General features: G+C 71.6%; 57 protein-coding genes, 1 tRNA gene and 1 riboswitch (2 of these 59 cut by a window edge). Of the genes, 29 read left to right on the plus strand and 29 right to left on the minus strand.

What is annotated here, in order from left to right; translation table 11 throughout:
* The 5 genes in view from ASG88_RS19795 to ASG88_RS19815 are tightly spaced (at most 9 nt apart) and all read left to right on the plus strand, a layout consistent with a single transcriptional unit that may run on beyond the window.
* A protein-coding gene (locus tag ASG88_RS19795) for a 2-oxoacid:acceptor oxidoreductase family protein (RefSeq protein WP_056889156.1) crosses the window boundary here: on the plus strand, positions 1–441 show its 3' portion. Its footprint begins 141 nt before the window's first position; 441 of the gene's 582 nt are visible here — the last part of the coding sequence; its start codon lies beyond the left edge, outside the window; its stop codon occupies positions 439–441.
* On the plus strand, positions 434–1,696 hold the full coding sequence (gene porA, locus ASG88_RS19800) for a pyruvate ferredoxin oxidoreductase (protein WP_056889157.1): 1,263 nt from the start codon (positions 434–436) through the stop codon (positions 1,694–1,696). Before ASG88_RS19795 ends, porA begins: the two co-directional genes overlap by 8 nt.
* Before the next feature lie 9 nt (positions 1,697–1,705).
* Complete coding sequence (locus ASG88_RS19805) at positions 1,706–2,707, plus strand: thiamine pyrophosphate-dependent enzyme (RefSeq protein WP_056889158.1); 1,002 nt, start codon at positions 1,706–1,708, stop codon at positions 2,705–2,707.
* Positions 2,707–4,335, plus strand: a complete 1,629-nt coding sequence (locus ASG88_RS19810; protein ID WP_200956510.1) for an NAD(P)-binding protein — start codon at positions 2,707–2,709, stop codon at positions 4,333–4,335. Before ASG88_RS19805 ends, ASG88_RS19810 begins: the two co-directional genes overlap by 1 nt.
* Positions 4,336–4,338: 3 nt before the next feature.
* Positions 4,339–5,763, plus strand: a complete 1,425-nt coding sequence (locus ASG88_RS19815; RefSeq protein WP_056889160.1) for a glycosyltransferase — start codon at positions 4,339–4,341, stop codon at positions 5,761–5,763.
* Positions 5,764–5,775: 12 nt separating this feature from the next.
* Here ASG88_RS19815 and ASG88_RS19820 read toward each other — a convergent pair whose 3' ends face one another.
* The 4 genes from ASG88_RS19820 to ASG88_RS19835 form a co-directional block, all read right to left on the minus strand.
* Entirely contained in the window at positions 5,776–6,438 is a 663-nt protein-coding gene (locus tag ASG88_RS19820) for a glycerophosphodiester phosphodiesterase (RefSeq protein WP_056889161.1), read from the minus strand.
* Complete coding sequence (locus ASG88_RS19825) at positions 6,439–7,185, minus strand: phosphatase PAP2 family protein (RefSeq protein WP_056889162.1); 747 nt, start codon at positions 7,183–7,185, stop codon at positions 6,439–6,441.
* 114 nt (positions 7,186–7,299) lie between these two features.
* Complete coding sequence (locus ASG88_RS19830) at positions 7,300–8,109, minus strand: lysylphosphatidylglycerol synthase domain-containing protein (protein WP_157559843.1); 810 nt, start codon at positions 8,107–8,109, stop codon at positions 7,300–7,302.
* 162 nt (positions 8,110–8,271) lie between these two features.
* Positions 8,272–8,631 carry a hypothetical protein gene (locus ASG88_RS19835; RefSeq protein ID WP_056889164.1) on the minus strand — a complete coding sequence of 120 codons (360 nt, stop codon included), beginning with the start codon at positions 8,629–8,631 and terminating at the stop codon, positions 8,272–8,274.
* A 56-nt stretch (positions 8,632–8,687) separates the two neighbouring features.
* Here ASG88_RS19835 and ASG88_RS19840 point away from each other — a divergent pair, with 56 nt between their 5' ends.
* The 4 genes from ASG88_RS19840 (at position 8,688) to ASG88_RS19850 (ending at position 12,397) form a co-directional block, all read left to right on the plus strand.
* Complete coding sequence (locus ASG88_RS19840) at positions 8,688–9,398, plus strand: peptidylprolyl isomerase (protein WP_056889165.1); 711 nt, start codon at positions 8,688–8,690, stop codon at positions 9,396–9,398.
* Between the two features lie 133 nt (positions 9,399–9,531).
* Positions 9,532–9,666, plus strand: a complete 135-nt coding sequence (locus ASG88_RS24120) for a hypothetical protein (protein ID WP_268791669.1) — start codon at positions 9,532–9,534, stop codon at positions 9,664–9,666.
* An 86-nt stretch (positions 9,667–9,752) separates the two neighbouring features.
* Positions 9,753–11,546 (plus strand): ABC transporter ATP-binding protein, encoded by a 1,794-nt coding sequence (locus ASG88_RS19845; RefSeq protein WP_056889166.1) that lies wholly within the window; start codon positions 9,753–9,755, stop codon positions 11,544–11,546.
* Positions 11,543–12,397, plus strand: a complete 855-nt coding sequence (locus ASG88_RS19850) for a serine/threonine-protein kinase (RefSeq protein ID WP_056889167.1) — start codon at positions 11,543–11,545, stop codon at positions 12,395–12,397. The genes ASG88_RS19845 and ASG88_RS19850 overlap by 4 nt, the downstream gene beginning before the upstream one ends.
* Before the next feature lie 13 nt (positions 12,398–12,410).
* Here the strand turns inward: ASG88_RS19850 and ASG88_RS19855 are convergent, their stop codons facing one another.
* The 3 genes from ASG88_RS19855 to ASG88_RS23210 are packed head-to-tail and all read right to left on the minus strand — an operon-like array spanning position 12,411 to position 13,521.
* Positions 12,411–12,851, minus strand: coding sequence for an SRPBCC family protein (locus tag ASG88_RS19855; RefSeq protein WP_056889168.1), 441 nt, complete (start codon positions 12,849–12,851; stop codon positions 12,411–12,413).
* A gap of 29 nt (positions 12,852–12,880) precedes the next feature.
* A complete protein-coding gene (locus ASG88_RS19860; RefSeq protein ID WP_056889169.1) occupies positions 12,881–13,357 on the minus strand; it encodes an OsmC family protein in 477 nt (158 codons plus the stop codon).
* A 20-nt stretch (positions 13,358–13,377) separates the two neighbouring features.
* Positions 13,378–13,521: a hypothetical protein gene (locus ASG88_RS23210; protein ID WP_157559844.1), complete on the minus strand. Its 144-nt coding sequence runs from the start codon at positions 13,519–13,521 to the stop codon at positions 13,378–13,380.
* Positions 13,522–13,691: 170 nt separating this feature from the next.
* On the opposite strand from ASG88_RS23210, the gene pepN reads away from it, so the two are divergent.
* From pepN to ASG88_RS19890, 6 genes are all read left to right on the plus strand, one after another.
* On the plus strand, positions 13,692–16,181 hold the full coding sequence (pepN, locus tag ASG88_RS19865) for an aminopeptidase N (RefSeq protein ID WP_056889170.1): 2,490 nt from the start codon (positions 13,692–13,694) through the stop codon (positions 16,179–16,181).
* Positions 16,182–16,228: 47 nt separating this feature from the next.
* Positions 16,229–17,014 (plus strand): formate dehydrogenase accessory sulfurtransferase FdhD, encoded by a 786-nt coding sequence (locus tag ASG88_RS19870; protein WP_235534929.1) that lies wholly within the window; start codon positions 16,229–16,231, stop codon positions 17,012–17,014.
* Positions 17,015–17,074: 60 nt separating this feature from the next.
* A complete protein-coding gene (locus ASG88_RS19875) occupies positions 17,075–18,238 on the plus strand; it encodes an exonuclease SbcCD subunit D (RefSeq protein ID WP_056889172.1) in 1,164 nt (387 codons plus the stop codon).
* Positions 18,238–21,219 carry an AAA family ATPase gene (locus ASG88_RS19880; RefSeq protein ID WP_056889173.1) on the plus strand — a complete coding sequence of 994 codons (2,982 nt, stop codon included), beginning with the start codon at positions 18,238–18,240 and terminating at the stop codon, positions 21,217–21,219. The genes ASG88_RS19875 and ASG88_RS19880 overlap by 1 nt, the downstream gene beginning before the upstream one ends.
* Positions 21,220–21,335: 116 nt before the next feature.
* Positions 21,336–22,094: a class I SAM-dependent DNA methyltransferase gene (locus ASG88_RS19885; RefSeq protein ID WP_162259880.1), complete on the plus strand. Its 759-nt coding sequence runs from the start codon at positions 21,336–21,338 to the stop codon at positions 22,092–22,094.
* A gap of 779 nt (positions 22,095–22,873) precedes the next feature.
* Positions 22,874–23,380, plus strand: a complete 507-nt coding sequence (locus ASG88_RS19890; RefSeq protein WP_056889175.1) for a peptide-methionine (S)-S-oxide reductase MsrA — start codon at positions 22,874–22,876, stop codon at positions 23,378–23,380.
* A 33-nt stretch (positions 23,381–23,413) separates the two neighbouring features.
* On the opposite strand, the gene ASG88_RS19895 is transcribed toward ASG88_RS19890, so the two are convergent.
* Positions 23,414–24,295 (minus strand): phosphotransferase family protein, encoded by an 882-nt coding sequence (locus ASG88_RS19895; protein ID WP_056889176.1) that lies wholly within the window; start codon positions 24,293–24,295, stop codon positions 23,414–23,416.
* 152 nt (positions 24,296–24,447) lie between these two features.
* On the opposite strand from ASG88_RS19895, the gene ASG88_RS19900 reads away from it, so the two are divergent.
* Positions 24,448–25,074: a hypothetical protein gene (locus ASG88_RS19900; RefSeq protein ID WP_056889177.1), complete on the plus strand. Its 627-nt coding sequence runs from the start codon at positions 24,448–24,450 to the stop codon at positions 25,072–25,074.
* 68 nt (positions 25,075–25,142) lie between these two features.
* Here the strand turns inward: ASG88_RS19900 and ASG88_RS19905 are convergent, their stop codons facing one another.
* Positions 25,143–26,480, minus strand: coding sequence for an LssY C-terminal domain-containing protein (locus tag ASG88_RS19905; RefSeq protein WP_056889178.1), 1,338 nt, complete (start codon positions 26,478–26,480; stop codon positions 25,143–25,145).
* A gap of 162 nt (positions 26,481–26,642) precedes the next feature.
* On the opposite strand from ASG88_RS19905, the gene ASG88_RS19910 reads away from it, so the two are divergent.
* Positions 26,643–27,434 (plus strand): alpha/beta fold hydrolase, encoded by a 792-nt coding sequence (locus ASG88_RS19910; RefSeq protein ID WP_200956511.1) that lies wholly within the window; start codon positions 26,643–26,645, stop codon positions 27,432–27,434.
* A 32-nt stretch (positions 27,435–27,466) separates the two neighbouring features.
* Here ASG88_RS19910 and ASG88_RS19915 read toward each other — a convergent pair whose 3' ends face one another.
* Positions 27,467–27,982, minus strand: coding sequence for an SGNH/GDSL hydrolase family protein (locus tag ASG88_RS19915; RefSeq protein ID WP_056889180.1), 516 nt, complete (start codon positions 27,980–27,982; stop codon positions 27,467–27,469).
* A 196-nt stretch (positions 27,983–28,178) separates the two neighbouring features.
* Here ASG88_RS19915 and ASG88_RS19920 point away from each other — a divergent pair, with 196 nt between their 5' ends.
* Complete coding sequence (locus ASG88_RS19920) at positions 28,179–28,847, plus strand: Type 1 glutamine amidotransferase-like domain-containing protein (RefSeq protein ID WP_056889181.1); 669 nt, start codon at positions 28,179–28,181, stop codon at positions 28,845–28,847.
* Positions 28,848–28,919: 72 nt separating this feature from the next.
* Here the strand turns inward: ASG88_RS19920 and ASG88_RS19925 are convergent, their stop codons facing one another.
* Both ASG88_RS19925 and ASG88_RS19930 read right to left on the minus strand, forming a co-directional pair.
* Entirely contained in the window at positions 28,920–29,312 is a 393-nt protein-coding gene (locus ASG88_RS19925; RefSeq protein ID WP_235534930.1) for a hypothetical protein, read from the minus strand.
* A 25-nt stretch (positions 29,313–29,337) separates the two neighbouring features.
* Complete coding sequence (locus tag ASG88_RS19930; protein WP_056889183.1) at positions 29,338–29,709, minus strand: hypothetical protein; 372 nt, start codon at positions 29,707–29,709, stop codon at positions 29,338–29,340.
* Between the two features lie 194 nt (positions 29,710–29,903).
* On the opposite strand from ASG88_RS19930, the gene ASG88_RS19935 reads away from it, so the two are divergent.
* Complete coding sequence (locus tag ASG88_RS19935) at positions 29,904–30,290, plus strand: DUF402 domain-containing protein (RefSeq protein WP_056889184.1); 387 nt, start codon at positions 29,904–29,906, stop codon at positions 30,288–30,290.
* Between the two features lie 25 nt (positions 30,291–30,315).
* Here ASG88_RS19935 and ASG88_RS19940 read toward each other — a convergent pair whose 3' ends face one another.
* Entirely contained in the window at positions 30,316–31,086 is a 771-nt protein-coding gene (locus ASG88_RS19940) for a methyltransferase domain-containing protein (protein WP_056889185.1), read from the minus strand.
* Between the two features lie 26 nt (positions 31,087–31,112).
* On the minus strand, positions 31,113–31,538 hold the full coding sequence (locus ASG88_RS19945; protein WP_200956512.1) for a DUF1707 domain-containing protein: 426 nt from the start codon (positions 31,536–31,538) through the stop codon (positions 31,113–31,115).
* Between the two features lie 206 nt (positions 31,539–31,744).
* Here ASG88_RS19945 and ASG88_RS19950 point away from each other — a divergent pair, with 206 nt between their 5' ends.
* Positions 31,745–32,338, plus strand: a complete 594-nt coding sequence (locus ASG88_RS19950) for a hypothetical protein (RefSeq protein ID WP_056889187.1) — start codon at positions 31,745–31,747, stop codon at positions 32,336–32,338.
* Positions 32,339–32,378: 40 nt separating this feature from the next.
* Here the strand turns inward: ASG88_RS19950 and ASG88_RS19955 are convergent, their stop codons facing one another.
* Complete coding sequence (locus tag ASG88_RS19955) at positions 32,379–33,074, minus strand: sulfotransferase family protein (RefSeq protein ID WP_056889188.1); 696 nt, start codon at positions 33,072–33,074, stop codon at positions 32,379–32,381.
* 35 nt (positions 33,075–33,109) lie between these two features.
* Here ASG88_RS19955 and ASG88_RS19960 point away from each other — a divergent pair, with 35 nt between their 5' ends.
* Together ASG88_RS19960 and ASG88_RS19965 are read left to right on the plus strand one after the other, a co-directional pair.
* On the plus strand, positions 33,110–34,630 hold the full coding sequence (locus ASG88_RS19960) for a TldD/PmbA family protein (protein ID WP_056889189.1): 1,521 nt from the start codon (positions 33,110–33,112) through the stop codon (positions 34,628–34,630).
* A complete protein-coding gene (locus ASG88_RS19965; protein WP_056889190.1) occupies positions 34,630–36,012 on the plus strand; it encodes a metallopeptidase TldD-related protein in 1,383 nt (460 codons plus the stop codon). The genes ASG88_RS19960 and ASG88_RS19965 overlap by 1 nt, the downstream gene beginning before the upstream one ends.
* 6 nt (positions 36,013–36,018) lie before the next feature.
* On the opposite strand, the gene ASG88_RS19970 is transcribed toward ASG88_RS19965, so the two are convergent.
* The 3 genes from ASG88_RS19970 to gcvP form a co-directional block, all read right to left on the minus strand.
* Entirely contained in the window at positions 36,019–36,384 is a 366-nt protein-coding gene (locus tag ASG88_RS19970; protein ID WP_056889191.1) for a hypothetical protein, read from the minus strand.
* Between the two features lie 116 nt (positions 36,385–36,500).
* Positions 36,501–37,856, minus strand: coding sequence for a serine hydrolase domain-containing protein (locus ASG88_RS19975; protein ID WP_056889192.1), 1,356 nt, complete (start codon positions 37,854–37,856; stop codon positions 36,501–36,503).
* A complete protein-coding gene (gcvP, locus tag ASG88_RS19980; RefSeq protein WP_056889193.1) occupies positions 37,853–40,702 on the minus strand; it encodes an aminomethyl-transferring glycine dehydrogenase in 2,850 nt (949 codons plus the stop codon). The genes ASG88_RS19975 and gcvP overlap by 4 nt, the downstream gene beginning before the upstream one ends.
* 69 nt (positions 40,703–40,771) lie before the next feature.
* Positions 40,772–40,872: riboswitch (glycine riboswitch) on the minus strand.
* A 286-nt stretch (positions 40,873–41,158) separates the two neighbouring features.
* On the opposite strand from gcvP, the gene ASG88_RS19985 reads away from it, so the two are divergent.
* Entirely contained in the window at positions 41,159–42,028 is an 870-nt protein-coding gene (locus ASG88_RS19985) for a carbohydrate kinase family protein (RefSeq protein WP_056889194.1), read from the plus strand.
* Between the two features lie 61 nt (positions 42,029–42,089).
* Here ASG88_RS19985 and ASG88_RS19990 read toward each other — a convergent pair whose 3' ends face one another.
* The 11 genes from ASG88_RS19990 to ASG88_RS20040 all read right to left on the minus strand — a co-directional run bounded on the left by ASG88_RS19990 (position 42,090) and on the right by ASG88_RS20040 (position 50,336).
* The gene (locus tag ASG88_RS19990; protein WP_056889195.1) at positions 42,090–42,680 is read right to left on the minus strand and encodes a MerR family transcriptional regulator; all 591 of its coding nucleotides are present in this window, start codon (positions 42,678–42,680) and stop codon (positions 42,090–42,092) included.
* 164 nt (positions 42,681–42,844) lie between these two features.
* Positions 42,845–43,330 (minus strand): bifunctional nuclease family protein, encoded by a 486-nt coding sequence (locus ASG88_RS19995; RefSeq protein ID WP_056889196.1) that lies wholly within the window; start codon positions 43,328–43,330, stop codon positions 42,845–42,847.
* A 43-nt stretch (positions 43,331–43,373) separates the two neighbouring features.
* A complete protein-coding gene (locus ASG88_RS20000; RefSeq protein WP_056889197.1) occupies positions 43,374–44,072 on the minus strand; it encodes a MerR family transcriptional regulator in 699 nt (232 codons plus the stop codon).
* Positions 44,073–44,138: 66 nt separating this feature from the next.
* Positions 44,139–44,669: an FHA domain-containing protein gene (locus ASG88_RS20005; RefSeq protein ID WP_056889198.1), complete on the minus strand. Its 531-nt coding sequence runs from the start codon at positions 44,667–44,669 to the stop codon at positions 44,139–44,141.
* 146 nt (positions 44,670–44,815) lie between these two features.
* Positions 44,816–45,202, minus strand: coding sequence for a glycine cleavage system protein GcvH (gcvH, locus tag ASG88_RS20010; RefSeq protein WP_056889199.1), 387 nt, complete (start codon positions 45,200–45,202; stop codon positions 44,816–44,818).
* Positions 45,203–45,238: 36 nt separating this feature from the next.
* The gene (locus ASG88_RS20015) at positions 45,239–46,015 is read right to left on the minus strand and encodes a DUF881 domain-containing protein (protein WP_056889200.1); all 777 of its coding nucleotides are present in this window, start codon (positions 46,013–46,015) and stop codon (positions 45,239–45,241) included.
* Positions 46,008–46,340 carry a small basic family protein gene (locus tag ASG88_RS20020; RefSeq protein ID WP_056889201.1) on the minus strand — a complete coding sequence of 111 codons (333 nt, stop codon included), beginning with the start codon at positions 46,338–46,340 and terminating at the stop codon, positions 46,008–46,010. The genes ASG88_RS20015 and ASG88_RS20020 overlap by 8 nt, the downstream gene beginning before the upstream one ends.
* Positions 46,337–47,230, minus strand: a complete 894-nt coding sequence (locus ASG88_RS20025) for a DUF881 domain-containing protein (RefSeq protein WP_056889202.1) — start codon at positions 47,228–47,230, stop codon at positions 46,337–46,339. The genes ASG88_RS20020 and ASG88_RS20025 overlap by 4 nt, the downstream gene beginning before the upstream one ends.
* Positions 47,211–47,831, minus strand: a complete 621-nt coding sequence (locus tag ASG88_RS20030) for a CDP-alcohol phosphatidyltransferase family protein (protein WP_056889203.1) — start codon at positions 47,829–47,831, stop codon at positions 47,211–47,213. The genes ASG88_RS20025 and ASG88_RS20030 overlap by 20 nt, the downstream gene beginning before the upstream one ends.
* 56 nt (positions 47,832–47,887) lie before the next feature.
* Positions 47,888–48,952, minus strand: coding sequence for a hemolysin family protein (locus ASG88_RS20035; protein WP_056889204.1), 1,065 nt, complete (start codon positions 48,950–48,952; stop codon positions 47,888–47,890).
* Positions 48,945–50,336: a hemolysin family protein gene (locus ASG88_RS20040; protein WP_056889205.1), complete on the minus strand. Its 1,392-nt coding sequence runs from the start codon at positions 50,334–50,336 to the stop codon at positions 48,945–48,947. Before ASG88_RS20040 ends, ASG88_RS20035 begins: the two co-directional genes overlap by 8 nt.
* Positions 50,337–50,566: 230 nt before the next feature.
* Here ASG88_RS20040 and ASG88_RS20045 point away from each other — a divergent pair, with 230 nt between their 5' ends.
* From ASG88_RS20045 to ASG88_RS20070, 6 genes are all read left to right on the plus strand, one after another.
* The gene (locus ASG88_RS20045; protein ID WP_056889206.1) at positions 50,567–52,108 is read left to right on the plus strand and encodes a sulfatase; all 1,542 of its coding nucleotides are present in this window, start codon (positions 50,567–50,569) and stop codon (positions 52,106–52,108) included.
* Positions 52,109–52,173: 65 nt separating this feature from the next.
* Positions 52,174–53,652, plus strand: a complete 1,479-nt coding sequence (locus ASG88_RS20050) for a DUF1800 domain-containing protein (protein WP_056889207.1) — start codon at positions 52,174–52,176, stop codon at positions 53,650–53,652.
* 6 nt (positions 53,653–53,658) lie between these two features.
* Positions 53,659–54,909 (plus strand): DUF1501 domain-containing protein, encoded by a 1,251-nt coding sequence (locus tag ASG88_RS20055; RefSeq protein WP_056889208.1) that lies wholly within the window; start codon positions 53,659–53,661, stop codon positions 54,907–54,909.
* Positions 54,910–54,996: 87 nt separating this feature from the next.
* Positions 54,997–55,070, plus strand: a tRNA-Pro gene (locus tag ASG88_RS20060).
* Between the two features lie 169 nt (positions 55,071–55,239).
* Entirely contained in the window at positions 55,240–55,629 is a 390-nt protein-coding gene (locus ASG88_RS20065) for a hypothetical protein (RefSeq protein WP_056889209.1), read from the plus strand.
* 471 nt (positions 55,630–56,100) lie between these two features.
* A protein-coding gene (locus tag ASG88_RS20070) for a polysaccharide deacetylase family protein (protein ID WP_056889210.1) crosses the window boundary here: on the plus strand, positions 56,101–56,104 show its start. The gene runs 779 nt beyond the window's last position; the window shows 4 of its 783 coding nt (coding positions 1–4); the start codon lies at positions 56,101–56,103; its stop codon lies off the right edge, out of view.

A 56,104-nucleotide genomic window follows, 5' to 3' on the forward strand; every position in this document is an offset into this window, starting at 1 on the left:
GTCGCCTTCTGCCGCATCGACGACAGGCCGATCCGCCTGCGGGAACCCGTCACCGACCCCGACGCGCTGGTCGTGCAGGACCCGACACTGCTGCACCAGGTCGACCTGTTCGCCGGGCTGAGTCCCGACGGCTTCCTCGTCGTCAACACCTCCTCGTCGTTCGAGGAGATGGGCCTCGCGGAGCTCGTCGGACGCCTCTCCCCCGAGCGCGCGGTCACCGTGCCGGCCACCGAGATCGCGCGCCTGCACCTCGGGCGCCCGCTCCCCAACGCAGCCCTCCTCGGCGCCCTGGCCGCACTCACCGGCGAGGTCTCGCTCGCGGCCCTCTGCCACGCGATCAGGGACCGCTTCCCCGGTGACGTCGGCGAGGGCAACGCCCACGCCGCCGAGGCGGCGTACGAGCACGTGCTCGAGTCGATGAGGAGGACGACGGATGCGTAGCCAGATCGAGGGCTCCCAGGCGGTGGCCCGTGCCGTGACCCTGTGCCGGCCGCAGGTGATCGCGGCGTACCCCATCTCCCCACAGACCCACATCGTGGAGTCGCTGTCCGACCGCGTGCGCACCGGTGAGCTGGCCGGCTGCGAGTACATGCTGGTGGAGTCGGAGTTCGGTGCCATGTCGGCCTGCATCGGGGCCTCGGCGGCCGGGGTGCGGACCTACACAGCGACCTCCAGCCAGGGCCTGCTCTTCATGGCGGAGGCGCTGTTCAACGCGTCCGGGATCGGGTTGCCGATCGTGATGACGGTCGCCAACCGCGCGATCGGGGCGCCCATCAACATCTGGAACGACCACTCCGACGCCATGGCGATGCGTGACTCCGGCTGGATCCAGCTCTTCGCCGAGTCCAACCAGGAGGCCCTGGACCTGCACGTCCAGGCCTTCCGGGTCGCGGAGTCGCTGTCGGTGCCGGTGATGGTCTGCATGGACGGCTTCATCCTCACCCACGCCTTCGAGGAGGTGGACCTGCCCGACCAGGAGCAGGTCGACGCCTTCCTGGCGCCGTTCGTCCCCCAGCAGCAGCTCGACCCCGACGAGCCGGTCACCATCGGCGCGATGGTCGGTCCCGAGGCGTTCGCCGAGGTGAAGTACCTGATGCACGCCAAGCAGATGACGGCCCTCGACGAGATCCCGGAGATCGCCGCCGACTTCCGGCGCGCGTTCGGACGGGACTCCGGAGGGCTGCTCAAGACCTACCGCCTCGACGACGCGGAGACCGTCGTGGTCGCCCTCGGCTCGGTGCTCGGCACCATCGAGGACGTCGTCGACTCGATGCGCGACGCGGGGGTGCGGATCGGTGTCCTGGGCGTCACCTGCTTCCGTCCCTGGCCGGCCGCCGAGGTGCGTGCCGCACTGGCTCATGCGACGAGGGTGGTCGTCGTGGAGAAGGCCTTCGCGGTCGGTGCCGGCGGCATCGTCGGCCAGAACACCCGCGACGCCACCCGGGACCTGCCGCTCGTCGTGCTCGACGTCGTCGCCGGCCTGGGAGGACGACCCGTCACGCGGGCTTCCCTGCGCGGCCTCCTCGACGACGTGGTCGGGGACCGGCTCGACCCGACGCGGTTGCACTTCCTCGACCTCGACCTCGCGCTCGTGGAGCGCGAGCTGGAGCGCTCCCGGCACGGTCGGAGGCCGGGCCCGCACGCCGAGCACATGCTGCGCGACCTCGGCACCGTCGCCTCCGGCGCCTTCGACTAGGAGTCAGCCATGGCCTTCCAGGAGATCAAGCTCTACCAGACCGGCACCTTCGTGGTCGGCAACCGGTTGCTCGACCCCGAGCAACGCACCGTGCAGGCCCGGACGGGGCGGTCCAACTCGCTCACGTCGGGCCACCGCGCCTGCCAGGGCTGCGGCGAGGCGCTGGGCGCCCGCTACGTGCTCGACGCGGCCATGCGCGCCACGGACGGCAAGCTGGTCGCCGTCAACTCGACCGGCTGCCTCGAGGTCTTCTCCACGCCCTACCCCGAGTCGTCGTGGCAGCTGCCGTGGCTGCACTCGCTCTTCGGCAACGGTCCGGCCGTCGCGTCCGGTGTGGCCGCCGCCCTGCGGGCCAGCGGCCGCGAGGACATCCGCGTCGTCGGGCAGGCCGGCGACGGCGGCACCGTCGACATCGGCTTCGGGGCGCTGTCGGGGATGTTCGAGCGCAACGACGACGTGCTCTTCGTCTGCTACGACAACGAGGGCTACATGAACACCGGCGTGCAGCGCTCGGGCGCGACGCCACCGGCGGCCGTCACCGCCACCACCAAGGCCGTCGGACCGGAGCCGGGCAACGTGTTCGGGCAGGGCAAGTCCGTGCCGCTGATCGCGATGGCCCACGAGATCCCGTACGTCGCCACGGCCACCGTCGCGGACCTGCACGACCTCGAGCACAAGGTCGAGCGGGCGATGAGCTTCCGGGGTGCGCGTTACCTGCACGTCTTCGTGCCCTGCCCCCTCGGCTGGCGCGCGGCGTCCGCCGACACGATCCGGCTCGCCCGGCTGGCCAAGGAGAGCGGCGTCTTCCCCGTCTTCGAGGCCGAGGCCGGCGAGGTGACCGCGGTCTCCACGATCCGCCGACAGGTCCCCGTCGAGGAGTACCTGCGCCCGCAGGGGCGCTACGCGCACCTCTTCGGCGACCACCCGCGCCCCGACATCGTCGCGCGGATCCAGGCCCGGGCGGACCGCAACATCGCACGCTTCGGGCTGCTCCCGGAAGGGGACGAGTGATGGACAAGCCGTTCGCGATCACCCTGGACGTCGGCACCAGCCGCGCCAACAAGACGGGTTCGTGGCGCACCGAGCGTGCCGTCTACACGAACCGGATGCCGCCCTGCAACGACGCCTGCCCCGCGGGTGAGGACATCCAGGGCTGGCTCTACGAGGCCGAGGAGGGTGGTGCCGGCTACGAGCGCGCCTGGCGCCGGATCATGGAGGACAACCCCTTCCCCGCCGTCATGGGCCGCGTCTGCTACCACCCCTGCGAGACGGCCTGCAACCGCGGCCAGCTCGACGAGGCGGTGGGCATCAATTCGGTCGAGCGCTTCGTCGGCGACGCTGCCATCGAGCAGGGCTGGACGGTGTCGGTGGGCGTCCCCGCCTCGGGCAAGCGGGTGCTCGTCGTCGGCGCCGGTCCGTCCGGCCTCGCTGCGGCCTACCACCTCGCGCTGGCCGGGCACGACGTGACCATCAAGGAGGCAGGCCCGATGGCCGGCGGCATGATGCGCTTCGGCATTCCTCGCTACCGCCTCTCCCGCGACGTGCTGGACGCCGAGGTGCAGCGCATCCTCGACCTCGGCGTCACCCTCGAGCTCGACACCAAGGTCACCGACCTCGACGCGATCCGCGGCGAGTACGACGCGGTCTTCCTCGCCGTCGGTGCCCAGCTCGGCAAGCGGGCCTACATCCCCGCCGGCTCGGCCTCCCACGTGCTCGACGCCGTGGACATGCTGCGCGACGTCGAGGCGGGCGAGAAGCCGCTGCTGGGCAGGCGGGTGGCGGTCTACGGCGGCGGCAACACCGCGATGGACGCGGCACGGACCGCCAAGCGGCTCGGCGCGTCCGAGGCGATCGTGGTCTACCGCAGGACGAAGGACCGGATGCCGGCCCACGAGTCCGAGATCGCCGAGGCGGAGGACGAGGGCGTGCTCTTCACCTGGCTGACCACGATCAAGCAGGTCGACGCCGGGCGGCTCGTCGTCGAGCGGATGGAGCTCGACGACGCGGGCTTCCCCCAGCCGACCGGTGAGCTCGACGAGCTCGACGCGGACTCCCTGGTCCTCGCCCTCGGCCAGGACACCGACCTCACCCTGCTCGAGGGCGTGCCCGGCCTGGTCGTCGAGGACGGTGTCGTGGCCGTCGGCCCCGACCTGATGACCGGGTGCCCGGGCGTCTTCGCCGGCGGCGACATGGTGCCCTTCGAGCGCTCCGTCACGGTCGCGGTCGGGCACGGCAAGCGGGCCGCGCGCCACATCGACGCCTGGCTGTCGGGAGCGGCCCCCGAACCCGCCGTACGCCCGGCGCTGGCGACGTTCGACACCCTCAACACCTGGTACTACGCGGACGCGCCGCGAGCGCACCGGCCGGTCCTCGACCGCGCGCGCCGCGAGTCCACCTTCGACGAGGTCGTCCTCGGCCACGACGAGGCGACCGCGCTGCTGGAGGCCCGCCGGTGCTTGTCGTGCGGCAACTGCTTCGGCTGCGACAACTGCTACGGCGTCTGCCCCGACAACGCGGTGCTCAAGCCGGGCGGGTCCGGTCCGGACTACCTGATCGACCTCGACTACTGCAAGGGGTGCGGCATCTGCGTCGCCGAGTGCCCGTCGGGGGCCATCCAGATGGTCCCCGAGGAGATCTGAGCCGTGCGGGAGGTCAGGGTCGACCCCCTCGACCTGGACAAGCTGGCACGCATCCTGCCGTCCGAGCGGGCCGACTCGTTGCGCACCCGGGCCGCCGACGCAGCGGACCGGCTGCGCGGTCGGGTCGTGTGGAACGTCAACGCCACCGCGACCGGAGGCGGTGTCGCCGAGATGCTGCAGGTCCTGCTGGCCTACGGCCGCGGGGCGGGCGTGGACACGCGGTGGCTGGTGCTCGACGGGGATGCCGAGTTCTTCACGGCGACCAAGCGGCTCCACAACGTCCTGCACGGGTCGGCGGGCGACGGCAAGGGCCTGGGCGACGACGTGCGGGCCCACTACGAGGCCGTGCTGGCCCACAACCTGCGCGACATGCGCCGGCTGGTCCGCCCCGGCGACATCGTGCTGCTCCACGACCCCCAGACCGCGGGGCTCACGCAGGGACTGATGGAGAGCGGCGTTGCGGTGGCCTGGCGGTGCCACATCGGGCTCGACGAGCCGGACGAGATCGCCGACCTCGGCTGGGCGTTCCTGCGTCCGTACGTCGAACAGGCCGACGCCTTCGTCTTCTCGCGGCGCGCGTATGCGCCCGGCTGGGTCCCGCCCGACCGCCTCCGGGTGGTGCCCCCTTCCCTCGACCCTTTCAGCGCCAAGAACGCGGTGCTCAGCGTGCACGACGTCAGGGCCACCCTCCAGATCGCGGGGCTGGTCAGCACCGACGCAGACGGCGGAGGCGCGGCGTTCGGCCGGCGCACCGACGGACCCGGCCGGGTCCGGGCCCGCGACAGCCTGATGGTGGACGACTCCCCCGTCCCCGGGGACGCCCGGATCGTCCTCCAGGTGAGCCGGTGGGACCGGCTCAAGGACATGGAGGGCGTGCTCCGGGGCTTCGTCGACCACCTCGGGGAGCTGCCCGCCGACGCGCACCTCGTGCTCGCGGGCCCCGACGTGACCGGGGTGAGCGACGATCCGGAGGGCGCCGAGGTCTTCGCGTCCTGCCGAGAGCTCCGGGCCTCGCTGCCGAGCCGGACCAGGGACCGGGTCCACCTCACCGCGCTGCCCATGGACGACGGCGACGAGAACGCCCACCTCGTCAACGCCCTCCAGCGCTACGCCTCGGTCGTCGTCCAGAAGAGCCTGGTCGAGGGCTTCGGCCTCACCGTGACCGAGCCGATGTGGAAGGGACGCCCGGTGGTCGCCTCGGCGGTCGGTGGCATCAACGACCAGGTGGAGCACGGCACCAGCGGGCTCCTGCTCGACGATCCTCGCGACCTCGCTGCCATGGCCGGGGCCGTCGACTCGCTCCTGCGCGACCCCGCGCTGGCCGTGCGCCTCGGCGCGGGGGCCCACCTCCGGGTGCTCGACCGGTTCCTGGCCGACCGACACCTCATCCAGTACGCCGACATGTTCTCCGAGATGCTCGGTCGCTGACCGGCTCGGCTGTCAGGACTCCGCCCGGCGGCGTCTCATGAGGTCGTCCAGCACCGCGGCCTCGTCACTGATGATGCCGGTCACCCCCATCGCCAGCGCGGCATCGAGCGCCCGGGGCGTGTTCACCGGCCAGGTCATCACCAGGTCTACCTTCCGGTGGAGGGCCGCCACCACGTGCGAGTCCAGGAGCGTCCGGTGGACCGACACCCCGTGGACGGGCGACCCCACCTCGAGGCGGCGGCGCAGACGGGTGAGCTCACCACGGGTCCGGGCCGACAGCACCGGTCGCACGAACGGGAGCTCGGCCACCGTCTCGACCGACGGCCACCAGCGCCCGCACACCAGCACCGGCGCGTGGTGCCCGCCGTGGTGGAGGAAGCGGGCCACCGAACGGGCCGCCGACGTACGACGCCCCTTGAGGTCGAGCATGAACGTGGTGCCGTGCTCGTCCGCCCGCATCAGCTCGTCGAGACCGAGCCGCGGGGCCGACGCCGGCGCCAGCTCCCACCGGTCCCAGAGGAGGGGCAGCGGTCCGGCCGTCTTGAGGTGCCTGACCTCCAGCCGACCCCGGTGCTCGTGGACGTCGCACTCGATGACGTCGACGCCGAGCTCGTTGGCGGCGTGCAGGCCCGCCAGCGAGTTGCCGGCGCGGTGGGCGATGGCCAGGACGGACACTCAGTCCACGCTCCGTGCTGCCCGCCGTCGCTCCAGCCACAGGGCGACCGCGTGCCCCACCAGCGCGAGCGCCACGCCCGCGACCACGTCGACGATGTAGTGGTTGGCCGTGGCGACCACGGCGAACGCCATCAGCACGGGCATCGCGAACCCAACCACCTTCAACGCGAGCGTCGAGGCCGCGGAGATGATCGCCATGCCCACCAGCAGGTCCCATCCCGAGTGCAGGCTGGGCATCGCGGCGTACTGGTTGACGAAGGCCGGCGGCTGCAGGACGCGGTAGGCCTCGGACTGCTCGGTGACCGTGTCGGCCAGCCCGAGCCCGGCGAGTCTCGGCGGGGTGACGGGGTAGCTCATGAAGACCACCAGTCCGAGGGCACCCGACACCATCATCCCGTCCCGGAGCCGCAGGAACTCGACGCGGTGGCGCCAGGCGAGCCACAGCATCGTGGCGATGATGACGGGCCAGTGCCCCCAGACGTAGATCCAGTTGGCGAAGGTCTGCAGCGACCCGGACGGCGCCACCAGGTCCTGCAGTCCGGCCTCGACGTTGATGCCCAGGGACCGCTCGAACCGCACGATGTCGCGGGCGTGCTCGTTCGCCAGGTCCACCGAGCCCTCCGTGAGCCCGCGGACGCGGAAGTAGACGAAGACGCCCAGAGCCACCAGGCCGGCCTGCCACAGGACGAAGCCGACCCTGCCCAGCCTCGGGTCGAGCCTCGTCACCCGACCCTGGATCTCCAGCATGTGGGTGCACGCTCCCGCCGTGGACGCTCGACTGTCCTGTCCATGGTCACCCCTCCGAGCGCCGAGCGCCGGGGCCGAAAGTCCCGAAGCGGCCCCCGCGGGGTCACGACCTCGTCAGGCGGGCTGGGGTGCGGCGCGCAGTGCCCGACGCGTCACGAGCAGGCTGGCCCCGCCCAGCACGAGCGCCGGCGCCCAGGCCAGCGCCGCCTTCAGCGTGACGGCGGCCGTGGCCGCCACCCACGGGACCCCGACGGCGACCAGCGCCACGACCAGCGCGGCGTCGCGCGGGCTCGCACCGTTGGGCCCGGGGATGGCGCCGGCCAGCTGGCTGGCTCCGAAGGCGCCCATGACGGCGAGAGGAGACACCGTGTGCCCGGTCGCGGCCACGGTCCCGAGCAGCAGCCCCGCGATGGAGGCCTGGTAGCCCGCGGACAGAGCGAGGGCGTGGCCCAGCTGGCGGGGACGCGGGAGGGGCCCGCTGGGCAACCACTCGGGACGGACCCGGCGTACGACGAGGGCGACGACGACCGCGACGAGGCCCAGCGCCAGCGAGACGAGGAGCATCCGCGTCGGGAGCGCCGTCCCCGCGAACGCCACGAACACCGCCAGGCCGATCGCACCGACGAACCGGTCCGCCCCCACGCTCATGACGGCGTCACCACGACCCAGGCCCGTGCGGGTGAGCCGGTGCAGACGCCACACGTCAGCACCGACGTGGCCCGGGGTGACCAGGCCCAGCAGCTCCGACTCGGCGTACGCGCGCATGTGCCACCGCCGGGTGAGTCCGGCGCCGGTGAGCACCCGCCACCGCAACGGGCACAGGACGTACTTCCCCACCACCCACGGGACCAGGCCGACGAGCACCGGCCAGATGGTCACGTGCGGGAGTCGCGGCAGCGTCATGGCCGGCACGAGGAGGCTCACGACGACCCCGAGGACAAGCACGGGACGGGAATGCAGGACGGAACGCCAGGTCACAGGGGTCCTTCAACGGGGGGCGGGGGGCAAGGACGGCTGACCCCATGGTAGAAGACCCCACGCCCATCTGCTGCATGCTGGGACGCCGCAACCAGCTCCCCCGGCGGGTCAGCCGCAGAAGTCGTCCTTGGACGCGTCGTACTCGTTGCTGACCGAGATGCAGTAGCCCGTGTCGTCGTCGACGCCGACGACCACGATGGACACGCCCTCCGACGCGACGAACTCCTGCTCGCCGATCGCGACCGACTCCCCTCCCGACAGCTCCACGGGCACGACGACGCCGGTGGTGACGAGGCTGGCGTTCTGGAGCGTCGCCATCCGGGACAGGTCGGTGTACATCGGGCGGTCGCGGTCGATGCTCTCGTCGAGGCGCAGCGCGAGCGGCAGACATGCCAGCAGCAGCACGAAGGCGCCGATGGTGATGAGGACCGACGCGTTGTCGACCTTGAAGAACCCGTCTCGCTGCACGCCGCCATCCTAGGCGCACGACGCGGTCCCACCGGTGCTTGCGTACGATCCGACGCATGCTGAAGCGACTGCTGCCCGCCACCGCCGCCCTCATGGCGCTCTCCCTGCTCGCTGCCTGCGGCAACGAGGCCGACAACGACGAGGCGGTGGACCCCTCCACGGGTGCCTCGACCCCCGCCGAGGGCGAGAGCGACGAGGCGGCCGCGTCGACGGCGTGCGACTACCCCGAGGACGGCTCCGAGCCTGCCAAGGCGGTCGAGCCTCCCCCGGCGGAGGCGACCACCACGGGCACCGTGAGCGGCACCATCGCGACCAACGTCGGGGACATCGCGATCGAGCTCGACGCCGGCCGGACCCCCTGCACCGTCGCCAACTTCCTCTCCCTCGCCGAGCAGGGCTACTTCGACGACACCCAGTGCCACCGCCTCACCACCGAGGGCATCTACGTCCTCCAGTGCGGCGACCCGACCGCGACCGGCATGGGCGGCCCCGGCTACACGATCCCCGACGAGGTCGACGGGACCGAGAAGTACGGCCCCGGAGTCCTCGCGATGGCCAAGACCAGCGAGCCCGACTCCGGCGGCTCGCAGTTCTTCCTGGTCTACGCCGACTCCGGCGTCCTCGACCCGGTCTACACCGAGTTCGGCACCTTCGACGAGGCCGGCGTCGCCCTCCTCGAGGAGGTCGCCGCGAAGGGCACCGCCGAGGGCGGACCCGACGGCTCCCCCGCGGACGAGATCACCATCTCGGGGGTCACGGTCGGCTGACGCGCCGGGCCGTGCCGGTACCTGAGTACTAGGACCATCGGACACTCGCAGCCTGCACCGCCTCCTCCTTAGCGTGGTTGCTACCACCAGCGGACCCGATCGGGTCCGTCCCCCCCGAGGAGAGGAACCCGTCATGGCCTTCAGCGCCTACAGCCTCAGCACCCGTCGCCGCCGCGGTCGCGGTCGTCACGGCACCGGCACCGGCACGCACACCCGCACCGGAGGGACCAGCGGGGGCACCAGCACCCGGACCCGCACCGGCCACTGAGCCCACCGTCCCCCCGGCACGAGGGCGGGTCAGCGTCGTCACGACGACGCCGACCCGCCCTCGTCGCCTCTCCACGAGGAGAAGCCATGCCACTGCTGCCTGCGCACGCCCCGGCGGTGCCGCTGCGCGAGGTCGTCCGCACGTTCTGGCCGTACGCCGCGCCGCGCCAGCGCTGGATGGTGCTCGCGCTCGTCCTGGCCGCCATCGCCCCTGCTCTCGCGTGGTGCGAGATCTGGCTCTTCAAGGTCGTCGTCGACGACGTCCTGGTCCCCCGGGACTTCGCGGCCTTCCTGCCCGTCGCCGCGGCGTACGTGGTGCTCACCGTCGCCCAGGGCCTGCTCGGCGGTGCCGAGCGCATGCTGGGCACGTGGCTGAGCCAGCACTTCCTGGTCGACCTGCGCCGTGCGCTCCTGAGCCACCTGGGCCGACTCCCCCTCGACTTCTTCTCGCGCAGCACCGTCGGCGACCTCCTGTCGCGGGTGTCCGGCGACGTGGCGGCCATCGAGGCCTTCCTCGTCACCGGCACCACCCGGGCGCTCACCCAGGTGCTCGAGCTCGTCGTCTTCACGGCGGCGCTGTTCTGGATCGAGCCGACGCTCGCCCTGGTCTCGCTCGCCGTCGCTCCCCTGTTCTGGACCACGTCACGCTGGTTCAGCACGCGGATGCGCGACGTGTCCCGGGAGCGGCAGCGCCGCTCCGGCTCCATCACCACCGCGGTCGAGCGCACCCTCGGGACCATGCCGCTGGTCCAGGCCTACGACCGCATGGACGCCGAGGTGGACCGCTACGGCGTCGAGGCCGATGCCAAGCTGCGCGCCGAGATGTCCTCGTCGCGGCTGCGCTCCTGGTACGTCCCGGTGGTCGACCTCATCGAGCTCATGGGCGCGCTGGTGGTCATCGGGCTGGGTGCCTGGATGCTGTCGCAGGGTCGCCTGACGGTGGGCGAGCTGCTTGCCTTCCTCACCTTCCTGAGCCGGCTGTACGGTCCCGTCCGCGGCCTCGGCAGCTCCCTCACGGCGGCCTACTCGGCAGCGGCCGGCGCCGAGCGCGTGATCGAGCTGCTCCGCCAGGCCCCGCTCCCCCCGGACCGGCCCGGGGCGGTCACCCTGACCCGGGTCACCGGTGACGTCGCGCTCGACCGGGTCGGCTACACCTACCCGGGCGCCGGGCGGCCCGCCCTGGCCGACGTCACGCTCCGGGTGCGTCCCGGCGAGCTGGTCGCTGTCGTCGGAGAGAGCGGCGCAGGGAAGTCCACACTGGCGCGTCTGCTCACCCGGAGCGTCGATCCCACCGTCGGCCGGGTCACCCTCGACGGGCACGACCTGCGGGACGTGACCCGGGCCAGCCTGCGCGCCCAGACCGCGGTCGTGCTCCAGGAGACGCTGCTGCACGACGGAACGGTGCACGACAACATCGCGTTCGGCCTGCCTGGCGCCGACGACGCCGCGATCGAGCGGGCCGCCCGCCTCGCCGACGCACACACCTTCGTGGCCGACCTGCCGGACGGCTACCTGACCCAGGTGGGCGACCGCGGGCGGCGGCTCTCCGGTGGGCAGGCCCAGCGCATAGCCATCGCCCGCGCCCTGCTGCGCGACGCCCCGGTGCTGCTGCTGGACGAGCCGACCGCGGGCCTCGATGCCGGCAGCGCCGACCGGGTCACCGCCCCGCTGCGCCGGCTGGTCCGGGGACGGGCGACCCTGATGATCTCCCACGACCTGTCGGTCACCCGGCACGCCACCCGCATCGTCGTGCTGGACTCCGGACGGGTCGTCGAGACGGGGACGCACGACGAGCTCCTGGACGCCCGGGGCCACTACGCCCGCCTCTGGGCCCTGAGCCACCCGGACGGGGCAGCACACCGCGAGGGAGTCCCCGCATGAGCGCCCCCGCGCTCGTCGAGCCGCCGATCCTCGGGGCCGGGGAGGAGCTCGCCCCGGGATACCGGGTCGTCGAGCTCGTCTCCCGCGGGGTCGCCCTCGACGTCTACGAGGTGTTCTCCGAGGAGCGCCTGTGCCACTGCATCGCCAAGTCCGTCCGGCCGGACCGGCCCGAGCAGCGTGTCAGGGACCGCCTGCTCCTCGAGGGACAGCTGCTGGAACGGCTCGCACACCCCCACCTGGCCCGGGCGCTCGACACGGTCACGGACTCATCGGGCGCCCCGGTCGTGGTCCTCGAGATGATCCTGGGTCCGACCCTGGAGGAGCTCATCGACTCCCGCGCCCGGCGCTTCGCGGCCACCGATCTCGCCCACCTGGGCCAGCACCTCGCGTCCGCCCTCCACCACGTGCACGGCGCAGGCTTCCTCCACCTCGACGTACGTCCTGCGAACGTCGTGGCCCGCGCCGGCATCGCGACCCTGATCGACCTGAGCATCGCCCGCCCCCCGGGTCCGGTGCGCCGCGGTCTCGGGTCCCGTGAGTACCTGTCGCCGGAGCAGGCTCGCGGCACCGTCGCCTCGGCGGCCACCGACGTCTGGGGGCTGGGAGCCACGCTGTACGAGGCCGCGACCGGCACGGCGCCCTTCGCCCCGCACGACGACGAGGAGCGGGTCACCTGGGAGGCCGGTCAGCCCCTCCAGCTCACCGTCGCGCCGCGGGACCCCCGGACGCTGCGACCACGGCTCCGCCGAGACCTGGCCGCCCTCGTGCGCGAGATGCTGGACCCCGTCCCCCGTCGTCGACCGGCGCTGGTCGAGGTCCACCAGCGGCTGGGGCGGCTCGTCGAGGAGTGAGCTGCGCGGCGGGTCAGCTCCGTCCCTCGAGGACGGCGCGGATCCGGGCGAGGTCCTGGGTGGTCGCGCGGCGCATGGCCCGCTCCATCACCGGCGCGGCCACCCGGGCGAATCCGGACGGGTCACCGGTGTTGGTGAGCGTCATCCGGGTCCCCCCGGCCACCGGCTCCCACGTGTACGTCGTCCGCATGGGGAAGGGACCCTGTGCGGTGGCCATCACCAACCGCTCCCCCGGGACCAGCTCGACGACCTCGTAGGTGTAGGTGAGGCGACGTCCGAGGAAGTGCGCGACGAAGTCCATCCGCGATCCGACGGCCACCGGCGGCGGGGTCTGCCACTCCACGGAGCGGATGTTGGCGTACCACTCCGGGGCGTGGCCAGGATCCGCGGCGTACGCCGCCACCTCGTCCACGGGCCGGGCGATCACGGTCTCGACGGTCACGTCCACGGCCACACCCGGCAGCGTAGTGCCGGGTCGAGGGCTCAGCGCTGCTCGTAGGTGACGTCGGCACCCAGCTGGACGGTGCGGCTCACCGAGCACAACCGGTCGCGGGACTGGGCGATCGCCCGCGGGAGCGCCTCCCGGGCGGCGTCACCCTCGGGCCCCTCGGGGAACTGCACGTCGAAGCTCAGGCGCAGGCCGGTCACGTGGTTGCCCTGCTCGTCGCGGACCTTGTGCCCCTCCGAGGTCAGCTCGAAGGTGGTGCTCCCGGCCCGCTTGCGCGTGATCAGGTCGACGTCGATGGCGCTGCACCCGGCGATCGCCGCCAGCAGGAGCTCGACCGGGGTGAAGTCGGGGTCCTCGCCCCCGGTCCCCATGAAGGTCTCGCCGCCGCGGGCGTTGGTCGCCTTGAAGCGGCCTTCGCCGATCTTGGTCAGACCGATGCTGCGCAGGCTGTCGGGCGCGGTGCCGGGACCGGCGGGCGGGGTGCTGGCGTGGCTGTCGGGTGCGTCGTCCATGCCCCCAGCGTAGGGAACGGTCAGCGGGCCGTACGGCGCGCGGCGCGGCGCGCGCGGCGCTGGTCACGGCGAGCCAGCTGGATGTTGCGGAGCTGCGCCGGGTCCTCCACCGAGTGGATGCGCCCGTCGACGATTCCGTTGGCGAGGTGGAGCTGCGTGGTCATGGTGGTGCGGTCCTTCCGGCCCGTCCCGGGCCCGGCTGAATGGATCTCGATGTAATGAACAACGCCGCTGGGGCGCCTCTTACATCCTACGTCCGCAGACACGGCCTCCCGTACCGTCGAAGGGGTGATCTCCCCCACCCGGGAGAGCACCTCGTGGCTAGGGTGGACAGGTGAGTGGATCCCCCTACGTCAGCCTGCAGCGCACCGAAGCCATCGACCGACGGGAGCTGCTCGACCTCACGTCGTACGACGTGTCGCTGGACCTGGAGGCGGACGAGGCGACCTTCGCGTCGCACACGACGATCCGCTTCCGCAGCCGCGGCGGACCGACGTTCGTGGACCTCAAGCCCGTGAGCGTCCGGTCGATCACCCTCAACGGCGCGCGCGTCGACCCCGACCTGCTGCGCGGGGGCCGGGTCCCGCTCGAGACCGTGGCCGGCGACAACGAGCTGGTGGTCGACGCAGTGATGCGGTTCCGCAACGACGGCGAGGGGCTGCACCGCAGCGTCGACCCCGCCGACGGGCGCCACTACGTCTACGGCATGTCCTTCATGGACGCCGCCCCCAGCGTGTTCGCCTGCTTCGACCAGCCCGACCTCAAGGCGCCCTACCGGTTGGCGGTCCGCGCCCCCCAGGACTGGGTCGTCGTCGCTAACGCACCGGGCGAGCAGGTGGAGCCGGGGTCCTGGGTCTTCGCGGAGACGCCGCCGCTGTCGACGTACTTCGTCACCGTCGTCGCCGGGCCCTACCACCTCATCGCCGACGAGCACGACGGCATCCCCCTGGGGTTGTCGGCGCGTGCCAGCCTCGCCCGCGAGCTCGAGGCCGACGCGGACGAGCTGTTCACGCTCACCCGTCAGGGCTTCGACGAGATGCACCGGTTGTTCGGGATCCGCTACCCCTTCGGCAGCTACCACCAGGCATTCGTCCCGGAGTTCAACGCCGGGGCGATGGAGAACCCCGGGTGCGTGACGTTCCGCGACCCGCTGATCTTCACCAGCAAGGTGACGCGGGGTGCCCGCATCGTCCGCGCCACCACGGTGGCCCACGAGATGGCGCACCAGTGGTTCGGCAACCTCACGACGCCGACCTGGTGGGACGACCTCTGGCTCAACGAGTCGTTCGCGGAGTACATCGGCACCCGGGTCACCGCCGACGTGACGCAGTACGACGACGCGTGGGTCCACAGCTCCTACATGCGGCGTCAGTGGGGACTGCTGGCCGACGCCGGCCCGGCGACCCACCCGGTCGCCGGCAACGGCGCGGTGGACGCCACCGCCGCCCTCCAGGACTTCGACGGCATCTCCTACGTCAAGGGCTCGACGCTGCTCAAGCAGCTCAACGGACGCCTCGGCGACGAGGTCTTCTTCGCCGGGGTCGTCGACCACTTCGAGACGCACCGCTTCGGCAACGCGACGATGCACGACCTCTTCGCGAGCTGGGAGAAGGCCGGCGCGGGCGACATGTCCGACGTCACCGACGGCTGGCTGCGCACGCGCGGAGTCGACACCGTCACCCACGACCGTGCGGCGGGTGTCCTGCGACGCACTCCCCCGGCCGTCGAGCCCGTCGAGCGCACCCATCGGTTCACCCTGTCCGTCACGCCGGCCGTCGGCGCCGGTCGCCGCGTGCCGATCACCCTCGATGCCGCGACCACTCCGCTGGAGGTCGACGCGGACGACGCGGTCGTGATCGACGTCGACGAGGACTCGTGGCTGCTGGCGCGCCCGGACGCCACCACGATCTCGCTGCTGCCGTCGGTCATGCGCTCCAGCCGCGACCCGATGGAGCGAGCTGCCGTCTGGAACAACCTGCGCAGCGCCTTCGAGATCGGCGGCGCCACCCCCGAGGACGTGCTCGCCGTCGCCGTCGTCGCCATCCCCGACGAGACCAGTGACGAGCCGCTGTCCTTCAACGGCTGGGCCAGCTCGCCCAGCAAGATGCTGCTGATGGAGTGGCTCGTCGCCAAGGTGGCTCCGCTGGCCGGGGACCCCCGTGCCGCCCTCGAAGCGCTGCACCAGGCCTGCCTGGCGCGGGCCACGACCGCCGACCCGGGCAGCACCGTCCAGCTCGCGGCCTTCCAGGGCGCGATCGCCTCGTGCGACACGGCCGAGGAGGTCTCGCGCTGGCTCGCCGGTGACGTCCCCGAGGGCGTCCAGGCCGACCTCAGCCTGCGCTGGCGGCTGCTCGTGCGGCTCGCCGCACTGGGCGGCACGGACCGCGCGGCCCTCGACCGGTCGCTGGCCGAGGAGCCCACCGCCACGTCGCGCGTCGACCACGCCCGCGCCGTCGCCTCGCTCCCGGACGACCAGGCCAAGGCGTGGGCCTGGGGCCGCTTCACCGGCGCGGAGGACGTGCCCAACTACGAGCTCCAGGCCACGGGCCAGGGGATGTGGGTGCCCGGCCAGGAGCACCTCACGACGCCGTACGTCGAGCGCTTCTTCGCCGACCTGCCCTCGACGCCGACGCACCGCTCCGGCTGGGTCCTCGCGGACGCCGCCTGCTGGTTCTTCCCGCTCACCTCCCAGGACCCGCACACCGTCCGCCTGGCTGGCCGACTCGCCGGCGACGAGTCGCTCGACCTGTCGTTGCGCCGCCAGCTGCGCGTGATGGCCGACGAGCTCGAGCGTCGCCTCGCCGTGCGGGCGGTGCCCGCGTGACCACCAGCGCCCGCGCGCGCAGGCCCGGACCCTCCGTGCGTACCCGCGTGACCGAGCACCTGGCCGACGGCACCCGGCACCACGAGGACCGCCTGGCCACCGAGGAGCCGCTGGAGATCCGGCTGGCCGTCGGGACGCTGCCGGCCCGGCGCATCTGGGTCACCATGCGGACCCCCGGGCACGACTTCGAGCTCGCGGCGGGCTTCGCGATGGGTGAGTCACTGTGTGCTCCCGGGTCGATCCGTCAGGTGGCCTACTGCACCGACGCCGATCTCGCTCCAGAGCAGGAGTTCAACGTCGTGACCATCACCGTGGCAGCCGGCACCGACATCGCCGCGGCGCACCGCCACGAGGCCCGCAGTGCCGGGTCGTCGGCGTGCGGGGTCTGCGGCAAGGACAGCGTCGCCGAGGTGCTCGACGTCGTGCACGGTGCGAGGTGGACCGGCGAGGTCCCCTCCCCCGCCGTCGCCCGGGAGCTCCCGGACCGGCTGCGCGAGGACCAGCAGCTCTTCGGGCGCACCGGCGGCGTGCACGCGGCCGCGCTGGCGTCCGCCGACGGGGTCATCGAGGTCGTCCGCGAGGACGTGGGCCGCCACAACGCCGTCGACAAGGTGATCGGCACCCGTGTCCTGGCGGGGCGTGACACCGGCGCCGCCTGCCTCGTGGTCAGCGGCCGCGCCGGCTTCGAGCTCGTCCAGAAGGCCGTCACCGCCGGCATCGGCAGCCTCGTCGCCGTGGGTGCTCCGACCAGCCTCTCGGTCGACCTCGCCCGGCAGGCCGGGCTCACGCTGTACGGCTTCACGTCCCCGGGCAGGTGCGTGCAGTACGCCTGACCCGGGTCCGGGCGGCGTGGGGTCCCGGCCACTGTCGGTGGTCGAAATTAGGTTCGTCCCATGCGCATCCTGCACACCTCCGACTGGCACCTCGGGAGGTCCTTCCACCGGGAGGACCTGCTGGGTCACCAGGGTGTGTTCGTGGACCACCTTCTCGACGTCGTGGAGCGCGAGCGGGTCGACGTGGTCGTCGTGTCCGGGGACGTCTACGACCGGGCCCTGCCCCACGTCGACGCCGTGCACCTCGCCGACGAGGCGTTCGCCCGGCTGGCGGCGTCACCGGCTCGGGTGGTGGTCACCAGCGGCAACCACGACTCCGCCCAGCGCCTCGGCTTCGGTTCCCGCCTCATCGACGCCTCCGGGGTCTTCATCCGCACGTCGGCGGCGACGGTCGGCACGCCCGTCCTGCTCGGGGACGAGCACGGTCCGGTCGCGATCCACGGCCTGCCCTACCTCGACCCCCGCGCCCTCGCCGAGCCGTGGCGGCTGCCCGCCAGGTCCCACCAGGCGGCGCTCGACGCGGCCATGCTGCGGGTCCGGGCCGACCTGACCGCCCGGAGCCAGAGCACCCGGTCGGTCGTGATGGCGCACGCGTTCGTCGCCGGCGCCGAGCCCTCCGACTCCGAGCGCGACATCAGCGTCGGTGGCGTCTCGCGCGTGGCCACGTCGTCGTTCGCCGGGATCGACTACGTCGCCCTCGGCCACCTGCACGGCCGGCACACCCTCACCGAGGCCATCCGCTACAGCGGCTCCCCGCTGGCCTACTCGTTCTCCGAGGCCGACCACCGCAAGGGGTCCTGGATCATCGACCTCGACGCCGCCGGCCTGGCCCACGCCGAGTTCGTCGAGGCTCCGGTCCCCCGCCGGCTGGCGCGCATCTCCGGCGAGCTCGAGGCCCTGCTCGCCGACCCCCGGCTCGAGGTCCACCAGGACGCCTGGGTGCAGGCGACCCTCACCGACCGGGCCCGCCCCCGGCACGCGATGGATCGGCTCCGCGCGCGCTTCCCCCACACGCTGGTGCTCGGCTTCGCCCCGCCCTCTGGCACGACGTCCACGACCCCGGCCGCCCGCGCTGCTGGCCGCAGCGACCACGACGTCGCCCTCGACTTCGTCGCCGAGCTCCGCGGCGCCCCGGCGACGCCCGCCGAGTCGGCGCTGTTGCGCGAGGCCGTCGACGCCTGCTGCGAGGACACCGACGTCGACGTGCTGGTGGGTGAGGGCTGATGCGCCTGCACTCGCTCGAGGTCACCGCCTTCGGCCCGTTCGCCGACACCGTCGCGATCGACTTCGACGCGCTCTCGGCCTCCGGGCTGTTCCTGCTGAGCGGCGCCACCGGCGCGGGCAAGTCCAGCATCCTCGACGCCGTCTGCTTCGCGCTCTACGGCGACGTCCCCGGCGACCGTGCAGCGGCCAAGCGGCTCCGGTGCGACCAGGCCGCCCCGGGTGTGGCCCCGGCCGTCGGTCTCGAGGTGACGCTGTCCGGCCGTCGCTGGCGCATCGAGCGCTCGCCCGCGTGGCAGCGCCCCAAGAAGCGCGGGACCGGCATCACCACCGAGCAGGCGTCGGTGCACCTCGCCGAGCGCGTGGACGGGCAGTGGGTCACCCGGTCCACCCGGCTCGACGAGGCCGGTCACCTGATGACGCGCCTCGTCGGGATGAACCTCCCCCAGTTCTGCCAGGTCGCCATGCTTCCGCAGGGGCGGTTCCAGGCGTTCCTGCGTGCCAGGTCCGAGGAGCGCCACGCCCTGCTCCAGCAGGTGTTCCGGACCGGTCGCTTCGACCAGGTCGAGCGCTGGCTGCGTGAGCACCGTGTCTCGGTCCGCCGCACGTCCGAGCAGCACGCGACGACGGTGGCCGCGCTGGTGAGCCGCATCAGCGAGACGGCCGGCCGGCCGGTCCCCGACGACGAAGCCCCGCCTGCGGGCCTGCACACGTGGCTCGACGGCGTGCAGGCCGGGGCTCGCGCCAGTGCCTACTCCGCGGCCCTCGGCGTGGCCGTGGCCGACGACACCTCCGACCGTGCCTCGCGCCGACTCTCCGACGCCGAGCAGGTCCGTGACCTCCAGGCCGCGCATGCCGAGGCCGCTGCCGTCGTGGCCGGCCACGACGCCGAGGCGCACGAGGCAGCGCGGACCCGCGTCGAGCGGGCGCAGCGCGCGGCCGGGCTGATCGGCCTGGACGACACCCTCGTGGAGGCCGAGGCGCTGCGTGACGCGGCCCGGCGGGAGGCGGCGCGGACACTGGCGGCCTGGACCGCCCTGGCCGGTCCCCCGACGGTGGGACCCGAGGCCGGCGACGACCCGATCCGGGCGCTCGCCGACTCGGCGGCCGCACTCCAGCGGGCGGAGGCCCTGCGACCCGACGCCGAGCGGCTCCACGAGGTCCGGCGGCTGTGCGACGAGGTGGGCTCCCTCGTCGGTCAGGTCGAGGTCGACCTGGCCGCCGCCGTCTCGCGGGCGGACGCACTCCCCCAGCAGCTGGCTCAGCTGCGAGCCGACCTGCGCACCGCAGAGGAGGCTGTGGTCCTGCTGCCCGGCGCTGCCGCCCGGGTCGAGCAGGTCCGGGCCCGGCGTGATGCCGCCCGGGACCGGGCTGCGCTCGCGCCCGTGCTCCGTCGCGCCGTGGCCGACCGGGACGCGGCGCGCACCGAGGTGACCGCCCTCAAGGAGCGGTGGCTGGAGATCCGCGAGGCCCGCCTCGACGGGATGGCGGCCGAGCTGGCGTCGCAGATCGCGGTGGGGGCGAGCTGTCCGGTCTGCGGGTCCTGCGAGCATCCCGCCCTCGCCGTGTCGGCCCACGGCTCCCCCGACGCGGCGGGTGAGCGTGCGGCACGGAAGGGGGTCGACGACGCCGAGACCGTCGTGGTCGCGCTCGACGACCGGGTGCGGCACCTCGAGTCGCAACACGCAGCCCTTGTCGCCCTCACCGGGTCCGAGCAGCCCGGCTCCCTCGACGAGGAGCTTGCCGAGGCCATCGACCTGCACAACGAGGTGGCCGCCGCGGCTGCCCGGGCCGACGTCCTCAGGGCGAGCGTGACCGGCGCCGAGACCGAGACGCGCGCCGTGCGGGCCGAGATCGACACCCACGAGCAGCGGCTGGCCGGGCTCACCTCCCGGCTCGAGCTCCACCGGGCCGAGCGCGACCGCCTCACCACCCGCGTCCACGCGGTCCTGGACGGCACCGGCCAACCGACGCTGTCAGCACTGCTCGAGCTCCTGATCCGCCGGCACGACCGGCTGGGCGAGGCCTGCGCGGCCCATGAGGAGCTCCGCTTCGCCGAGCGCGACCGCCTCGCCGCCGAGCGCGCCCTGGCCGATGCCGCCGGTCGCGCAGGCTTCACCGACGTCGACGACTATCGCGATGCCCTGCTCGGCGACCCCGAGGTCGAGGGCCTCGTCCACCGCCTCGACGCCGCGGAGAGCCGGGTGGCCAAGGCCCGCGAGGTGCTGGACGATCCCGCGCACGCCGCCGCGGCCCGCCGGCCGGTGCCGGACCTGGTCGCAGCCCGCCGCCGAGTCGAGGTGGCCGGGTCCGACGCTCGCGCCGCCCACGCGCAGCTCGAGGTCGCGACCCGTCGGGTCACCCGCCTCGGCGCCCTGGGCGACGACCTGCAGGCGGCGCTGGATGCCTGGGCACCGGTCCGCGATGACCTCGACCTCGCGACCCACCTCTCCGCCTTCGTCGAGGGCAAGGCCGCCGACAACACCCTCCAGATGCGTCTCTCGGCCTACGTCCTCGCCCACCGCCTCAGCCAGGTGGTCGCGGCTGCCAACGAGCGGCTGGCCCGGATGAGCGACCAGCGCTACTCCCTCGAGCACACCGGTCGCCGCGGGGCCGGCGAGACGAGGGGCGGCCTCAGCCTGCTCGTCCGCGACGACTGGTCCGGCGAGAGCCGGGACCCGGCCACCCTGTCGGGCGGCGAGACCTTCGTGGTGTCGCTGGCGCTGGCTCTCGGGTTGGCCGACGTCATCACCCAGGAGGCCGGTGGCGCGGACCTCGACACCCTCTTCGTCGACGAGGGCTTCGGCTCGCTCGACGCGGAGACGCTTGACGACGTCATGGACACCCTCGACGGCCTTCGCGATGGCGGTCGGGTCGTCGGCGTCGTCAGCCACGTCGCCGAGATGCGCGACCGGATCCCCACCCAGCTGCGGGTGCACAAGCACCGCCAGCGAGGCTCCACCGTGGAGTCCGTGCTCGCCTGACCGGGGCCGTCCTGAGCGGCAACCGCGTTGTCCGGTCCGGAGAGCAATGAAACAAGCAGCCGAGATGAGGGCGTCTGGCAACTAACGGTCGGCGCCTCCTGTGGCACCCTGTCGAGGTGCCATCTCCTTCCGCTGACGTGGCCGCCGAGCGGCCGTTCTATGACCGCCATGCCGACGCCTACGACGCGTTGATCTCGGACCCGGTCGAGCCGTGGGTGGAGGCTGTAGATGAATCCCTGCGGGCCGCTGGATTCAGCGCCGCGCAGGTGCTTGATGCTGGTTGTGGCACAGGGCGCCACGCTGCTGCACTGATCGCACGCGGCCACCACGTCACCTTGCTAGACGCCTCGGAGGCGCTGATCTCGATCGCCCGTAAGCGCTGCCCCGACGCACCTGCTGTCGTGACGGACCTCTGTGAACCCGCCATCACTGGAGCGTTTGATGCCGTGATTGCGCGGGGCGTTCTCAACGATCTGTTGACGGATGACGAGAGGGCGGATGCGCTCAACGCCTTCGCGCGGCTCACCCGCGCGGGCGGCGTCCTGGTGCTTGATGTTCGGGAGGCCGCGATGTCTCACCAACGAGCGGACGGAATCTGGCGCACTGCGGAAGTCGATCTGCAGGACGGCTCGACGTTGCGGTTCGTCAGTCGACCGACATGGAAAGACGGACGGATCGTGGTGGAGGAACGCTATGAACTCGCTAGCGACCACGATGAGACACCGGAGGTGAGCGAGTTCCTCTTTGAGATGCGTCCGTGGACGCGTGATGAGCTGCAGCGGCGGTTGTCCAGCGCGGGCTACGGCTGCATCGAGATGCGCGACGGGGTGGGGCGACGCTCGCCGGACCGACTTCTTGTCACGGCACGCCACTAGGGCGACCGGGACTGCCGCCGATGGGGCACGGTCATGCCACTGGTCGGCATCCCGGCGTGAAGGCCCCTAGTAGCCGCTGATGTGCGCGTCATGCCGATGAGCGGATAGTCATGGACCAGCTGTGGCGCACGACTGAAGCCCTCCTGCGACGCCGCGTCCGAGCGATGTTCCCCGATCCGTCCTCAGTCGCGCGTACCGAGGACAGCGCGCCCCCTGAATGTCACGATCGGTGGGGTGACACCTCTGGGGTTGCAGGGTGCCAGTCGAGATGTAGGAACCAAGGAATGCTCGACAGAGCGATGACCGCGCTCCGACGGCGGCTGCAGCGGCGCAGACGGGGACCACGTCAGCCCACGTTGCTCGCGCGCGGCCCTGCGCCTGACGCGCGGCTCCCTAGCAGTCCATCGATCCCAACGCCAGGTTCATCGGGGAGCAGATGGGCCAGGGCAGAGACGGTTGAGCGCCGTGGTCGACTGCACCATCCTCGCGGGGATGTGCACCGACTGCCGAGATGAGTGCCGTTGCCCGGACCGGAGCGCTATGTGAGGTCGCGCACGGCATGTACGCGCCATGGACACTGGGTACCAGTCCGGAAAGGCCGTTGGCGCAACCGGACAGGCAAACCCCTCTACTGAGTCTTGGGCTCGCCAACGACGCTCACGCCGTCCTGGGCGAAGAGCGAGATCTGAGCAGCCCCAGCTCCAACCTGCTCATCGTGGTGGCATTTCACGTGGCCCCAGAAGTAGCCTCGAATGTCCCGTCGCTCAAGAGAGTCGACCATGGCCGAAAGCACTGAGACCGCCATCTTGGCTGGAGGCTGCGCCTGGATCATGCAGCCGCTCCTCTCCCAACCCGCAGGCGTGCTCTCCACTCGAATCGGATGGATGGGCGGCGAGGGCGACAATCCGACCGAGGAAGTCCCCCACGGCCATGCGGAAGTCGTGAAAGTGGTCTTCGACCCCGAGCAGCTCTCCTACCGGGGACTCCTGGAGGTCTACTTCCAGGTTCACCGAGCCGACCTCGCCGAAGACGTGGTCGGCTCCATCTACCGCTCCGAGATCTTCTATACCAGCGAGGAGCAGCGCAGTGTGGCCGAGGGGACGATCCGCGACGTCGACGCGTCCGGGCACTGGCTCGGCAAGACCGTGACCAGGATCAGCCCCGAGGGAGTGTTCTGGGAGAAGGGACCTGAGGAACAGGACTACCTGCAGCGCTACCCCAACGTCTTCAGACCTCCGTTCCCTCGCCAGGACGACACCTCCGAGGACGTCTCCTCCTCCACCTAGGGGTCAGGCGCAGCGATACCAGCGTCAGCGCGATCATCGGTGCATGGCCACACGCTGCATGACCGATGAGAGCCGTTGCTCGAGCCTTCGACGCTCGTCCTCCGCCTTGATGAATCCTTCTCGTCCGGGGGGAGGCAGGAACCCGACGATGTCCATGACATCGAAGTAGGGCTGGGGTTCCCGACCCGTGCGGGCGACGTAGGCCGCGGCCAACCGGTCCGCGGTGTCGCTGCCGTGGTCGATGGCGATGTTGGTGCAGCAGTGCGCGACGTCCAGCCACGCCGGCCCCATCGATGTCTCGACCCAGTCGACCACGCCGCTGATCCGGTCGTCAGACCAGAGCACGTTTCGGGGCTGGAAGTCGCGGTGGATGAAGCAGGGCTCGTAGCCCGGTGCATCGGTGCGAAGCAGCGCGAACGCCTCCTCCCACAGGTCTGTGTCCGTCGCCCAGGGCGGGACCGTGTACTTCGCTTCCCATGCCCACGACTGGTAGGTACGAACCTCGATCGTCGGCGAGACGTCATGGATGGTGGCGAGCAGGTAAGCCAAGCGGTCCAGGGAGTCCTCGTCGACGCGGTCGAGATCTACCTGACCGGGAAGCAGGCTCATCAGATGGCCGGGAAAGCCGCACTCCCGACCATGGGCGTCGAGAGCCCGAGAACGAGGCGCGGGAATCGGTGTGCGAGCCAGCATCTGCTGGATCTCGGACTCCCTCGTCGTCAATCCGGCGCCGTGACTGCGCCATGGTTCGCGCGTCATCAACCTGAGTACGAGCTCATCACCAGCTCCGGTCGCCAAGGCCAGCATGGTCGACGTCCACCCACCCGAAAGCTCGCTCACACGCGCGAGGGGGCCGGTGGTCGCTGATGCCCAGGTCAGCGCGTCGGTCACGTCGAGGTCGTCAGCCGTCAGCACGGATGCAGTCTGCCGCAGAGCCGACCAGCAGGTTCCGGCCGACGCCCTCGAAGCGACAGCGGGTTGAATGTCCCCGTGCCTCCCACCCTCACCCATCGGCTCGTGACACCACTGCCTCAGCCGCCCGCCATCCGACCCACCACCCACGGCTGATGGCGCTGCTCGACAACGCAGCGGGTCTCCTGGTGACAGCTGCTCCCGGCACGGCCAGCACGGCACTGCGCGAGGCGCTCCTCGTCCGCCCCAGTGTCACCGAGGTTCCTTCCGGCGGCGCGGTCCGTGCCGCCGGCATCGACGTCAAGCACGCCACCGCCGGCGAGCTGGTCCGAGCCGGGTTCCTGCCACCGGAGCACGGGCTGCGCATCGTGACCACCACCCGCAACCCGTTCGACTTCTACGTCGCTGAGTACGAACGCACCCGCCGTCGGTGGGTGCACGAGCTCCCCAACCCCGACTCGTGGGTGCACGCGACACCGGGCGCGGTCGGACGCATCGTGGACGCGGTGACCCTGGAGTTCAACGAGTGGCTGACGCGGGTCATCGCGGAGCCCGGTCCACGTCGGATCAACCGCGGCCACGTGGAGGAGGCCGACGTCGTGCTGCGGATGGAGCACCTCGAATCCGATCTGCGTGAGCTGCTGGGCCTCGAGGTCACCGTCCCCGCCACGAACGTGACCGACCGCGAGCGGGCGTACTGGCGTGCCTACGACGTCACCAGCCGCGAGCTCGTCGAGACCGCGCACGCCGACGACCTCGCGGAGTTCGCGTACGCGTTCTGATCCCGGCCGAGACAGACCCCACCCCGCGACGTACTGGCCTCGGCCCCACCGTGCCTGCGGCGCTCGGCTCAGGCTCGCCGACCGGGCCTCACCCAGCGCCGGGCCCCGTCGGAGCTCACCGCGATGAGGATGAGGACGGTGATCGCGGTGCTCATCAAGACCAGGAAGTGCACGTCCTCGGCGGCGTTCAGGTCGACCAGCTGCGTGACCGCCTCCACGGTGCACACGCCCATGAGTGCGATCCGAGCCCAGGCATGGTGAGCGAGCACGAACACCCACAGGCCGAGGAGGCACAGCGCGCTGCTGCCCATCACCGCGAGCTCGCGGGTCGACGCGGTGACCGAGAGACTGTCCGCTCCGACGACAGCGACAACCACGGTCGCCAGCGTGACCGCAGCCTTGGCCATGCTCATCACGGCCGCGGCGAGGAGGCTCGGCGGCGGCACCCGATGGGACATCGCACGCGACAGCGCATCCGTCGCTGGCTGCACGCGCTCCGGCTCCGGCGTCTCGAGGCCGGTCAGGTCGAGGATCGGCAGGCTCCCATCGGTGCGTACGACATCACCTCCACCGTTGCGGGTGGTGAAGGCGCTGGAGTAGTCCTTGATGACGCGCAACGAGGCTTCCGGAACGACGTACCGGACTGTGTCGATGACGTAGTCGCGCTCGATGTCGATGTCGGCGTCCACCCGGTGCGTCACCTGGAGGGTGAACAGCGAGATGCCGACTGCCTTGTCGTAGGTCGCAGCGGCCAGCCACTGCACCTGGAAGCCACCGGGCAGCTTCCAGCCGTCGGGGACCGGCCAGAAACGGACGTGGTGGCGTTGTGACGGGTTGCCGTCGACCTCCTGCTGGTAGGCGAACGCCTGCCGCTGCCCGAAGAGGAACAGTGAGGAGACGGGAGCCTGCGGGTAGGGGCGGCGTAGCACCGACGAGACCACGATCCTCCAGGAGGAGCGGATCGTGAGCTCGTCGGCACGGGTCCAACCGGCTCGGCTCATGGCAGCGTGGATGTCCGACTCGTCGCCGTCCAGGGCCAGGTTGATCGGGTCACCGAGCACGCCGATGTCGGTGAGGGATCGGCCGATGAAGTAGTCGGGCACGTAGACCTTCGAGAGCACTTCCTGCAGGCGGGGCAGTCCCACGTAGGCCAGAAGCACCCAGAAGAGGAAGACCGAGCCGATCGCGAACCAGCGGTCGAGGCCGATCGAGACCACGATCCATCCGAGCCACAGGACGAGCACCGTGCCGATCACGAAGAAGACGCCGTCGAGTATCTCCCGGACCGGCCAGAGCGGGGTGACGGAGACGTCGTCCGGTGCCAGCTCGAACGTCGGAGGCGACGTCGGCGGCGGCGTGTTGACGACATCACCGCGGCGCCAGTCATCGGCAGGCTCGACCACCATGCGCAACCATCCTCGCTGTCCCAGTGCGTTCGCAGGCTACCGAAGCGAGGTGGGGGTATGTCCCGACTTCGCAGGTGCTTCCTGCCCTGATTCCGGCACCGACCGAGCCCGGAGCACTAACCTCGGCCCATGCGAGCCCACGCAGGACCAGGCGACGGCTGGGTGGACGAGCGGCTGCAGGTGGGAGGGACGTCGGTCTACTGCCGGCGCAGCACCGCCGAGGACGGTATCCCGCTAGTCCACCTGCACGGCTTCGCGATCTCCGGGTCGTACCTGATGCCGACCGCCCGGATCCTCACCACGCGTGGGGTCAACGTGGTCCCGGACCTACCCGGCTACGGGCGCAGTGAGCGCCGCGATCGCGTCCTCGACATCCCGGAGCTGGCCGAGGCCACGATCGCGATCCTCGACCGCCTCGACATCGACAAGGCTGTCCTGGTCGGGAACTCGATGGGTTGCGCCATCAGCCTGGAGATCGTCCACAAGGCGCCCGAGCGGGTGCACAGGCTTGTCCTGGTCTCACCGGCTGGCGGCGCGCACAACCAGCCCCTGGGCCGCGCCCTCGGCCAGCTGGCGCGGGACGGCTTCCGGGAGAGCATGAGGATGTTTCCCGTCGCTCTCCCTGACTACGTGAAGTTCGGGCCGCTGAACGGCCTGCGTCTCTTCCACGAGCTCACCCGCTTCCCGTCCCTGGAGCGCCTGCTGCACACGCCGGTCCCCACCCTGGCCGTGCTGGGTGTCCGCGATCCGCTCCTGCCACCGCCCGACCGCATCCGCGAAGTCGCACGGCTTGCTCCGGAGCACCTGACGGTCGCCCTGATCGACCATGCGGCACATGCGGTGAACTTCAGCCACCCCGTGGAGCTGGCAGGCGTGATCGGGGTCTGGCTGGACGACGCGGTCGATGACAGCTCGCTCCTCCCGGACGGAGTGCGGGTGGTCGCGGCCAGGTAGAGCTGCCGGTGCCGAGCCCCCGCTCGGACCGCTCAGTCGGACTGCGTGCTCGCGGCCAGCGCGGGCAGCAGGAGCCTGTACGCCGCGCCGCTGAGGTGGAGGCCGTCCTTCGCGAAGGCGGCCGTGCCGAGCTGCGCCAGCATCGACCGGGTGTCGAGAAGTCGTGCGGAGTGTGACGCGGCAACAGTGGCGGCCGCGTCCCGGTACTCGTTCACGACTGCGTTGGTCCGATCGCGAGGTCCGAGTCGTGCCTCGTCGACGCCGGGGGGCGACATGATGACCCACGCTCCAGCCGGACGGGACCGCACGAATCGACCCAGGCCCCGTCGGAAGCCAGCGACCGACACGTCGTTCCAGGGGGCAGCGTCGTTGGTGCCCACGCACACCACCACGACGTCCGAACCCATGAGGTCCGCACCGTCCGCCTGTACCTCGAGGTGCAGCACCGTGGCTCCGCCCTGCGCCGCATTCAGGACGTTCTCGCCGACGCCCGGCAGTCGTCGCTGGACCCGGGCGAGATGACTGTCCCCCAGCAGCACGATCCTCACCAGCCGAACCCTAGAACGGCTGAGCGCTTACGCTGCGGTCAGTGCGGTGCCACACGGATCGACGTACATTCCGTGGCGGAAGGCGTCACCCTCTCGAGCCGGTTGACCCGGCCACGATCACCTCGGTGACGAGGGCCGAGGCCGTGTCGGGTCAGTACGCCGGCCAATTGCAGCGAGACCGAATCGAGGAGGAATCTTGAAGCTTCTTCTCACGTCCGGGGGCGTCACCAACACCACCATCCGCGAGGCGCTGGTCGATCTGCTGGGCAAGCCGATCGCCGACTGCAGCGCCCTGTGCATCCCCACCGCGATGTACGGGCACCCCTGGGTCGGCCCAGGGGAAAGGGCCTGGCAGTTCATCAGCGGGAAGGCCGAGAATCCCATGGTCGACCTGGGCTGGAAGTCGATGGGCGTGCTCGAGCTGACCGCGCTGCCCAGCATCGACGACGAGCGCTGGGTCCCGCTGGTCCGGGAGACGGACGTCCTGCTCGTAGCCGGCGGCGACGTCCTCTACCTCTGCCACTGGATGCGGCAGTCCGGGCTCGCGGACCTGCTCCCGACGCTGAGGGACACGGTGTGGGTGGGGCTGAGCGCCGGAAGCATGGTGATGACGCCCGAGGTCGGGGAGGACTTCATCCAGTGGCGACCCCCGGACGGCGACGACACCACGCTGGGCATCGTCGACTTCTCGATCTGCCCCCACCTGGCCCAGGACGGCGCACCGGGCAACTCCATGGCCGAGGCGGAGCAGTGGGCCGCCGGCATCTCCGGCCCCGCCTACGTCATCGACGACCAGACCGCCATCACCGTGGTCGACGACGTCGTCGAGGTTGTCTCGGAGGGGCACTGGAAGCTGCTGACCTGATGGCCGCGGTCAACCGGGCCGGGCGCGACGAGATGTCCCTCGCGGCGCCGGTGAGCGAGACGGCCTACGTCGCTACCGACTCACCCGTGGGGTCTTCCCCGCTCGATCCACGCGCTCACGGCTCAGGTACCGCACCGGCTTGCCGAGCGACGTCGCGTAGGCGATCTCCCTCCGGGTCGATTCCCCCACGTAGCCACCCGGATCCACGATGTACACCTCGTCAGCCATACGGATCTTCTGGAGGTGCAGGGCACCGAGCCGCCCCTTCAGGTCCGATCGGTCGGCCGTCGAGTCGTAGCCAGGCAGGTCGGGAAGGCTGAACATCCCGAGCCTGATCACGATGCAGCCGTCCATCGTCAGCCGCTGGTTGACCTCCGCGAACTCGGCCTCGAACTTCGTCGAGCCGCAGAGCGTGATGACTCTCGCCTCGCCCTCGGTCGACTGGGGTGTCTGCTGCTCCTCCACGGGGTCCATCATCGACGAACGGCGGTCAGGCACGCGAACGTGAGCGCCACGCGAAGACCGTCGTGGCAGCCGTCACCGGCGTCCAGACGGCCCGCTCGACCAGCGACGGCGACGCTCCGTTGGCGATCGTGCCGATCGACATCAACACACTGAGCGTCGTGAAGGAACGGGCTCGGACGCACGTCGAGCCCGCCCCTCGCACGATGAGGGCGACGCCCGTGCCGTAGCCCACCGCAGCCACCCCGCTGATCGCGCGCAGGTGTGGCGGCAGGGTGCCTGGACGTGCTCCGCCGTACGCCGCCCTCCCCCAGGGCGCGCCCGCCGCGAGCGCGAGCTGGAACCCTCCCAGAGTGGCGAGCGCGGCCGCCGTGGCCTGCTCGGTGCGACTGATGTCCATGCCCGCGAGACTACGACGCCCTGCCGGGCGCGACCCGGGTGTGGGGGCACTGAGAGGGTGGACCTGTGGTGCGGATCTCCAAGCAGAAGTGGACGACATCGACCGGCTCCTGCACAGAGGCGTTCAGCTGGCCCGCTCACGTCCTGGGGACGGATCACCACGGCACGTGGCTCGGAGCGCGTCGAGGCAACCCTGTGCAGCAGCCCGACGGGTGCATCGAACCGCAGCCAGACGACGCGGTCTGGCTGGTGGTCGAGAACGCGTGGTACCTGCCGACGTTCTGGTTCACCTCGGAGACAGACCTCACCATCGACATCTGCACGCCACCCTCGTTCAAGGACGGGACATGGTCCTTCGTCGACATGGAGCTGGATCTGTTTCGGCGCTCCGACGGTCACGCGGGAGTCGTAGACCAGGACGACTGGGACCTTCTGGTCAGGTCTGGGCTCGTCTCCCAGGAGGAGGTCCATAGCGTCGAGGAGACCGCAGAGTCTCTCCTCACCCTCGTCGAGCACAAGGTCGAGCCGCTCGGCCACGCGGCCCTGGTCTGGCTCCACAGCCTCCGCCACGCACCGACGTGACGGACGTCGGCGTCTGTTTCCTTGATCAGGAGCGTTCCGCAAAGGTGGCGAAGAGGGTCAGAGAGACGAACAGGCTCGCGCTTCGCAAGTGGCTCAGCCATGCTGCACCGTCCCCTGCGGTCAGGTACCCGGCCTCCACGGCGCGATGCGTCACTCGCTGGAATCCGAACACCCGGTCTGCTGTGGCCACGTCGCGGAACACCCCGGTCACAGGCAGGACCCGCGACACCGTCAGCCCGTTGTGCTCGCACAGGGCCGGGACCTGGCGACCGATCCGAGCGTTCCGGATGACCTGGTCGCAGATGAATCGGCGGTAGGCCTCGGGTATCGACGGGTCGGGAGAGTCGATCACGAGGGTGCCCCAGTCAGGTTCGGCGAAAGCCGCCACGCCTCCGGGGCGCATGATCCGCGCAGCCTCGGCAATGACGGCATCGGGATCGTCGACGTGTTGGAGCACCCGATCGGTGTGGACCCGGTCGACGGATCCGGTGGCCAGGGTGAGCCGATGGACGTCACCCACCTCGACCTCCACCTGGGGATGGGCCAGCGTTGCCTGAGCTGCGATCGCGACGGCTGAGGCGTCGTGGTCGATGCCCACGACCCGTCCGGCCGAGCCGACAGCGCGGGCAAGTGGCGCGAGGTCCGCCGCGGGTCCGCAGCCGAGATCGACAACGGTCGCACCTGGCTGGAGGCCCAGCTCGGCCAGGACCAGCGACTTGTAGGCGCTGCCGAAGTCGGACGATGCCAATCGAGTCAAGTAGTCGGACGGACGCTCGGCCTCCCAGGTGATTGCCATGCCAGCAGCATGTCTCACCGTCGCGATCAGCGGCGGAATCGAGCGACGGCGGCGTGCGCGGCGTAGCCCACCACTCCTCCGGCGATCGCGCCCAGGAACGGGCCCTCGGCGCTGAACTGCCACGCCACTTGCGACAGCCAGGCGCAACCGACGATCGCGCCTGCCGGGAGAGCGCGGACTGCCGCGCTCGCCACCTTGTCAGGCAGCTCGGTCGATCGCACGGGCCGTACGCCGCGCCGGGCGACGGGCCCGACATCTGGCAGGTCCGCCACCAGCACAGCCAGGCCGCTGCCGGTCACTGCGGCCAGTGCCGACTGCTGGCGGTGGTCGAGCTCCTCGACGGAGAGGCGCCCGTGGAGATGGTGTTCGACGAGCGCCGCCACGCATGCGTCTCGCTCGTCATCGCCGACACGCAGGGTCGACGTGTGTGTCGCGTTCAAGGACATGTCCATGTCGGATGTTGACATACCGAAGCGCCCCACCGGGGTCTGTCGCGCACGCGTCGCCACGATTGCTCCGGCACCGCGTTGCACTCACCCGGCACCGATGGTGCACGGACCAGACCGTGGAGCCGGTAACGGGGGCAGGATCCCGCACTCCTCGCTGAGACCCGGGCTCGATCGGCTTCAGAAGTCCAGCTGACAACTAGGGTCGCCGCATGCCCGACTTCACCTGGCTCCCGGCCAACCGAGCAGCGACGGAGGACGTCGAGGCGGTCTTCGCCACGGGCGGCGCCCACAAGTGCCGGTGCCAGGCGATGAAGGTGCCGGGCTGGATCTGGCGCGACACCACCCAGGAGCAGAGGGACGACGCGCTGCTGGAGCAGACCGCCTGCGGCACCGCCGGACCCACGTCCGGGCTGATCGGGTACGTCGACGGGGAGGCGGCCGGTTGGGTCGCGGTCGAGCCGCGGGAGAACTACCCCCGGCTGTGGAGCCGGAAGCAGGCGTGGATGCGGATGGACCCGGAGCTCGAGGGCGTCTGGTCGGTCACGTGCTTCGTCGTGCGCACGGGCCGGCGCCGGTCCGGGCTGAGCTACGAGCTCGCCGCGGCCACCGTCGAGTACGGCGAGCAGGTCGGCGCCCGCGTGCTGGAGGGCTACCCGATCGAGCCGCCGCCGGGCAAGACCGTGATCTGGGACGAGGCCTCGGTGGGGCTGTTGCAGGTCTTCCTCGAGGCCGGCTACGAGGTGGTGGCCTCCCCCACCCTGCGGCGGCGTGTGGTGCGGCGACAGCTGGGCACCGAGTCATGACGGTCTCCACCACGGACCGACGGCGCGGGGGCCAGCCTCCTCAGCGCTGCAGCGACCAGGACGACAGGTCGAGGTCCCAGTCGTCGGCCAGCCGGCCGACCTGCGGGCGGTAGAGCACCTCCAGCGACTCGACGAGCCCCTCGGGCGGCTCCCACGTGGCGTGGCTGCTCGAGCGCGACGGTCGGTCCACGTCGGTGAGGGCCACCGGAGCGAGCCCGAGCCGGGCCCACACCGCGTCCACCGCGGCCTGGGGCGCGCGGCGCACGGACTCGTAGACCATCACCACCAGCCGCTCACGACCCACGTGGTGCGCCCACATCGCCAGCTGGTCGGCGTAGAAGCCGCTGAAGCCCTGCACGGTGATCGGCACCGGGTAGGGCCACGGGGACGTCGCCCGGGTGGCCGCGAGGCGCATCGCGGAGAGGAACCGCTCGACCGGGTCGCGGAGCAGCACGAGCACCGGCACGTCCGGGCCCAGCAGGCGCGCGGCGGTGGCCGGGGCGGACGCGTGCCGGAGGTACTGCGGGGTCCACTCCCCCCGTCGTACGCCGTCGTCGGGGAACAGGTCGAGGTAGTCCGACGCCGGGACGAGACCGTCGCCGACCTTGTGGAGCAGGTGCTGCTCCTTCTTGCCGTTGGTCCCGAGGCCGATCTCCGGGTGCTGGGTCAGCAGGTCGGTGAACCACGTCGTCCCCGACCGCTGGGCACCGATGCCGAGCCACGCCGGTGTCGTCATGCGGAGCACCCTAACGGCTCCGATAGGTTCGCCCCATGAGTGCTCCCGGCCTCGACCCGACCTTCGCCGCCCTGCCCTACCGCGACCTCGGGGACGTCGCGCTCGGCCGGGCCCGCGAGCTCGGGGCGACCCACGCCGACTTCCGCTTCGAGCGGGTCCGCTACCAGTACCTCGGCGCCCGCGACGGTGTCCTCCAGACCGCGATGGACACCGAGGACCTCGGGTTCGCGGTGCGCGTGATCCACCGCGGCGCCTGGGGATTCGCCTCCGGCATCGTGCTCACGCCCGAGGAGGCACGACGGATCGCGGAGACGGCGATCGCGGTGGCCGAGGTCGCCGCCGGGATGACGACGACCCCGGTGGAGATCGCCCCGGAGCCCGTCCACGACGACGTCACCTGGATCTCGGCGTACGACGTCAACCCGCTCGACGTCCCGACGGCCGACAAGGCGGCGGTCATCGTCGACTGGACCCGCCGGCTCCAGTCGCACGCGAGCGTCGGGCACGCGTCGTCCTCGCTGCAGCAGGTGCAGGAGAACAAGTACTACGCCGACCTGTCGGGCACCCGCACCACCCAGCAGCGGGTGCGGATGATGCCGGGCTTCGAGGCGATGGGCTCCGACGAGCGCACCGGCGTCTTCGACTCGATGGCGTCGCTGGCACCCCCGGTCGGGCGGGGCTGGGAGTACGTCACCGACGGCACCTGGGACTGGGACGCCGAGATCGCCGAGGTCCCCGAGCTGCTGGCCGCCAAGCTGGCCGCCCCGAGCGTGCAGGCCGGCAGCTACGACCTCGTCATCCACCCCTCCAACCTCTGGCTCACCATCCACGAGTCGATCGGCCACGCCACCGAGCTGGACCGCGCCCTGGGCTACGAGGCCAACTACGCCGGCACGTCGTTCGCGACGTACGACAAGCTCGGCACCCTGCAGTACGGCTCGCCGGTCATGAACGTCACCGGCGACCGCACCCAGCCGCACGGCCTGTCCACGGTCGGCTTCGACGACGAGGGCGTCGAGACGCGGTCATGGGACATCGTCCGCGACGGCGTGCTCGTCGGCTACCAGCTCGACCGGTCGATGGGCCACATGAAGCCCGAGCTCCACGAGGGACGCTCCAACGGCTGCGCGTACGCCGACTCCCCCGGCCACGTCCCCATCCAGCGGATGGCCAATGTCTCCCTGCAGCCCGCCCCCGACGGCCCGAGCACCGACGAGCTCATCGGTCGGGTGGAGCGCGGCATCTACGTCGTGGGTGACAAGTCCTGGTCGATCGACATGCAGCGGTTCAACTTCCAGTTCACGGGCCAGCGGTTCTACGAGATCCGCGACGGCGAGCTCGGCGGCCAGCTGCGCGACGTCGCCTACCAGGCCACGACCACCGACTTCTGGGGCTCCATGGAGGCCGTCGGAGGGCCGGACACCTGGGTGCTCGGCGGCGCCTTCAACTGCGGCAAGGCACAGCCGGGCCAGGTCGCCGCAGTCAGCCACGGCTGCCCGACGGCGCTCTTCCGCGGCGTACGCATCCTCAACACGAACGACGAGGCGGGCAACTGATGTCGACCACCGTGACCCCCCAGCAGCTGGTCGAGCACGCGCTCGCCACGTCCACCGCCGACGACTGCGTCGTGATCGTCCGGGCGTCGAGCAGCGCCAACCTGCGCTGGGCCAACAACACGCTCACCACCAACGGCGTGATGGTCTCCACCGAGGTCGTCGTGGTCTCCTTCGTCGGTGCCGCCACCGGCTCAGTCTCGGGGTCGGCCAGCACCACCGGCCAGGTCACCGCGCTGGTCGAGGCGGCGGACGCCGCCGCCCGGGCCGCGGCACCGGCCGAGGACGTCGCCGAGCTGGTCGCCGACCGCACCAGTCCCGACTGGGACGACGTCCCCGAGCAGACCGACATCCACGTGTACGACGCGTTCGCGCCGGCCCTCGGCGAGGCGTTCGGGCAGGCCACGGCGGCCGACCGGGTGCTCTACGGCTTCGTGGACCACGAGCTGGTCACCACGTTCCTCGGCTCCTCGCGGGGGCTGCGCCTGCGCCACACCCAGCCCACCGGCCACTACGCGTGCACCGCCAAGACGGCCGACCTGAGCCGCAGCGCGTGGGTCGGCGGCGCGACCCGCGACTTCGCCGACGTCGACGCGCTGGCCATGGCCGACCAGGTGGCCACCCGCCTCGGGTGGGCGAAGCGGCGTACGGACCTCCCGGCCGGTCGCTACGACACCATCCTCCCGCCCAGCTCGGTGGCCGACCTGATGGTCGACGCCTACTGGGGAGCCGGCGCCCGCGTCGCCCACGAGGGCGAGTCCGTCTACAGCCGGCGCGGCGGCGGCACCCGCATCGGCGAGCGGATCGCCCGCCCGGGCGTGCACCTCTACTCCGACCCGGCGTACGCCGCCCTGGCCTGCGCGCCCTTCAACGTCGCGAGCTCGTCCGACAACACCGAGTCGGTCTTCGACAACGGCCTCCCGCTGGAGCGCACCGACTGGATCCGCGACGGTGAGCTCGCCGCCCTCCTCCAGACCCGGCACTCGGCGGGCATGACCGGACAGCCCGTCACGCCGATGATCGACAACCTGGTGCTCGAGGTGGATGGCGGCACCGGCTCGGTCGACGACCTGGTCGCCGGCATGGACCGCGGGCTGCTGGTGACCTGCCTCTGGTACATCCGCGAGGTCGACCCGCAGACCATGCTGCTCACCGGGCTCACCCGCGACGGCGTCTACCTCGTCGAGGGCGGCGAGATCACCGGCGCCGTCAACAACTTCCGCTGGAACGACAGCCCGGTCGACCTGCTCTCCCGCTTCACGGCGGCGAGCGCGACGGTCCCGAGCTTCAGCCGGGAGTGGGGCGACGACTACTTCTCCCGGACGGCGACGCCCGCGCTGCGCATCCCCGACTTCAACATGTCGAGCGTCTCGCAGGCGCAGTAGGGCTGCTCAGTCGAGCAGCACGACCATCACGCCCTGCACGACGTTGAGCAGCACGAAGGCCGAGGCCAGCCCGACCCCGGTCCACATCGGCACCCGGCCGCCGCGGTTGCCCTCCTGCTCGGCCCTGCGGGCGAAGAACACCGACAGCAGCGCCGGTGCCACGAAGACGAGCAGGGCGGGTCCGGCCGCTGCCAGCATGAGCCACACCGGCGCCTCCTCGGCGCTTCCGGTCTCGTGCCCGAGCAGGGTGGCGAGTCCCTCGCCGACGCCGAAGGCGGCGACGAACGACAACGGGAACAGCGCCAGCGACCACCACGCGCGTCGGACGTCGCGGACACCGGCCTCGGGCGCACGCACACGGACACCGGTCATGACGCACCTCCTGGGTGAGCGAGGGTCGGAACCCCTCACTCCCAGCCTGCTCCCGCGCCACGACCCCGACCAGAGCCGAACGCCGTCCCACCGGGTGACAGAAGCCCCGGACCGGCTCAGTCGAGCGGAGGGTGACCGCCCGGGATCGGCGTACCCGGCTCGTAGGGCTGCCGGGTCAGGATGAACGTGCCGACGTCGAGGTGCGAGACCGAGCCGTCGTCGCGGCGTACGACGTGCAGCTCCTCCCCCGCGTGGTAGCCCTTCGTCCCCACGATCCGTCCGTCGACGTCGGCGAAGCGCCACAGCTCGACGTGCCGGCGACGAGCCACGAGGTCGCCGCCCTCGCAGGCGAGGACGTAGGGCGTCGCCCCCCAGTGCCACACGCCGAGGGCGTCGGTGAAGGACGCGGGGACCGCGTCGTTGGGCCGCCACACCGGGGGCAGGGTCGGCTCGCAGTGCTCGAGCTCGTCGAGAAGTGCAGCGCCGAAGGTCGCCACCGGCACCCCGCCGGTGGCGTTGACGAGACCGACGACGCCCGTGCGACGGGCCCGGTCGACCAGGCAGATCGCGTGGAAACCGGGCATCGAGCCGCTGTGGCCCACCAGCGTCCCGGCACCCCCGGGGAAGATCTGGAACCCCAGTCCGTGCGCGTAGCGCAGGCCCGCGGGCTCCTCCCCCGACTGCGGCGTGAAGGCCTCGGCCAGGCGCTCGGCCGGGAGCACCTGGTCATGCCCCTCGAGCAGGAACGTGCAGTACGTCGCCAGGTCGGCCACCGTGCTCCACACCTGGCCGGCCGGCGCCATCGCGGCGGTGTCGGGCAGCGGCTCGGGGATGAGCGTCTGGGCGTAGGGGTGCACCGACCAGCCGGCCGCGTGGGCGCCGGAGGCCTGGTAGGACGTGCGGGTCATCCCGAGCGGCGTCAGGATCCGCTCCTCGACAGCCTCCCACCAGGTCCGGCCGCGCAGCCGGGCGACGACCTCACCGAGGAGCCCGTAGCCGAGGTTGGAGTAGTGGAAGCGCCGGTCGGGCTCGAAGGCCGGCGTGCTCCCGTCGTTGGCGCTCGCCAGCTCCTCGAAGGTCCCGCCCTCGGTGCGCTCCCACCACGAGCCGGCCGGCTCGGCCTGGAGCCCGCCGCTGTGGGCGAGCAGCTGGCGGATCGAGCGGTCGGCGTAGCCGACCTCGCCCAGCACGTCCGACGCCGGTGCGTCCAGCGACAGCAGCCCCTCGTCGACCAGCTGGAGCACCAGCACGGCCGTCAGGGTCTTGGTGATCGAGCCGACCTTGTACTGCGTGTCGGTGACCTCGCCGGGCACGTCGCCCACGCCGTCGGCCCAGGCCAGGGTGCCGTCGCGCACGATGCCCGCGACGATCGAGGGCACCTGGCCCTCGGACTGCGTCGTGGCCAGCCGCCACCGCAGGCGTCGGGCGGTGTGCGGGGTGACGAGGTCGCCGGCCGGGTGGGTGCCGCTCATTCGGCGAAGGCCTCGGGCGGCGGGCACGCACACACCAGGTTGCGGTCGCCGTACGCCTGGTCGATCCGGGCCACCGGCGGCCAGTACTTGTCGGGGTCGACGCCGGTCGGGAAGACCCCGACCTCGCGGGAGTAGGCGCGGTCCCACTCGCCGACCATCGCCCGTGCGGTGTGCGGGGCGTGGCGCAGCGGCGAGTCCTCGGGGCTCCAGGTGCCGGCCTGCACCTGGGCGATCTCCTCGCGGATCGCGATCATCGCGTCGCAGAAGCGGTCGATCTCGGCAAGGTCCTCGGACTCGGTCGGCTCGACCATCAGGGTCCCGGCGACCGGGAACGACATGGTCGGGGCGTGGAAGCCGTAGTCCACGAGCCGCTTCGCCACGTCGTCGACGCTGACGCCGGACTCCTTGGTCAGGCCGCGCACGTCGAGGATGCACTCGTGCGCCACGAGGCCGCCGTGCCCGCGGTAGAGCACCGGGTAGTGCTCCTCGAGGCGGTGCGCGACGTAGTTGGCGCTCAGCACCGCGGCCGCCGTCGCCCGGGTGAGGCCGGGTCCGCCCATCAAACGGATGTAGGCCCACGAGATCGGCAGGATGCCCGCCGAGCCGTACGGCGCCGCGCTGATCGCGCCGATGCCCTCGCGCTTGGCCTCCTCCGGGTGCATCGGGTGCGAGGGGAGGTACGGCGCGAGGTGCTCGCGCACCGCGACCGGGCCGACGCCGGGCCCGCCGCCACCGTGCGGGATGCAGAAGGTCTTGTGCAGGTTGAGGTGCGACACGTCGCCGCCGAACTCACCCGGCCTGGCGTGGCCGAGCAGCGCGTTGAGATTGGCACCGTCGACGTAGACCTGCCCACCGTGGCCGTGCACGATCTCGCACAGCTCGGTGATCGTGTCCTCGTAGGCACCGTGGGTCGACGGGTAGGTCACCATGATCGCGGCCAGGTCGTCGGCGTGCTCGTCGCACTGGGCCCGCAGGTCGTCGAGGTCGACGGTCCCGTCGTCGGCACCCTTGACCACCACGACCTTCATCCCCGCCATCACCGCGGAGGCGGCGTTGGTGCCGTGCGCGGAGGACGGGATGAGGCAGACGTTGCGGGCCTCGTCGCCGCGCGCGCGGTGGTAGCCGCGGATGGCCAGCAGACCCGCGAGCTCGCCCTGGGATCCGGCGTTGGGCTGGATGGAGACCCGGTCGTAGCCGGTCACCTCGGCGAGCCAGCCCTCCAGCTCGTCGACGAGCTGGCGGTAGCCGGCCGCGTCCTCGGCCGGGGCGAAGGGGTGCAGGTCGGCGAAGCCGGGCAGGCTGATCGGCTCCATCTCGGTGGTGGCGTTGAGCTTCATCGTGCAGGAGCCGAGCGGGATCATGCCGCGGTCGAGCGCGTAGTCGCGGCCCGAGAGGCGGCGCAGGTAACGCAGCATCTGGGTCTCGCTGTGGTGGGTGCCGAAGACCTCGTGGGTGAGGTAGGCCGTCGAGCGGCGCAGGTCGGCGGGCAGGCCGTCCGGCACGTCGACGTCCACCTCGGGAGCGGCCACGCCGAAGGCGCGGAGCACGCTGGAGACCGTGGACGGCGTCGTGCACTCCGAGGTGCTGATGCCGACGCGGTCGGCGTCGACCAGCCGCAGCTGGAGCCCGAGGCTGCGAGCGCCCGCGACGACGTCCGCGGCCCGACCGGGGACCACGGCGGTGACGGTGTCGAAGAAGGTGTCGTTGTCGAGCTCCACTCCCCCGGCACGCAGCGCGGCGGCGATGCGGGCGGCGAAGTGGTGGGTGCGCTGTGCGATCTGCCGCAGGCCCTCGGGTCCGTGGTAGACGGCGTACATCGACGCGACCACGGCGAGCAGCACCTGCGCGGTGCAGATGTTGGACGTCGCCTTGTCGCGGCGGATGTGCTGCTCGCGGGTCTGGAGGGCGAGGCGGTAGGCCGGGCGGCCCTCGGCGTCGACGGAGACGCCGACGAGGCGTCCGGGGAGGTGCCGCTCGAGGCCCTCGGCGACGGCCATGTAACCGGCGTGCGGGCCACCGTAGAAGAGCGGGACGCCGAAGCGCTGTGACGAGCCGACCACCACGTCGGCGCCGAGCTCGCCGGGTGCCTCGAGGACGGTGAGGGCGAGCAGGTCGGCGGCCACGACGGCCAGCGCGTTGCGCTCGTGGGCGGCGTCGATGACCGGTCGCGGGTCGAGGACCCTGCCGGATGCGCCGGGATACTGCACCAGCACGCCGGACAGCTCGCCGTCGGGCAGGCCGTCGGACAGGTCGGCCACGACCACCTCGATGCCCATCGCCTCGGCGCGGGTGCGGACCACGTCGATGGTCTGCGGGAGCGCGTCCGCGTCGACGACGAACGGCCCGGAGGCCTTGCGGTTGCCGCGGCGCACGAGCGTCATGGCCTCGGCGGCCGCGGTGCCCTCGTCGAGGAGCGACGCGTTGGCGGTCGGCAGCCCGGTGAGGTCGCCGATCACCGTCTGGAAGTTGATGAGGGCCTCGAGGCGCCCCTGGGAGATCTCCGGCTGGTACGGCGTGTAGGCGGTGTACCAGCTCGGGTCCTCGAGCACGTTGCGGCGGATCACCGGCGGGGTGATGGTCGCGTGGTAGCCGAGGCCGATCATCGCCTCCGCGGGCCGGTTGAGCCCGGCGATCCGGCGCAGCTCACGGGCCGCGACGTCCTCGGTCAGGGCGGGCGGCAGGTCGAGGTCGGCGCCCGCGCGGATGCCGCCGGGGACTGCCGCCTCCATGAGCGCGTCGAGGCTGTCGAAGCCGAGCTCCTTGAGCATCACCTCGACGTCGGGCTCTCGCAGCCCGATGTGGCGCTCGACGAACGGCGCGGTGGTGAGGTCGGACGGGTCCGTCATGGAGGCTCCCTGGTCGAAGGTCAGCGGGCCTCCCCCTCTGTCGTCCCACCGTCGGGCCTCCAGAGCTGCCTGGTCCGCACGGTCCGGGTGCCTGAGAGGTTCCGGGGAGGAATTGCCCCTTCGGCGCTTGCCCGTCCGAAGCCGGGCGAAGACTCTCCCGTGCGGGATCATCAGCAGGTCTGAATCTACCAGCGTGTTGTCGCACGTCTCAGTCGGCGGCGCGGCGTGGTGTCAGACCGGTCCTGCCGCGGCCGTCCGCCGGGCCGGGTGGCGGCGGCCAGCGCAGGCTGGCGGCCTCTGACATTCCGACCGACCTGCCATCCGTCGTACGCCGCCAGTCTCCGAGGCCACAAGGAGTTGGAGCGTCGTCCCGCGCGCCACTGGCGGCGCCCGACAGTCCGATCGTCCGGGCATCCGTCGTACGCCGCCAGTCATCGCCACCGCCATGAGGGACTCGTGCCCTCGCCCCAGGTCCTCGTCGCCGGCCCCGTCTCGTGGAACCGCATCGTCCACCTCGACGCGCTCCCCGAGCCCCGACCGCACACCGTCTTCGCCCGCGGCCACGTCGACACGGTCGGGGGCACCTCGGCCGGCAAGGCCCTCAACCTCGCCGCCCTGGGCGCCGACGTCACCCTGGCCACGGTGCTGGGCGAGGACTCCGAGGGTCGACTGGCCCGCGCGGCCCTCGACCGGGACGGCATCACCCTGCTCGCGGAGACGTCACGGGTCGGCACCGAGCAGCACCTCAACCTCATGGACCGCAACGGGGGCCGGGTCTCGATCTACCTCCGGCTGGCAGGTCCGGTGGACACCCCGCTGCACGGTGCGGCACTCGCGGCGGCGCTCGCCACCTGCGACGTCGCCGCCATCGATCTCGCCGACCACTCACGCCCGTTGCTCGGGCGTGCCCGGTCCGCCGGCCGGCCGGTGTGGTGCGACGTCCACGACTACGACGGGACGGCCGACTTCCACCGCGACTGGGTGGAGGCGGCCGACGTGCTGTTCCTCAACGACGACGGCCTGGAGGATCCGCTCCCCTTCATGCGCTCCCGGGTCGCGGCGGGGACCTCGCTGGTGGTGTGCACCCAGGGCTCACGCGGGGCCACGGCGGTGACTGCCGCCGAGGAGCTGCACGTGCCCGTCGCGCCGGTGACCCACGTGGTGGACACCAACGGAGCAGGGGACGCGTTCTTCTCCGGGTTCCTCGTGGCCACCCTGGGCGGTCACGGACTCGCCGCGGCCATGGAGTGCGGTCACCGGCAGGCCGCGGCCTGCCTGCGCTCCCCCGGCCTGGCCCCGGACGGCCCGGCCCCGCGAAGCGGCTGACGACGTACGACGGGCCCGGAGCGTCTGCTCCGGGCCCGTCGTCGTGTCTGTGGTGGTGCGCTCAGCCGGTCTGGCGTGCCGCCCGGCGAGCGGCCAGCTCGTCGCTGGGCGACGGAGCCTCCTCGGCGGTGCGCTCGCTGGGCAGCTCGGCGAGGGTGCCCTCGATCTCCCGCCACACACCGCCGATGGCGATGCCGAAGACGCCCTGGCCGCCCTGGAGGAGGTCGATGACCTCGTCGTTGCTGGTGCACTCGTAGACGCTGGCGCCGTCGCTCATCAGCGTGACGCGGGTGAGGTCGTCGGTGCCGCGCTCACGCAGGTGGGCGACCGCGGTGCGGATCTGCTGCAGCGAGATCCCGGCGTCGAGAAGCCGCTTGACGACCTTGAGGATCAGGATGTCGCGGAAGGAGTAGAGCCGCTGCGTGCCGGAGCCGGAGGCGCCGCGGACGGTGGGCTCCACGAGGCCGGTGCGGGCCCAGTAGTCGAGCTGGCGGTAGGTGATGCCGGCGGCGTTGCAGGCGGTGGGCCCGCGGTAGCCGGTGTCGCTCGGGAGCGGGGAGACGTCGTCGGTGAAGAGCAGGCCCTGCTCGTCGGCCTTCTCGACGGCGTGGGCTGCCTCGGCACCCACGCGGTCCTGCTCGTTCTCGTTCACAGCCACGGCGACCCTCCAACGGTCTTCACCCGCTGGGCGTAACTCCGGGGAAGGCAGCTGCGGGGAAGGGCAACCACACGGGTGGAGTTACAGCGGAGGACTTCACCGTATGCCTGTGGTGGAGGGTGGTCAATCGTGGCGGCGGCGTGTCGCAACCCTCAACCTCAGGCTGAGGGTGAGGGTCCAGGCTGCTCGAAGTCCTCCGGGGAGACGTGGTCGAGGAACTCTCGGAAGGCCTCCACCTCGTCCTCCTGCTCGGCGGGGACGGCGAGGCCTGCCTCGTCGAGGACCCCGTCGGCACACACGATCTTGGTCCCGGTGCGGAGCGCCAGGGCGATCGAGTCGGACGGGCGGGCGCTGACGACCTGACCGGACTCGAAGACCAGCTCGGCGTAGAAGACGCCGTCCTTGACGTCGGTCACGCGCACCTCGCTGAGCGTCTGACCGGTGGCCTCGAGGACGTTCTTCATGAGGTCGTGGGTGAGGGGCCGCGGGGGCACCACGCCCTGCTGGGCGAAGGCGATGGCCGTCGCCTCCACCGCCCCGATCCAGATGGGCAGGTAGCGCTCGCCGGATGCCTCACGCAACAGCACGATGGGCTGGTTGGAGGGCATCTCGACGCGGACTCCGATGACGTCTACTTCGCGCACACCATCACCCTACTCCCGGTCCAAGACCCACCGGCGCGGGCGGTCAGCGACGCTGCAGGCCGGTCTTGACGAGGGTCGCGTGCAGCCGCACCGAGAGGGCGGCGATCTCGCTCACGGCGTCGGCCGCACGGCCGCGGGCGCCGGCGTCCCGGCCACGCTCGAGGGGCGCGACGACCTGCTCGACGAGCCCGACCTCACGGTCGGCGGCGGTCTTGAACGCCCGCAGGTGGCGCGGCTCGAAGCCGAAGTCGGCGAGCTCGCGGGCCGTCTGGGCGACCACGAGCGCATCCGTGTCGTAGTGGCGCGTGCCGGTGCGCGGTGCGATGAGACCGAACTGCTCGAGCTGGGTGAGCAGCTCGTCGGAGACCTCCGCGATCTTGAGCAGCTCCATCCGCGAGAGGCGGACGTCGCTGGTGCGCGCGAAGGACGCGGGCGACGGCATGCCGTCGGCGGCCAGGGCCACCTGCGGCACGGTCGGGACGACGCCCTCGATGGGCGGCGGCTCGAGGCCTCGGTCGATGGCGTCGAGGTGCTCGCCGATGACCTTGAGCGGCAGGTAGTGGTCGCGCTGCATGCGCAGGACGTAGCGCAACCGGTCGACGTCGTCGGAGGAGAACTTGCGGTAGCCGGCGGGCGTGCGCTCCGGCTTGATCAGGCCCTTGTCCTCGAGGAAGCGGATCTTGGGGATGGTGATCCCGGGGAAGTCACCGCGCAGCTGCTCGAGGACCTGCCCGATGTTCATCCGGCTGCGTGGGACCGCCCCGGACGCTGGTCCCGAGGACGCCGGAGTGGAGGAGACCGACACCGGTCAGCTGCCCGCGGCGCCGGAGAAGAACACGAGTCGGTACTTGCCGATCTGGACCTCGTCGCCGTCGGTCAGCTGCACCGAGTCGATGCGGTCGCGGTTGACGTAGGTCCCGTTGAGGCTGCCCACGTCACTGACGGTGAAGTCGTTGCCGTTGCGGCGGAACTCCGCGTGACGGCGGGAGACGGTGACGTCGTCGAGGAAGATCTCGCTCTCGGGGTGCCGGCCGGCACCCACGAGGTCGGCGTCGAGGAGGAAGCGGCTGCCGGCGCTGGGACCGCGCTGCACCACCAGGAGCGCGTGACCCGCGGGGAGCGCGTCGACCGCGGCGGCGTCCACGGGGCTCAGCTGCCGGTCGGACGACTCGGTGCTCGGCACCCCGAAGGTGATGGTCGCGGTCGCGTCACCGGCGGCACGGCCGGCATCGGCGGACGCGGTGCCCGCCTCGTCGGCGGCCACCAGTCGGGTCCCGCACTGGGCGCAGAATCGCGCGTCGTCCGGGTTCTGCTTGCCACAGGCGGTGCAGAACGGCATGGAACCCTCCTCGGGGGCTGAGACCTGGTGGAACGGGGATCGCAAACCCTCAGGCAGGGCCTGAGGTTGACGGTTGTGACGAACCTACCAGCCGGTCGCGTGCCCGCAACGGCGGATCACGCGAGTCGGTGGACGGTCGGTGACCCTCAGCCCTCGAGCCCGGCCTGGTAGGCCGCGGCGTCGAGGAGACCCTCGACCTGGGAGGCGTCGGACGGCACGAGCTCGAACAGCCAGCCGGCGGCGTACGGGTCGTTGTTGACCAGCTCCGGCGTCGCGTCGAGGGACTCGTTGCGGGCCACGACCTCACCGGTCAGGGGCGCGTAGACGTCGCTCACGGACTTGGTCGACTCGAGCTCGCCGCAGGTGTCGCCACCGGTCACCTGGTCCCCCACCTCGGGGAGCGACACATAGACGATGTCGCCGAGGGCGTCCTGGGCGAAGTGCGTGATCCCGATGCGGACCGAGCCCTCCGCCTCGCCGGGGATGCGCACCCACTCGTGCTCGCTGGTGTACTTCAGGTCCTCGGGATACACGGTGTCTCCTCGGTTGCTGGTCGGTGCACAGGCAGGTTACTGGCCCGTGTCGGCTTCGGCGTTGACGGGTCGCACGAACTCGCGGACGCTCTCGATGTCGATCGACTCGAGCTCCTCGACCTCCACCGTGGCGCCGTCGTACTGCTCGAGCGTCTCGATCGGGCCGCCCGCGAAGGAGAGCCCGCCGTTGAGCGAGTGGGGGTCGCCGATGACCTCGATGACGTACGGCGGCTCGAGCAGGTTGCCGTCGAGCTCGATGCCACCGACGGCCTCGTTGAACGAGCTCTGCGCCACCACCCGGTGCTCGTCGTTGAACTCGATGGCCTCCGCGTCGGCGGTGCGCATCTCCTGCACGATGTCCAGCAGCGACCCCACGCTCACCGGGCCGGCGCCCTCCTCGATGGTGATCCGGATGCCCGGGCCCGTGACCGGCACCAGGCCGGCGATGATGTTGAGGGTGCGGGCTCGCTCCTGGGTCTGGGACAACGCGGCCTCGCGGCTGGTGTTCTCGGACTGGAGCTCGTCGCGCGTCTGCTCGAGACGGTCCCGCTCGCGGCGGGCGCGCTCGGCGGTGCCGGTGAGCGCGTTGAGGATCTCGATGAGGTCCTGCTCGCGCAGCCCCGCGTAGGTGTTGTCCTGCTCGGTGTTGCGCACCTGCACGATGGCCGTGAAGCCGAGCACGGCGAGCAGGACGGCGACCACGACCTGGGCGCGGGACCCGTGGCGCAGGGTGGAGGCCAGCCGCTTGCGACCCGCGTCCTCGTCCTCCGGGCTCGGGCGCGCCTCGTGGCGGGGCTTCGGCTGCTCAGGCATGGAAGAGGTGGCGCCGGATGGCGGCGACGTTGGAGAAGATGCGGATGCCGAGGACCACGACCACCCCGGTCGACAGCTGGCTGCCGACCCCGAGCTTGTCACCCATGTAGACGATGGCGGCGGCGATGACGACGTTGCTGATGAACGACACGACGAAGACCTTGTCGTCGAAGATCCCGTCGAGGAAGGCCCGCAGGCCCCCGAAGACGGCATCCAGCGCGGCCACCACGGCGATGGGCAGGTAGGGCTCGAGGCCCAGCGGCACGTCGGGGGCGAAGACGAGGCCGGCGAGCACGCCGAGGAGCAGTCCGAGCGCTGCGATCACGGCGTGACCTCCTCCTCCGTCTTGCTCGGGTTGCCCGAGGTCCCCTCGGTGACGTCACGCAGGGTGCGCAGCGTGCTGGCGGGGAGTCGCACCATGTTGACATTCTCGGCCTCGTAGCCGAAGTCGAGGCCGTTGACGAGGCCGAACCACGCCTGGCCCTGGCTGGTCTCGAGCAGCCTCGCCTGGAGGGTCGCGTTGTCGCCGATCGCCTCGACGACGTACGGCGGGGTCAGCGGCTGGCTGTTGACGTGGATGGCTCGCCCGGTGTTGCGGATGCCGGCGAGCGCGGTCAGCCGGACGCCGTTGATGGCGATCGCCTCGGCCCCGGCCTGCCACAGGCCGTCCACCAGGGTCGCGAGGTCCTCGTCGCGGACCTCGTCGTTGGGGTCCTCGCTCTGCGGGTTGGTCACGGTGATCCGGACGCCCTCGCCGCGCACCGGGACGAAACCGGTGCGCACCTCGAGGCGGCGTACGCGGGTCTCGAGGTCGTCGGACTGGGCGGCCAACGTCTCGTTGCGCTCCTCCGCGGCGAGACGGGCGTCGGAGAGGCTGCGGATCTCGCGCTGCAGGTCGGCCACCTCGTCACGGCCGGCGTCGATCTGCGAGATCAGCGTGGCCCGGCCGAGCTCCTGCACGTCGGCGTCGCGCGAGGTCTGGACACCGGCGACGGCGACGAGCAGCCCGAAGGCACCCACGACGGCCAGCGTCGTCCACCCCCGGCGCGAGGAGCCCGTGGGCTCGCTGCCGCGCTCCGCCTTGCGGTCGGCCACGTGGGCGTAGTCCTCGTCCATGGAGCGCGTCGTGATGAGAGCGAGCAACGGCGTCGTGACGTGCTCGGGCAGGTCACGCGGCCGCTCCGGAGCGGACTGGTCAGGCATCGCGTCGCTCACGGGGTGGTCGTCGCTCGGTGTCGCGCAGCAGCATGCGGACCTGCCAGGCGTAGAGCACGCCGGCCCACCAGTAGAGGCCGATCCCCCAGAACGCGAAGGCCCACCCGAACACGCGGGCGAGCATCGGGATCGCACCCTCACCGTCCCCCAGGAGCAGCAGGGGGAAGGCGTAGAGCAGGTTGAACGTCGCGGCCTTGCCCAGGAGGTGCACGGGCAGTGCGCTGTAGCCGCGGGTGCGCAGGATCGGCACCAGGCCCCACAGCAGGAGGTCGCGCAGCGGCAGGATGATCGCCACCCACCACGGGATGATGTCGCGCAGCGCCAGCCCCACGACGACCGCGAGGATGTAGAGGCGGTCGGCCACGGGGTCGAGGATCTCCCCCAGCGCCGAGTGCTGGTCGAGCCTGCGGGCGAGGTAGCCGTCGAGCCAGTCGGTGACCCCCGAGACCATGAGCAGCACCAGCGCCAGCGCGTCGGCCTCGGGGACCAGGACGAGCCAGAGGAAGACGGGCACTCCCGCGAGCCGGACCATGCTGAGCAGGTTGGGAATCGTCCACACGCGTGAGCGGTGGGTCTGCTCCTGCACGGAATCGCCTGCCATCGGGTGAGTCGGGACCAACTGGCGCTCACCCTATCCAGCGGTGGTGGCGCGCGAGGTCACGACTCGACCACCGTTGTCCCGGCCTCGTGGTGGGAGCCGTCCCGGATCACGCCGACCAGCTCCTCGAGGACGTCCTCCAGGGTGACCAGACCGAGCACCTCGCCGTCGCGTCGTACGACGCGGGCCATGTGGGCGCCCCGTAGCTGCAGGCTCTCGAGGGCCTCGTGGAGCAGGTCGTCGGGGCCGACCGTCGCGAAGGGCCGCACCCACTTGTCGTCGATCGGCCGCTGGCGACGCTCCTCGTCGCTCTCCAGGACGTCCTTGATGTGCAGGTAGCCGAGCAGCTCGCCCTCGGCGTCCGCGACGGGGAACCGGCTGAAGCCGGTGGCCGCACAGATCGTCTCGACGTCGGCCGCGGTGGACCCGCGAAGGACCGTGGACAGTCCCTCCACCGGCATCAGCACGGTCGTGACCGTCTTCTCGGTGAAGCCGAGGGCGCCGGCGAGGCGGTCGTACTCGTCGGCGGCGATCATGCCCTCGCCGCGCGACTCCTCGACCAGGGCCGCGACCTCCTCGCGGGTGTAGCTCGAGCTGACCTCGTCCTTGGGCTCGATCCGGATCAGGCGCAGGATGCCGTTGGCGGCGATGTTGAGCAGCAGGATGACCGGCCGGAGCACCGTGACGACCACCATCATCGGCGGACCGAGCACGAGCGCGGCGCGGGTGGGACCGGCCAGGGCGATGTTCTTGGGGACCATCTCGCCCAGCACGACGTGCAGATAGACGACGATCGACATGGCGACCACGAAGGACACCGGGTGCAGGGCGGCGTCCGGCACCCGCATCGCGTGGAACAACGGCTCGAGCAGGTGGGCGACGGCGGGCTCGCCGACGGCACCGAGGCCCAGGGAGCAGATGGTGATGCCGAGCTGGGCTCCGGCCATCACGAGGGAGACCTGCTCCATCGCGCGCAGCGCGGTGCGACCGGCCCGCGACCCGGCTTGGGCGAGGGGCTCGATCTGGCTGCGCCGGGCCGACAGCAGGGCGAACTCGGCCCCGACGAAGAACGCGTTGAGGGCGAGCAGGACGACGGCGACCGCCACGCCGGTGAAGTCACCCACGGTCGGTCACCTCCCCCGCGGTCGTGCCGGACAGGTCGTCGGACAGCTCGTCGAGCGTCACCAACCTCAGCTCGACGCGGTCGATGCGCAGGCCGTCCATCCGCTCCACGGTGAGCGTGGCGAGGTCCTCCCGCGGCTCGTCGGGGTCGGACCGGTCCGGCACCGGCACCTCGACGCGGTCGCCGGCCTGCGGGATCTTGCCGAGGCGCTGCATGACGAGCCCACCGATGGTGTCGTAGTCCTCGTGGTCGGGCAGCTCGATGCCGGTGGCGTCCTCGACCTCGTCGGGCCGCAGCAGGCCCGACAGGCTCCAGGCGCCGTCGCGACGCTGGCGAGCCCGGGCACCGAGGCGGTCGTGCTCGTCGGAGATGTCTCCGACGATCTCCTCCACGACGTCCTCGAGCGTGACGATGCCGGCGTGGCCGCCGTACTCGTCCAGGACGATGGCCATCTGGAAGCCGTCGCCGCGGAGCAGCGCGAGCAGCGGGTCGAGCCGGAGGCTGTCGGGGACCACGGTCGGCTTGACCATGATGTGCTTGATGCGGGTGGTCGCACGCTCGTGGACGGGCAGCGCGACGGCGTGCTTGACGTGGACGGTGCCGACCACGGTGTCCTCGGCGTCGAGCACCGGGAAGCGGGAGAGGCCGGTCTGCCGGGCCAGCTCGATGACCGCGCTGGCCCGGTCGCCCTCCTCCACGGTGGTGGTGCGGACGCGGGGCGTCATGATCTCGCCGGCCGTGCGGGTGCCGAACTCGACGCTGCGCTCCATGAGCTCGGCGGTCTCGTGGTCGAGGGTGCCCTGGTCGGCGGACCGCTGCACGAGGGAGGCGAGCTCCTCGGAGCTGCGGGCGGAGCGGAGCTCCTCCTGGGGCTCGATGCCCATCCGGCGCACGAGCGCGTTGGCGGAGTTGTTGAGCACCCGGATCGGCCAGCGCGTCACCGCGGTGAAGCCGCGCATGAAGCCCTGGGTGGCCCGCGCGGTCTCGAGGGGCTTGGCCAGGGCGAGGTTCTTGGGGACCATCTCGCCGAAGAGCATCGTGAGGACGGTGCCGAGGGTGAGGCCGATGGCCACCGAGATGGGCGACACCCATCCCCCGGGCACGCCCGCGGCCGTGAGCGGGTCGCGCACCAGGGTGGCGATGGCCGGCTCGGCCAGGAAACCGACGGCCAGGTTGGTCACCGTGATGCCCACCTGGGCCCCGGAGAGCTGGGTCGACAGCGTCTTGAGGGCGTTCTGGACACCGGCCGCAGCGGCGTCGCCACCGCTGGCGGCACGCTCGACGGTGGCCCGGTCGACGGTGACGAAGGAGAACTCCGCCGCCACGAAGAGTCCGCAGATCGCGATCAGGGCGAGCGACACGAGCAGGAGCAGCCAGGGGGTCACGACGCGCCCCCGGGAGCACGACGCTGACGCGCGGGCGAGATCAGGAAAACGGTCGTGCGGCGACTTTGATAGCCGTCCATGGGGGTCTGTGGACGCCCTTCCATCCGGGTGCTGGCAGTGCTTCGCCGTCAAGCCTAAGCGACACCTGCCCACATCGCCGCGTCGCTTTGGGCGAGGGCCGTCGGGCCCCCTACTCTGGGGCACTCGGATGGGGGCGACCAAGGGACACCATGCAGGCGTGGATGCGGAGCGGGACGGCTGTCCTGGCGGCGACACTCGTGGTCTGCTCGGCCGCGGCGGGCCTGGCCCGCTCCTCCGAGCCGGTGTCCGGCGTCGTACCCGTCGCGTCGGGGACCGACCGCCTCCCCGTCCCCCCTGACGCCGGTCCGGTCTCGCGCGGTGGCAGCCGCGACACACGTCCGAACGTCGTCTTCGTGATGACCGACGACATGCGCGACGACGACCTGCGGTGGATGCCGGAGACCCGGCGCCTCATCGCCGACCGCGGGCTCGACTTCACCGACGCCGTCTCCCCGCACCCCCTCTGCTGCCCCGCGCGGGCCGAGCTCGTCACCGGGCAGTACGCCCAGAACAACGGCGTCCAGCACAACGCCGGTCCCTTCGGCGGCTTCCAGGCCCTCGACCCCACCCACGAGGTCAGCTCGTGGTTCGGCCGGGCGGGCTACCAGACCGGCTTCGTCGGCAAGTTCCTCAACGGCTACACCGCCGCGGACACCCGCCCGTCCGGGTGGACCCACTGGGACGCCCTGGTCTCCGGCGTCTACGACTACCTCGACTTCTCGTTCGCCGACGACGACGAGAGCCCCGCGGTCTTCGAGGACAGCTACGTCACCGACGTGATCGCCGAGCGGACCAACGACACGGTCCGCCGCTTCGCCCGCCGGGACGAGCCGTTCCTGCTCTACTCCTGGCACCTGGCCCCGCACTACCGCCTCGACGGGGGCAAGCCCGTCCCACCGCCGAGCGCGCCCCGCGACGCCGACCGCTTCGCCGACGCCATGCCCCCGTCGCTGGAGGACCCGTCCTTCAACGAGCGGATGGTCCTCGACCAGCCCCGGCCCTTCCGCAACCGGCGCGAGGCCGACCCGCAGGTGGTGATCGAGGAGCACCGCGCGCGCCTGCGGGCCCTGCAGTCCGTCGATCGCGCGGTCGCCTCCCTCGTCGACACGCTGCGCGAGACCGGCGAGCTCGAGAGCACGGTCATCGTCTTCACGTCCGACAACGGCTACTCGCTCGGGGAGCACCGCTTCATCGGCAAGAACGTCCTCACCGACCCGGTGCTGCAGGTGCCGCTCCTCGTCCGGGGACCCGGCATCGCGCCGGGAACCACCTCCGAGCTGCCGGTCACCCTGGTCGACCTGCCGGCGACCTTCGCGGCCATCGCCGGGGCGTCGCCGTCGTGGGCGGTCGACGGCACCTCCGTCGTGCCGACCCTGCGTGGCCTCGACCAGCCCTTCCGCGACACGACGCTCGTGCAGACCGGTGACGACGGGGGCGACGGGTGGGCCTACCGGGGCGTGCGCACCGATCGCTACCTGTACGGCGTCAACGGGGCCGACGCGTTCCTCTACGACGACGACCTCGACCCGGACCAGCTGGTCAACCGCATCGACGACCCGGCGTACGCCTCGGTGCGAGCCGCCCTCGAGGACCGCCGGAGCAGCCTGATCACCTGTGCCGGCTGGCTGTGCAACCAGACCTTCGGCGCCCTGCCCGAGCCCGTCACGCCGCCGACCGGTCAGGATCAGTAGTCCGTTCGGGCCATCTCGGACCAAGGGATCTTTACCTTGGTAACAACCGCCCTAGCCTCGTCCCCGTGCCAGGGAAGAAGGGGCGGAAGCCCCGGGACAAGAAGCGGGAGAAGCCGTCGCGCGGCATCCTCTCCGGTGCCGAGCGGCACCTCGTCACCCGCTTCTCCTACGGACTGACCAAGGACCTGGTCCGCGACGTACGCCGTCGGGGCGCCGACGCCTGGTTCGCCGAGCAGCTCTCGCCCGGCAAGGTCGGCGACGCCGCCGGCCAGGAGGTCGACGGCTGGTGGCCGTCGCTGCAACGCTCCCCGCTGGACCTGTGGCAGCGCACGCAGAGCGAGGTCGAGCCGGGCTGGATGGTCATGGAGGACTACATGCGACGGGCGCTGGTGCGCCGGGTGAGGTCCCGCCGCCAGGTGCTCGAGGTGATGACGGAGCTCTGGGAGAACCACTTCCACGTGCCCGTCGCCGCGGACGGCGTCTTCACCCACCGCGTGGCGTACGGCGACGCGATCCGCTCGCGGGCGCTCGGGAAGTTCAGCGACCTGCTGTTCACGGTGGTGACCCACCCGGCGTTGGGGATCTACCTGGACAACGCCACCTCGACCGCGTCGCGGCCCAACGAGAACCTCGGCCGCGAGCTCCTCGAGCTGCACACGGTCGGTCGCGGGCTCTTCACCGAGGCGGACGTCAAGGACTCGGCCAGGATCCTCACCGGCTGGCGCGTCGACGTCTGGAAGACCTTCGCGGCGTCGTACTCCCCCGACGCCCACGCGACCGGTCCCGTGACCGTGATGGGCTTCAGCGACCCCAACCGCTCCGCCGACGGGCGTGAGCTGACCCGGCGCTACACCGACTACCTCGCCCACCACCCTGCGACGGCGAAGCGCATCGCCCGGCGGCTGGCGGTCAAGTTCGTGCGCGACGAGCCTCCGCAGGCCCTGGTCGACCAGCTGGCCAAGCTCTACCTCCAGCACGACACCGCGATCGTCCCGGTCCTGAAGGCACTCGTCGCCTCGCCCGTGTTCAAGGCCTCGCGCGGCACCAAGGTCCGCGACCCCGCCGAGGACGTCGTGGCCACCTACCGGGCCCTCGGCGTGAAGCTGCGCCGTCCGGCCACCCACGACTCCGCCGCCGAGGCGATCCTGTGGCAGACCGACGGCCTGGGCGGACGGCCCTTCTCGTGGAGCCGGCCCGACGGAGCCCCGATCACCAACGCCGCGTGGGCGTCGGCCGGCCGGATGGCCGCGTCGTTCGGCATGCACTGGGCGATGGCGGGCGGATGGTGGCCCGCCAAGGACGTCTCCTACCGCTCCGCGCGCTCGTGGCTGCCGGCCAAGTCCGTGCGCTTCGACGACCTCGTCGACCACCTCTCGGAGCGGATCCTCTTCCGTCCGGCCAGCAACCAGATGCTCAAGGCCTGCTGCCAGGCCACCGGCCTGCGCCCGGGCACGAAGATCACGAAGTCCCACGACCTCGTCGCGTGGGGCATGCCCCGCCTGCTCGTCACCCTGCTCGACTCCCCCGCCCACATGACCCGGTGATGTGACATGACGACCGTCCAGGACTGCTGCACCGAGTTCGCCCAGAGCCGCCTGTCCCGCCGCACCCTGCTCGGCACGGCGGCCGGCGTGGCCGGCCTGTCGGTCGTGTACGGCGGCGCCGAGGTGCGCGCCTCGGCCGCGGCCTCCAGCCCCGCACCGTCGGTGCTCGTGGTGGTGTCGATGCGGGGTGCCGCCGACGGACTCTCCTTGGTCGTCCCGCACGCCGACCCCGTCTACTACGCCGCCCGGCCCGGCATCTCGATCGCCGCCGACCAGCTGCTGGCCCGCGACGGGATGTTCGGCCTGCACCCGTCCCTGGCTCCCCTGCTCCCCCTCTGGCAGTCCGGTCGCCTGGCGGCCGTGCACGCCACGGGACTGCCCGCTGCCAACCGCTCGCACTTCTCGGCCATGGAGGAGATCGAGGACGCCAGCGCCGGCTCCTCGACCCGCGTCGGCTGGCTCAACCGGCTCATCGGCCTCGACGCCCTCACCAGCCCGGTGCAGGGCATCGGCCTCGGCAGCGGCGTCGTACCCACCTCGCTCGCCGGCCCGTCACCCGCCATGTCTGCCTCGTCCCTCGACAAGCTGACGATCCCCGGCGAGGAGGACGGCCAGGCCGCGCGGCGGCGGGCCAGCCTCAAGACCCTGTGGGGCTCCGACAGGTCGGTGCTGGGGACGGCTGCCCGCGACACCTTCACGGCCGTCGACACCCTCGCCCCGGTGGTGGCCGGCTCGTCGACCCCGACCGGCGGTGCGACGTACCCCCGGGGCGACCTCGGCGACGCGCTCGCCCACGCCGCGCGCATCATCCGCGGCGACGTCGGCGTCCAGGTCATCACCGTCGACCAGGGTGACTGGGACATGCACACCGGCATCGGGACGCTCGAGTGGGGCAAGCTCAAGGACCACGCGGCGACCTTCGCGTCGGCACTGGCGGCGTTCTTCGCCGACATCGGGTCCTTCGGCGACAAGGTGACCGTCGTGTGCCTGAGCGAGTTCGGCCGACGGGTCGCGGAGAACGCCAACTACGGCCTCGACCACGGCCACGGCAACGTGATGTTCCTGGCCGGCGCGGGTGTCCGGGGAGGCCGCTACTACGGCACGTGGCCGGGCCTCGCGCACGGCGCGGACGCGGACCTGACGGTCACGACCGACTACCGCAGCGTGCTGACCGAGGTCGTCCGGACGCGTTTCGGAGCCGACTCCAGCCGGGTCTTCCCGGGCTTCGTCGGGCCCTCGCTCGGCACCATGGCCTGACGCCCCGCCGCACGCCCGACCTGATTGTCGATCGAGGCAACTGCTGGGGTAAGGTTTCGCTCGCTCATCACGCAGGTGATGGGTGTTCGGGCTGTAGCGCAGCTTGGTAGCGCACCTGACTGGGGGTCAGGGGGTCGCAGGTTCAAATCCTGTCAGCCCGACCGAAGATTCGTCGCCCTGATCTGCATCACTGCGGGTCAGGGCGTCGTGCTGTGCGAGGTCTCTGTCGGAACTGACGGTCGGGGCGCTATCCCGATCGTGCTATGTCCCGGGTGGCCTGCGCGCGGGATCCTGAGTAGACGGCCGAGGCGTCTCTAGTCAGGAGCTCACGTGAAGCGAATCACCAGTCTGGGAGCCCTGGTAGCAGGGCTGGTCGTAGGTCTCGCCGCTCCGCCGGCACTCGCGGCGCAGGGCACGCTTGCTGGGACGTGGTCGTCCATCGACACCGACGGGAGCAGCCAGACACTGACCGTCACCGGGTCCGGCAACGGCGCCTACGCGATGTCCCTCTTCGACGATGCCGCCACCTTGTGCGGCGGCGCTCCGGCACGGGCGACGGGGTCCGGCCGCGTGGAGGAGGACCGGCTGCTCTCACGAGTGTCGGTGGTCTGCCTTCCCGGAGGCAACCTCCTGCGTGGTGTGATCGGTATCGGTTACACCTACGACGCAGGCGCCGACACGCTGACGGACGACTTCGGCGTCGTGTGGTCCCGCGGATGACCCACGGTCGGGCGGGCGACCTGCGCTCGTCCCGGTCGGCCCTCCGCCCCTCGGCGTCGAAGTCGAGCTCGGTGAACATGCTGCGCACGTGCCCCTCCACGGCCTTGACGCTCAGGTGCAGCTCCTAGCGGAGACCCGCGTTGGTGAGGCCAAGCCATCAGCTCGAAGACCTCGCGCTCACGTGCCGTGAGTCGGTCGAGCGGATCATCGCGGCGGCGCCTGGCGGGGTCGACGCCGGGCATCGCTCCCACGTCGGCGTCCACAGTCGCCCGTCACGTCGTCGTAGGAGGATCGGTCCTTCCCCCATTCTGGTGGTCCTGACGCGCTCCCCTCACACGGGGACGACGTCAAGATCAGACTGACGGGACACCGGCGGATCTGAGGGGGGCGCGCGTGGACGAGCACGTCACCCCTACCCCCGTCCGGACGCGGCGAGCCAGCACGCCGGCCTCCGCCCGGACGCCCGTTCTGATGT

The sequence above is a fragment of the Nocardioides sp. Soil777 genome (assembly GCF_001428425.1).
Classification (GTDB): Bacteria; Actinomycetota; Actinomycetes; order Propionibacteriales; family Nocardioidaceae; genus Nocardioides; species Nocardioides terrigena.

Bases quoted from the DNA above. Each gene is read 5' to 3' on its own strand.
- ASG88_RS19955 (WP_056889188.1), bottom strand. From the start codon at position 33,074: ATGACGACACCGGCGTGGCTCGGCATCGGTGCCCAGCGGTCGGGGACG.
- porA (WP_056889157.1), top strand. From the start codon at position 434: ATGCGTAGCCAGATCGAGGGCTCCCAGGCGGTGGCCCGTGCCGTGACC.
- ASG88_RS20000 (WP_056889197.1), bottom strand. From the start codon at position 44,072: ATGAACATCGGGCAGGTCCTCGAGCAGCTGCGCGGTGACTTCCCCGGG.
- ASG88_RS19975 (WP_056889192.1), bottom strand. From the start codon at position 37,856: ATGAGCGGCACCCACCCGGCCGGCGACCTCGTCACCCCGCACACCGCC.
- gcvP (WP_056889193.1), bottom strand. From the start codon at position 40,702: ATGACGGACCCGTCCGACCTCACCACCGCGCCGTTCGTCGAGCGCCAC.
- ASG88_RS19965 (WP_056889190.1), top strand. From the start codon at position 34,630: ATGTCGACCACCGTGACCCCCCAGCAGCTGGTCGAGCACGCGCTCGCC.
- ASG88_RS19825 (WP_056889162.1), bottom strand. From the start codon at position 7,185: ATGCTGGAGATCCAGGGTCGGGTGACGAGGCTCGACCCGAGGCTGGGC.
- ASG88_RS19845 (WP_056889166.1), top strand. From the start codon at position 9,753: ATGCCACTGCTGCCTGCGCACGCCCCGGCGGTGCCGCTGCGCGAGGTC.
- ASG88_RS20030 (WP_056889203.1), bottom strand. From the start codon at position 47,831: ATGGCAGGCGATTCCGTGCAGGAGCAGACCCACCGCTCACGCGTGTGG.
- ASG88_RS19810 (WP_200956510.1), top strand. From the start codon at position 2,707: ATGGACAAGCCGTTCGCGATCACCCTGGACGTCGGCACCAGCCGCGCC.
- ASG88_RS19930 (WP_056889183.1), bottom strand. From the start codon at position 29,709: ATGGACATCAGTCGCACCGAGCAGGCCACGGCGGCCGCGCTCGCCACT.
- ASG88_RS20045 (WP_056889206.1), top strand. From the start codon at position 50,567: ATGCAGGCGTGGATGCGGAGCGGGACGGCTGTCCTGGCGGCGACACTC.
- ASG88_RS19970 (WP_056889191.1), bottom strand. From the start codon at position 36,384: ATGACCGGTGTCCGTGTGCGTGCGCCCGAGGCCGGTGTCCGCGACGTC.
- ASG88_RS19905 (WP_056889178.1), bottom strand. From the start codon at position 26,480: ATGGTGGTCGAGCCTGCCGATGACTGGCGCCGCGGTGATGTCGTCAAC.
- ASG88_RS20055 (WP_056889208.1), top strand. From the start codon at position 53,659: ATGACGACCGTCCAGGACTGCTGCACCGAGTTCGCCCAGAGCCGCCTG.
- ASG88_RS20005 (WP_056889198.1), bottom strand. From the start codon at position 44,669: ATGCCGTTCTGCACCGCCTGTGGCAAGCAGAACCCGGACGACGCGCGA.
- ASG88_RS19805 (WP_056889158.1), top strand. From the start codon at position 1,706: ATGGCCTTCCAGGAGATCAAGCTCTACCAGACCGGCACCTTCGTGGTC.
- ASG88_RS19940 (WP_056889185.1), bottom strand. From the start codon at position 31,086: ATGGCAATCACCTGGGAGGCCGAGCGTCCGTCCGACTACTTGACTCGA.
- ASG88_RS19840 (WP_056889165.1), top strand. From the start codon at position 8,688: ATGCTGAAGCGACTGCTGCCCGCCACCGCCGCCCTCATGGCGCTCTCC.
- ASG88_RS23210 (WP_157559844.1), bottom strand. From the start codon at position 13,521: ATGACCACGCAGCTCCACCTCGCCAACGGAATCGTCGACGGGCGCATC.
- ASG88_RS20015 (WP_056889200.1), bottom strand. From the start codon at position 46,015: ATGCCTGAGCAGCCGAAGCCCCGCCACGAGGCGCGCCCGAGCCCGGAG.
- ASG88_RS24120 (WP_268791669.1), top strand. From the start codon at position 9,532: ATGGCCTTCAGCGCCTACAGCCTCAGCACCCGTCGCCGCCGCGGTCGC.
- ASG88_RS19945 (WP_200956512.1), bottom strand. From the start codon at position 31,538: ATGGACATGTCCTTGAACGCGACACACACGTCGACCCTGCGTGTCGGC.
- ASG88_RS19950 (WP_056889187.1), top strand. From the start codon at position 31,745: ATGCCCGACTTCACCTGGCTCCCGGCCAACCGAGCAGCGACGGAGGAC.
- ASG88_RS19860 (WP_056889169.1), bottom strand. From the start codon at position 13,357: ATGGACGACGCACCCGACAGCCACGCCAGCACCCCGCCCGCCGGTCCC.
- ASG88_RS19890 (WP_056889175.1), top strand. From the start codon at position 22,874: ATGGCCGAAAGCACTGAGACCGCCATCTTGGCTGGAGGCTGCGCCTGG.
- ASG88_RS19875 (WP_056889172.1), top strand. From the start codon at position 17,075: ATGCGCATCCTGCACACCTCCGACTGGCACCTCGGGAGGTCCTTCCAC.
- ASG88_RS19900 (WP_056889177.1), top strand. From the start codon at position 24,448: ATGGCGCTGCTCGACAACGCAGCGGGTCTCCTGGTGACAGCTGCTCCC.
- ASG88_RS19880 (WP_056889173.1), top strand. From the start codon at position 18,238: ATGCGCCTGCACTCGCTCGAGGTCACCGCCTTCGGCCCGTTCGCCGAC.
- ASG88_RS19960 (WP_056889189.1), top strand. From the start codon at position 33,110: ATGAGTGCTCCCGGCCTCGACCCGACCTTCGCCGCCCTGCCCTACCGC.
- ASG88_RS19850 (WP_056889167.1), top strand. From the start codon at position 11,543: ATGAGCGCCCCCGCGCTCGTCGAGCCGCCGATCCTCGGGGCCGGGGAG.